The organism is Nonomuraea candida, from assembly GCF_000725485.1.
GTDB classification, from domain to species: Bacteria; Actinomycetota; Actinomycetes; order Streptosporangiales; family Streptosporangiaceae; genus Nonomuraea; species Nonomuraea candida.
The window spans coordinates 1-57494 of the sequence record NZ_JOAG01000006.1; the positions used below are offsets into that span (position 1 = coordinate 1).

Annotated in this window: 50 protein-coding genes, 1 pseudogene and 1 riboswitch (1 of these 52 running past the window's edge); of the genes and pseudogenes, 22 read left to right on the forward strand and 29 right to left on the reverse strand. The window is 73.0% G+C overall.

Annotated features, from left to right (window positions below; translation table 11 throughout):
* The 3 genes from IO39_RS05280 to IO39_RS05290 form a co-directional block, all read right to left on the reverse strand.
* The coding region (locus IO39_RS05280) for an ATP-binding protein (protein WP_043616921.1) at positions 1-753 on the reverse strand (753 nt) is incomplete at its 3' end.
* 224 nt (positions 754-977) lie between these two features.
* Positions 978-1736 carry a protein phosphatase 2C domain-containing protein gene (locus IO39_RS05285; protein ID WP_043616923.1) on the reverse strand — a complete coding sequence of 253 codons (759 nt, stop codon included), beginning with the start codon at positions 1734-1736 and terminating at the stop codon, positions 978-980.
* Positions 1737-1769: 33 nt separating this feature from the next.
* Positions 1770-2855: a M24 family metallopeptidase gene (locus IO39_RS05290; RefSeq protein ID WP_245641817.1), complete on the reverse strand. Its 1086-nt coding sequence runs from the start codon at positions 2853-2855 to the stop codon at positions 1770-1772.
* Between the two features lie 165 nt (positions 2856-3020).
* Here IO39_RS05290 and IO39_RS05295 point away from each other — a divergent pair, with 165 nt between their 5' ends.
* Both IO39_RS05295 and IO39_RS05300 read left to right on the forward strand, forming a co-directional pair.
* Complete coding sequence (locus tag IO39_RS05295) at positions 3021-4217, forward strand: PP2C family protein-serine/threonine phosphatase (protein WP_043616928.1); 1197 nt, start codon at positions 3021-3023, stop codon at positions 4215-4217.
* Positions 4218-4426: 209 nt separating this feature from the next.
* Positions 4427-5320, forward strand: a complete 894-nt coding sequence (locus tag IO39_RS05300) for a 5'-3' exonuclease (RefSeq protein ID WP_043617386.1) — start codon at positions 4427-4429, stop codon at positions 5318-5320.
* Between the two features lie 121 nt (positions 5321-5441).
* On the opposite strand, the gene menD is transcribed toward IO39_RS05300, so the two are convergent.
* Positions 5442-7103: a 2-succinyl-5-enolpyruvyl-6-hydroxy-3-cyclohexene-1-carboxylic-acid synthase gene (menD, locus tag IO39_RS05305; protein ID WP_043616931.1), complete on the reverse strand. Its 1662-nt coding sequence runs from the start codon at positions 7101-7103 to the stop codon at positions 5442-5444.
* Positions 7100-7993 carry an o-succinylbenzoate synthase gene (locus IO39_RS05310; RefSeq protein ID WP_043617389.1) on the reverse strand — a complete coding sequence of 298 codons (894 nt, stop codon included), beginning with the start codon at positions 7991-7993 and terminating at the stop codon, positions 7100-7102. The genes menD and IO39_RS05310 overlap by 4 nt, the downstream gene beginning before the upstream one ends.
* A gap of 82 nt (positions 7994-8075) precedes the next feature.
* Here IO39_RS05310 and IO39_RS05315 point away from each other — a divergent pair, with 82 nt between their 5' ends.
* The 3 genes from IO39_RS05315 (at position 8076) to IO39_RS05325 (ending at position 11147) form a co-directional block, all read left to right on the forward strand.
* Complete coding sequence (locus IO39_RS05315) at positions 8076-9224, forward strand: AMP-binding protein (RefSeq protein WP_043616933.1); 1149 nt, start codon at positions 8076-8078, stop codon at positions 9222-9224.
* Between the two features lie 43 nt (positions 9225-9267).
* Positions 9268-9609, forward strand: a complete 342-nt coding sequence (locus tag IO39_RS05320; protein ID WP_043616936.1) for a hypothetical protein — start codon at positions 9268-9270, stop codon at positions 9607-9609.
* Positions 9610-9785: 176 nt separating this feature from the next.
* Complete coding sequence (locus IO39_RS05325) at positions 9786-11147, forward strand: RNA polymerase sigma factor (protein WP_043616939.1); 1362 nt, start codon at positions 9786-9788, stop codon at positions 11145-11147.
* Positions 11148-11289: 142 nt separating this feature from the next.
* Here IO39_RS05325 and IO39_RS05330 read toward each other — a convergent pair whose 3' ends face one another.
* Positions 11290-11688 (reverse strand): hypothetical protein, encoded by a 399-nt coding sequence (locus IO39_RS05330; RefSeq protein ID WP_043616943.1) that lies wholly within the window; start codon positions 11686-11688, stop codon positions 11290-11292.
* A gap of 115 nt (positions 11689-11803) precedes the next feature.
* Between IO39_RS05330 and IO39_RS05335 the strand changes: the two genes are divergently transcribed.
* Positions 11804-12364 carry a TetR/AcrR family transcriptional regulator C-terminal domain-containing protein gene (locus IO39_RS05335; protein WP_052422515.1) on the forward strand — a complete coding sequence of 187 codons (561 nt, stop codon included), beginning with the start codon at positions 11804-11806 and terminating at the stop codon, positions 12362-12364.
* Between the two features lie 201 nt (positions 12365-12565).
* Positions 12566-12757, forward strand: coding sequence for a DUF5999 family protein (locus IO39_RS57410; RefSeq protein WP_043616949.1), 192 nt, complete (start codon positions 12566-12568; stop codon positions 12755-12757).
* A gap of 99 nt (positions 12758-12856) precedes the next feature.
* Here the strand turns inward: IO39_RS57410 and IO39_RS05345 are convergent, their stop codons facing one another.
* On the reverse strand, positions 12857-13447 hold the full coding sequence (locus tag IO39_RS05345; RefSeq protein WP_043616952.1) for an alpha/beta hydrolase family protein: 591 nt from the start codon (positions 13445-13447) through the stop codon (positions 12857-12859).
* An 81-nt stretch (positions 13448-13528) separates the two neighbouring features.
* Between IO39_RS05345 and IO39_RS05350 the strand changes: the two genes are divergently transcribed.
* Entirely contained in the window at positions 13529-13891 is a 363-nt protein-coding gene (locus IO39_RS05350) for a hypothetical protein (RefSeq protein ID WP_043616955.1), read from the forward strand.
* An 82-nt stretch (positions 13892-13973) separates the two neighbouring features.
* Here IO39_RS05350 and IO39_RS05355 read toward each other — a convergent pair whose 3' ends face one another.
* The 13 genes from IO39_RS05355 to IO39_RS05415 all read right to left on the reverse strand — a co-directional run bounded on the left by IO39_RS05355 (position 13974) and on the right by IO39_RS05415 (position 28908).
* Positions 13974-14783, reverse strand: coding sequence for a YfgM family protein (locus IO39_RS05355; RefSeq protein ID WP_043616959.1), 810 nt, complete (start codon positions 14781-14783; stop codon positions 13974-13976).
* A gap of 247 nt (positions 14784-15030) precedes the next feature.
* Positions 15031-17865 carry an aminomethyl-transferring glycine dehydrogenase gene (gene gcvP / locus IO39_RS05360; RefSeq protein ID WP_211266899.1) on the reverse strand — a complete coding sequence of 945 codons (2835 nt, stop codon included), beginning with the start codon at positions 17863-17865 and terminating at the stop codon, positions 15031-15033.
* 178 nt (positions 17866-18043) lie between these two features.
* Positions 18044-18139, reverse strand: a riboswitch (glycine riboswitch).
* Between the two features lie 250 nt (positions 18140-18389).
* Entirely contained in the window at positions 18390-19010 is a 621-nt protein-coding gene (locus IO39_RS05365; RefSeq protein ID WP_043616963.1) for a MerR family transcriptional regulator, read from the reverse strand.
* A 147-nt stretch (positions 19011-19157) separates the two neighbouring features.
* The gene (locus IO39_RS05370) at positions 19158-19628 is read right to left on the reverse strand and encodes a bifunctional nuclease family protein (protein WP_090771501.1); all 471 of its coding nucleotides are present in this window, start codon (positions 19626-19628) and stop codon (positions 19158-19160) included.
* Between the two features lie 134 nt (positions 19629-19762).
* Positions 19763-20389 (reverse strand): transcriptional regulator FtsR, encoded by a 627-nt coding sequence (gene ftsR / locus IO39_RS05375; RefSeq protein WP_043616966.1) that lies wholly within the window; start codon positions 20387-20389, stop codon positions 19763-19765.
* Between the two features lie 79 nt (positions 20390-20468).
* Complete coding sequence (locus IO39_RS05380; protein ID WP_043616969.1) at positions 20469-20981, reverse strand: double zinc ribbon and FHA domain-containing protein; 513 nt, start codon at positions 20979-20981, stop codon at positions 20469-20471.
* 268 nt (positions 20982-21249) lie between these two features.
* Complete coding sequence (locus IO39_RS05385; protein WP_043616972.1) at positions 21250-23754, reverse strand: mannose-1-phosphate guanyltransferase; 2505 nt, start codon at positions 23752-23754, stop codon at positions 21250-21252.
* 4 nt (positions 23755-23758) lie between these two features.
* Positions 23759-24340, reverse strand: coding sequence for a cardiolipin synthase ClsA (gene clsA / locus IO39_RS05390; protein WP_043616975.1), 582 nt, complete (start codon positions 24338-24340; stop codon positions 23759-23761).
* A gap of 135 nt (positions 24341-24475) precedes the next feature.
* The gene (locus IO39_RS58755; RefSeq protein WP_052422471.1) at positions 24476-25438 is read right to left on the reverse strand and encodes a GNAT family N-acetyltransferase; all 963 of its coding nucleotides are present in this window, start codon (positions 25436-25438) and stop codon (positions 24476-24478) included.
* Positions 25431-26027: a phosphoribosylanthranilate isomerase gene (locus tag IO39_RS05400; RefSeq protein ID WP_043616978.1), complete on the reverse strand. Its 597-nt coding sequence runs from the start codon at positions 26025-26027 to the stop codon at positions 25431-25433. The genes IO39_RS58755 and IO39_RS05400 overlap by 8 nt, the downstream gene beginning before the upstream one ends.
* Before the next feature lie 10 nt (positions 26028-26037).
* Complete coding sequence (locus IO39_RS05405; protein ID WP_245641819.1) at positions 26038-26451, reverse strand: hypothetical protein; 414 nt, start codon at positions 26449-26451, stop codon at positions 26038-26040.
* 169 nt (positions 26452-26620) lie between these two features.
* Complete coding sequence (locus tag IO39_RS05410; RefSeq protein ID WP_043616980.1) at positions 26621-27307, reverse strand: response regulator; 687 nt, start codon at positions 27305-27307, stop codon at positions 26621-26623.
* A complete protein-coding gene (locus tag IO39_RS05415; protein WP_245641820.1) occupies positions 27304-28908 on the reverse strand; it encodes a sensor histidine kinase in 1605 nt (534 codons plus the stop codon). The genes IO39_RS05410 and IO39_RS05415 overlap by 4 nt, the downstream gene beginning before the upstream one ends.
* A gap of 152 nt (positions 28909-29060) precedes the next feature.
* Here IO39_RS05415 and IO39_RS05420 point away from each other — a divergent pair, with 152 nt between their 5' ends.
* Positions 29061-29648: a class I SAM-dependent methyltransferase gene (locus tag IO39_RS05420; protein WP_043616983.1), complete on the forward strand. Its 588-nt coding sequence runs from the start codon at positions 29061-29063 to the stop codon at positions 29646-29648.
* 357 nt (positions 29649-30005) lie between these two features.
* Here IO39_RS05420 and IO39_RS05425 read toward each other — a convergent pair whose 3' ends face one another.
* From IO39_RS05425 to IO39_RS05440, 4 genes and pseudogenes are all read right to left on the reverse strand, one after another.
* Entirely contained in the window at positions 30006-30788 is a 783-nt protein-coding gene (locus tag IO39_RS05425) for an enoyl-CoA hydratase/isomerase family protein (RefSeq protein ID WP_043616986.1), read from the reverse strand.
* Positions 30788-31702 carry an alpha/beta hydrolase gene (locus tag IO39_RS05430; RefSeq protein ID WP_043616988.1) on the reverse strand — a complete coding sequence of 305 codons (915 nt, stop codon included), beginning with the start codon at positions 31700-31702 and terminating at the stop codon, positions 30788-30790. Before IO39_RS05430 ends, IO39_RS05425 begins: the two co-directional genes overlap by 1 nt.
* Before the next feature lie 9 nt (positions 31703-31711).
* Positions 31712-32401 (reverse strand): gamma-glutamyl-gamma-aminobutyrate hydrolase family protein, encoded by a 690-nt coding sequence (locus IO39_RS05435; protein WP_043616990.1) that lies wholly within the window; start codon positions 32399-32401, stop codon positions 31712-31714.
* A 212-nt stretch (positions 32402-32613) separates the two neighbouring features.
* Positions 32614-33274 (reverse strand): annotated as a pseudogene (locus IO39_RS05440) (DsbA family oxidoreductase).
* Positions 33275-33337: 63 nt separating this feature from the next.
* On the opposite strand from IO39_RS05440, the gene IO39_RS05445 reads away from it, so the two are divergent.
* The 3 genes from IO39_RS05445 (at position 33338) to IO39_RS05455 (ending at position 36785) form a co-directional block, all read left to right on the forward strand.
* Positions 33338-33697, forward strand: a complete 360-nt coding sequence (locus IO39_RS05445; protein WP_043616993.1) for a winged helix-turn-helix transcriptional regulator — start codon at positions 33338-33340, stop codon at positions 33695-33697.
* Between the two features lie 372 nt (positions 33698-34069).
* Positions 34070-35188, forward strand: coding sequence for a globin domain-containing protein (locus IO39_RS05450; protein ID WP_043616996.1), 1119 nt, complete (start codon positions 34070-34072; stop codon positions 35186-35188).
* A gap of 112 nt (positions 35189-35300) precedes the next feature.
* A complete protein-coding gene (locus IO39_RS05455; RefSeq protein ID WP_052422472.1) occupies positions 35301-36785 on the forward strand; it encodes a sialidase family protein in 1485 nt (494 codons plus the stop codon).
* A gap of 51 nt (positions 36786-36836) precedes the next feature.
* Here the strand turns inward: IO39_RS05455 and IO39_RS05460 are convergent, their stop codons facing one another.
* On the reverse strand, positions 36837-37595 hold the full coding sequence (locus tag IO39_RS05460; protein ID WP_342671401.1) for a helix-turn-helix domain-containing protein: 759 nt from the start codon (positions 37593-37595) through the stop codon (positions 36837-36839).
* A gap of 190 nt (positions 37596-37785) precedes the next feature.
* On the opposite strand from IO39_RS05460, the gene IO39_RS05465 reads away from it, so the two are divergent.
* The gene (locus tag IO39_RS05465) at positions 37786-38865 is read left to right on the forward strand and encodes a WD40/YVTN/BNR-like repeat-containing protein (RefSeq protein WP_043617003.1); all 1080 of its coding nucleotides are present in this window, start codon (positions 37786-37788) and stop codon (positions 38863-38865) included.
* A gap of 15 nt (positions 38866-38880) precedes the next feature.
* Entirely contained in the window at positions 38881-39177 is a 297-nt protein-coding gene (locus tag IO39_RS05470) for a ubiquitin family protein (protein ID WP_052422473.1), read from the forward strand.
* A gap of 168 nt (positions 39178-39345) precedes the next feature.
* Here IO39_RS05470 and IO39_RS05475 read toward each other — a convergent pair whose 3' ends face one another.
* From IO39_RS05475 to IO39_RS05485, 3 genes are all read right to left on the reverse strand, one after another.
* A complete protein-coding gene (locus IO39_RS05475) occupies positions 39346-41976 on the reverse strand; it encodes a M4 family metallopeptidase (protein WP_084772315.1) in 2631 nt (876 codons plus the stop codon).
* A 204-nt stretch (positions 41977-42180) separates the two neighbouring features.
* Positions 42181-43317, reverse strand: a complete 1137-nt coding sequence (locus IO39_RS05480) for an amidohydrolase family protein (RefSeq protein ID WP_052422474.1) — start codon at positions 43315-43317, stop codon at positions 42181-42183.
* 46 nt (positions 43318-43363) lie between these two features.
* The gene (locus IO39_RS05485; RefSeq protein ID WP_043617007.1) at positions 43364-45490 is read right to left on the reverse strand and encodes an anthranilate synthase component I; all 2127 of its coding nucleotides are present in this window, start codon (positions 45488-45490) and stop codon (positions 43364-43366) included.
* Positions 45491-45838: 348 nt separating this feature from the next.
* Between IO39_RS05485 and IO39_RS05490 the strand changes: the two genes are divergently transcribed.
* The 5 genes from IO39_RS05490 (at position 45839) to IO39_RS05510 (ending at position 54026) form a co-directional block, all read left to right on the forward strand.
* Positions 45839-47026, forward strand: a complete 1188-nt coding sequence (locus IO39_RS05490; protein WP_043617010.1) for a cytochrome P450 — start codon at positions 45839-45841, stop codon at positions 47024-47026.
* Positions 47027-47072: 46 nt separating this feature from the next.
* On the forward strand, positions 47073-47675 hold the full coding sequence (locus IO39_RS05495; RefSeq protein WP_043617012.1) for a TetR/AcrR family transcriptional regulator: 603 nt from the start codon (positions 47073-47075) through the stop codon (positions 47673-47675).
* 194 nt (positions 47676-47869) lie between these two features.
* Positions 47870-51367 (forward strand): S8 family serine peptidase, encoded by a 3498-nt coding sequence (locus IO39_RS05500; RefSeq protein ID WP_043617014.1) that lies wholly within the window; start codon positions 47870-47872, stop codon positions 51365-51367.
* Positions 51368-51492: 125 nt separating this feature from the next.
* On the forward strand, positions 51493-53103 hold the full coding sequence (locus IO39_RS05505) for a CocE/NonD family hydrolase (protein ID WP_052422475.1): 1611 nt from the start codon (positions 51493-51495) through the stop codon (positions 53101-53103).
* The gene (locus tag IO39_RS05510) at positions 53085-54026 is read left to right on the forward strand and encodes a helix-turn-helix transcriptional regulator (RefSeq protein ID WP_043617016.1); all 942 of its coding nucleotides are present in this window, start codon (positions 53085-53087) and stop codon (positions 54024-54026) included. The genes IO39_RS05505 and IO39_RS05510 overlap by 19 nt, the downstream gene beginning before the upstream one ends.
* Here the strand turns inward: IO39_RS05510 and IO39_RS05515 are convergent.
* Positions 54017-54907 (reverse strand): SDR family oxidoreductase, encoded by an 891-nt coding sequence (locus IO39_RS05515; RefSeq protein ID WP_052422516.1) that lies wholly within the window; start codon positions 54905-54907, stop codon positions 54017-54019. The two genes, IO39_RS05510 and IO39_RS05515, sit on opposite strands and share 10 nt — an antisense overlap.
* 78 nt (positions 54908-54985) lie before the next feature.
* Between IO39_RS05515 and IO39_RS05520 the strand changes: the two genes are divergently transcribed.
* The 3 genes from IO39_RS05520 to mctP all read left to right on the forward strand — a co-directional run.
* On the forward strand, positions 54986-55549 hold the full coding sequence (locus tag IO39_RS05520) for a VOC family protein (RefSeq protein ID WP_043617022.1): 564 nt from the start codon (positions 54986-54988) through the stop codon (positions 55547-55549).
* Between the two features lie 300 nt (positions 55550-55849).
* Positions 55850-56059 (forward strand): DUF3311 domain-containing protein, encoded by a 210-nt coding sequence (locus IO39_RS05525; RefSeq protein ID WP_043617024.1) that lies wholly within the window; start codon positions 55850-55852, stop codon positions 56057-56059.
* Positions 56056-57494: the 5' portion of a monocarboxylate uptake permease MctP gene (gene mctP / locus IO39_RS05530; protein WP_043617027.1), read on the forward strand. Its footprint extends 169 nt past the window's final position; 1439 of the gene's 1608 nt are visible here — the first part of the coding sequence; its start codon is at positions 56056-56058; the stop codon falls past the right edge of the window. Before IO39_RS05525 ends, mctP begins: the two co-directional genes overlap by 4 nt.

Consider the following 57494-nt stretch of genomic DNA (forward strand, 5'->3'; position numbering starts at 1 on the left):
CCGCAGGGGCCGCAGCAGGTAGCAGAGTGCCCGCAACGACGGCCGGTCCACCCACTGGGCGTCGTCGACGACCACGGCTACGGTCTCCCGCGCCGACAACCGCCCGACGACCTCGCAGACCGCCTCCCCCGCCACACAGGCGTCCGGCTCCCCCGGCTCTCCCAAGCCCCCCGGCTCCCCCAGCTTCCCGGAGCCCCCCAGGTCCCCGGAGTCCCCCGGGTCCCCCAGGTCCCCGGAGTCCCCCGAGTCCCCCGGCTCCGGCCGGGCGGCCGCCACCCCTGTCGGCCACCCGGCCCGCTCCCCCGCCGGTCTCCCCCCTGCCCCGGCCGGTCTCTCCCCCGTCCCGGCCCCCGCCGGGAATCTGCCGCCTCCCGGGGCCGCGCCGTCCCCCCGGCACGCTCCCCGCCCCGGGAACGGTCCCTCCCCAAGCGGGACCGTCCCTCCCCCGAGGCGGACCGGCTCCTCCCCCTGCGGGACCGGCTCCAGGAGGGCCGCCTCGTCCATGAGCTGGCGTACGACGCCGAGTCTGAGCCCCCGCTCGCCCTCCTCGCCGCTGACGGCCAGCACCCGCACGCCCGCCTCCCCGCCGGACGTGTGGCGGCCGGCCACCCGGCCGGAGAGCGCCCGATCGATGAGCGCGGTCTTGCCGATGCCCTCGGGGCCCTCGACCGCGGCCCTCCTGACGGACCCGCCGGCCGCCGCGCGCAGCTCCGCGTGAAGTAAGGCGAGCTCAGCCGTCCTGCCGACGAACATGCGCACTCCCTCCGCCGCTCTCGCAAGAACCAGAGCCACGGAAGCGGGGATTGATACACCCCCGAAGCACCTCGAAACCGCCGGTTTCCGCTCACCCCGCCAACCGCCCCGCACGCGACCTCGCGCGTCGTCGTGCTCAGCCCGCCGGCCACCCCCGGGCGGCCGTGCGCGACGTGGTGCTCAGCCCGCCGACCGCCTCCACGCGGCCGTGGGCGTCGTGGTGCTCAGCCCGCCAGCCGGCCCCACGCGGCCGTGGCGTCGTCGTGCGGCTTGCCCCACGCGGGCCCCCGGGCCGTCTCCAGCTCGCGTACGGTCTCGATCACCGCGACCGGCCCCCGACCGGCCAGCACGTCGAGCACGGCCTGCCAGCTCCATCCGTACCACTCGGTGAGCCGAGCCACCCCGTCGGTGAACACGCCCACGCCGCGCACCAAGCCCGCGTCCACCTCGCCGGTCACGCTCTCCCTGGCGGCCTCGGGCCGCCCGCCGGCCACCCAGAACCCGCCGGGGGCGTTGCGCATCCGCCGCACCAGCTCCAGGCTGTACGGCCGGCCGCCGGGCAGGCGCTCCACCCGCTCGTCGCACACCACCCGCACCCCGCCGCCCGCCAGCGACAGCACCACCGGCGAGTCGCCCAGCACGAGGTATTCCACCCGCTCCCCCGCCCGCACCATGGCCACGGTCGCCGACGGCGAGTCGGGGTCGGCCAGGTCGCAGGAGCCCCCGTGGGCCGCCCCGGTGGCCTCGATGGCCGACTCCAGGATCTCGGCCAGCGGGGCGCCGTCATTGGCGGCCAGCCGGGCGGCCAGCGCGCCGCCGAGCCGCCCCACCAGCCAGGCCACGTCGTGCACGCACCCGGTGTCCACCCCGGCGGCCGCCGTGGCGCCGTCGAGCACGACGATCCACGACGGCCCGGCGATCACCAGGTCCTCGTTGGGGCGGGCGGAACCGGGCCGGGTGGCGCAGGTGACCTCAGCGAACATGGCGGCGACTCTGCCACGCCCGCCCCGCGGCCGTCAGACCACCACCAGCTCGCGCGGCGTGTTGTTGAGCCGCTCGCCGCCGCTCTCGGTGCAGACCACGATGTCCTCGATCCGGGCGCCGTGCCGCCCGGCCAGGTAGATGCCCGGCTCCACCGAGAACGCGAACCCCGGCTCCACCGGCTCGCCGTTGCCGGCGACGATGTACGGCTCCTCGTGCGTCTCGATCCCGATCCCGTGGCCGGTGCGGTGGATGAAGAACTCGCCGTAGCCGGCCTCGGCGATCAGGTCGCGCGCGGCCGCGTCGACCGACTCGCACGACACCCCCGGCCGCACCGCCGCGCAGGCCGCCTCCTGGGCCCGCCGCAGCACCTCGTAGTAGGCGGCGAACTCGGCGGGCGGCTCGCCCACGCTGTAGGTGCGCGTGGAGTCGGAGCAGTAGCCGTTGTGCAGCTGCCCGCCGATGTCCACCACGACCGGCTCCCCGGCCTGGATGACCCGGTCGGACACGTCGTGGTGCGGGCTGGCGCCGTTGGGCCCCGAGGCGACGATCACGAAGTCGACGGTCTGGTGCCCGGCGGCCAGGATGGCCTCGGTGATGTCCCTGGCCACCTCGCGCTCGGTGCGCCCGGCCCGCAGGAACTCCGGCACCCGGCGGTGCACGGCGTCGATCGCCTCCCCCGCCTCCCGCAGCGCGGCCACCTCGGCGGGCGACTTGCGCATGCGCAGCTCGCGCAGCACGCTGCCGGCCAGCACCTGCTCGGCCGCGGGCAGCACCTCGCGGAAGCGCAGCGACGACATGGCCCACATGCGGTCGGCCAGGCCCACCTTGGCCACCTGCCCCAGCCGGGCCGCCGCGATCGCGTAGGGATCGTCGGTCTCGTCCCACGCCACGAACTCCAGCCCCAGCCGCGAGGCGGGCGACGCCTGCGCGGCGGGCAGCTCCAGGCGGGGCACCATCATGTACGCCTCGCCGGCGGCCGGCACCACCAGGCACGTCAGCCGCTCCAGCGGCTTGGCGTCGTAGCCGCTGACGTAGCGCAGATCGGGGCCGGGCGTGAGCAGCAGGGCGTCGAGGCCGGCCTTGGCGGTGGCCTCCTGGACGGCGGCGAGACGGGACACGGGATAAAGGTCTGAGGACGTCACAGGCTCAATCTACTCCCGCGGCCGCCTCCTAAAATCCGGGGAAAGGTCTAGCAACGCGGCAAGCCTCCACTACACACGGTTCTATGTCGATCACGTAGTGTGGGGCCAATTGTCGGATTCCAACGCGTCGAGAGTGAGACGATGGTCGACGTCATAGGCGCGGCCGAGCTGCTCGGGCACGAGGGCGACGCCGAGCTGCTCGCCGTACGGCTGTCGCACGCCCAGCGGCTCGGCAACATGGGCTGGGCGGAGTGGCACCTGCACACCGGCGAGACGATCTGGTCGGACCAGGTGTACGTCATCTTCGGCCGCGACCCCGGCCAGGGGCCCATCGCGCTGCCCGACCTGGCCGAGCACGTCGAGCCCGGCGACGTGGCCGCGCTGGACCGCCTGCTCTGGTCGGTGATGCAGGGCGTCGACCCGGTGCAGGCGGAGTTCCGCATCCGGCGCGGGCCCGGCTCCGGCGACCTGCGCGACCTGCGGGTCGTGCTCGAACCGCTGGCCGGCCCCGGCGGCACGGTCGGCATGCACGGCGTCATCCAGGACATCACCGGCCGCCGCCGCGCCGAGCGCATGGTGTCGGAGTCGCGCCGCCAGCTCCTGGAGGCCCGCGAGCGGGCCGCGGAGGACCGCCACGTGATGCTCGCGCTGCGCGAGGCCATCCTGCCCGAGCCGGTGGGCTGCCTCGACCTGCCGCACACCAGGATCGCGGTACGGTACGTCCCCGCCGAGAAGACCGCCAACCTGGGCGGCGACTGGTTCGAGGCGGCCCCGGCCCCCGACGGCCGCCTGCTGCTGGCCATCGGCGACGTCTCCGGCCACGGCCTGCCCGCGATCTCCCGCATGGCCCAGCTCCGCCACGCCCTCGTGGGCCTGTCCATGACCGGGCAGCCGGCGAGCCGCCTGCTCACCTGGCTGAACGAGCTCGTCCTGCACCAGCTCAAGGACACCACCGCCACCGCGATCATCGGCCACCTGGACCCGGAGACCCGGGTGTTCGCCTGGAGCCAGGCCGGCAACCTGGCGCCCATCCTGGTGCGCGACGGCGTGGCCAGCCAGCTCGGCCAGCCCCGGGGGGTGCTGCTGGGGGCCGCGTCCGGCAGCCCGTACGAGCTGGCCACCACCCGGCTGCAGCCCGGCGACCTGCTGCTGCTGTTCACCGACGGGCTCGTCGAGCGGCGCACCCGCGACATCGACGTCGGCCTCGACCTGGCCCTGGCCGCCGCCCGCCGGCTGCCGGCCCACGACCTGGACACCGGCCTCGACGCCCTGCTCGCCGACATCGGCGGCCCCAACCCGGAGGACGACGCCTGCCTGCTCGCCGTCGGGCTCGCGTGACCGGCCCGGGGAGCGTGGTCGCGCGCACCTGCCGCCACGTGGACCGGCCCGGGGCCGTCATCGCATGTCCGGCCCGGGCCGTCATCGCATGTCCGGTTCGGGGCGGCCGCCGCGTGACCGGCCCGGGGCCGTCATCGCGTGTCCGGCCCGGGGCGGCCGCCGCGTGACCGGCGCGGGGTCGCCGGGAGTGCGACCATAGACGCGTGCTGATGCTTCTGGACACCCCATCCCTCTACTTCCGCGCCTTCTTCGGCGTCCCGGAGTCGGTCAAGGCGCCGGACGGCTCGCCGGTCAACGCCGTGCGCGGCCTCATCGACATGATCGCCACCCTCGTGCGCCAGCACTCCCCCACGGCGCTGGCGGCCACCATGGACGCCGACTGGCGGCCCGCCTTCCGGGTGGCGGCGATCCCCACGTACAAGGCGCACCGCGTCGCCCAGGGCGACGCCGAGGAGGTGCCCGACGCGCTCGTGCCGCAGATCGCCGTCATCCAGGACGTGCTCGACGCGCTCGGCATCGCCCGCCTGGAGTCGCCCGGCTACGAGGCCGACGACGTCATCGGCACGCTCACCCACCGGGCGGGCGGCGCGGTGGACATCGTGACCGGCGACCGCGACCTGTTCCAGCTCGTCGACGACGCCCGCCCGGTCCGCGTCCTCTACACCGCGCGCGGCATCCGCAACCTCCAGATCGTGGACGAGGCGTTCGTCACCGCCAAGTACGGCGTGCCCGGCCGCGCCTACGCCGACTTCGCCACCCTGCGCGGCGACCCCAGCGACGGCCTGCCCGGCGTGCCGGGCGTCGGCGAGAAGACCGCCGCGGCCCTGATCACCCGCTTCGGCTCCCTGGAGGCCATGCTCGCCGCCCTCGACGCGGGCGCCACCGAGGGTTTCCCGGCCGGCAGCCGCACCCGGCTGGCCGCGGCCCGCGACTACCTGAGCGCCGCTCCCGCCGTCGTCAAGGTGGCCCCGGACGCCCCGCTGCCCGACGCCGACCTCACGCTGCCGGCCAAGCCCCGCGACCCCGAGGCGCTGGTCCGCCTGGCCGACCGCTACGGCCTCGACAGCCCGCTCAACCGCCTCCTGGACGCCCTGAAGAGCTGACCCGCCACTCCCCCGCCCGGCTCCCGCAGGGGGGCGCGGACCGGCCGCCGTGGCCCCGGCCACGGCGTCATGGGCGCCGCCGGATGGGCGCTGCCGGATGGGCGCTGCCGGACGGGCGCCCTCAGGTGGCCAGGAAGGCGCGTACGGCCTCCTGGGCGGCGTCGCGCAGGCGGCCGTGCACGAGCACGTTCTCCTCGCGATCCGTGCGCACCTCCACCACCCGCGGCCCCTCTCCCCGCAGCGCCTTGGGCAGGTCGGAGATGTCGCCCAGCAGCGTGTACGGCGTCCCGCTGGCCGCCGCCACGTAGCCCAGGTCCACCCCGTGCGGCGTGCCGAAGACCCGCTCGAACGGGTCGCGCAGCGCCGCCTGGGGCAGCAGCGAGAAGATGCCGCCCCCGTCGTTGTTGACCACGACAATGCACAGGTCGGGCCGGGGCTCGCGGGGCCCGAGGATGAGGCCGTTCTGGTCGTGCAGGAACGACAGGTCGCCCAGCAGCGCGAAGGCGGGCCCGTTGTGCGCCAGCGCCGCGCCCATCGCCGTGGACACCAGCCCGTCGATGCCGGAGGCCCCCCGGTTGGCCATCAGCCGGATGCCGCGCCGCGGGCGCATGGCCTGGTCGAGGTCGCGGATGGGCATGGAGGAGCCGCAGAACAGCAGGGCGCCGTTCGGCAGCGCGTCGACCAGATCTCTGGCCAGGCGCGGCTCGCTCGTGCCCGACCGGTCGAGCACCTCGTCCGTGGCCGCCCTGACCGCGAGGTCGGCCTGCCGCCAGGCGTGCAGCCAGGAGTCGTCGCCGGAGGCGACCGGGATCTCCACGGCCTGCGCCACCTGGGTGGCCGAGCGGGTCGGGTCGGGCCAGCGGTCGAGGTCGGGCGCGACCACGATGTGCTCCTCGGCCCGCCGCAGCCACGACAGCAGCGGCCGCGACAGCCCGGGGCGGCCCAGCGTGACGATCACGTCGGGGCGGTAGGAGTCGGCGAACTCGGGCGTGCCCAGCAGGTAGTGGTAGCTGGAGATGGCGTGGTCGCCGTAGCGTCCGCCGCCGTTCGGCTCCGACAGGACCGGCCAGCCGGCCATGCCCGCCGCCGCGACGTAGCGGCGCACGTTGGCGGCGCCGTCGCCGACCACCAGCACGCCGCGCCTGGTGGGCGGGATGTGCAGGGCGATCGGCGGGGGCGCGACCCGGGCGCGCACCCAGGGGCCGTTGCCGCCGCCGTCGAGCGGCTCGCACCAGGAGGTGTCGCCGTCGGGGATCAGCGGCTCCCTGAAGGCCAGGTTGAGGTGCACGGGGCCGGGGTTGCCCGCCCCGGCGGCGCGCTGGTAGGCGCGGCAGGCCAGCGAGCGCCAGTACGCCACCTGCCCCGGGCGGTCCTCCGGCACGCCGACCTCGGCGAACCAGCGGACGCCGGCGCCGAACAGCTTCATCTGGTCGATCGTCTGGTTGGCGCCGGTGCCGCGCAGCTCGGGCGGGCGGTCGGCGGTGAGCACCAGCAGCGGCACGCCCGACTCGCCGGCCTCGATCACGGCCGGGTGGAAGTTGGCGACGGCGGTGCCGGAGGAGCAGATCAGCGCGACCGGCCGCTCGGAGCGCTTGGCCAGCCCGAGCGCCAGGTAGGACGCCGAGCGCTCGTCGATGCGCACGTGCAGGCGCACCCGGGACTCGGCGTGCAGCGCCAGCGCCAGCGGGGCAGATCGGGAGCCCGGCGCCATCACCACGTCGGTCAGACCGCAGCGCACCAGCTCGTCGACCAGCACTGTGGCCAGCGCGGTAGCGGGGTTCAACGTGACGCCTCCTGCATCCGGCGAAGCCACTGGGGAGATTCAATTTCAAATGCCGACAAAAGCTGAAAATTCACCGGAGGACGTCGCACCTCCAGCCGGCCCTCCACCGGGGCCAGCGAGTCGTCCACCACGTCGCCGGACAGCAGCGACATCGTGCCGAGCCCGCACGCGTAGGGCAGCTCGGGCAGCGCCGCCGCCAGCGCCACCCCGGCCGCCAGGCCCACGGACGTCTCCACCGCGCTGGAGACCACGGCGGGCAGCCCGCACGCCTCCACCACGCGCAGCGCGGCGCGCACCCCGCCCAGCGGCTGCACCTTGACCACCGCGATGTCGGCGGCCTCGGCCGCCCGCACCCGCAGCGGGTCCTCGGCCCTGCGGATCGACTCGTCGGCCGCGATCGGCACGTCGCAGGCCCGCCGCACCGCCGCCAGCTCCTCCAGCGTGGCGCACGGCTGCTCGGCGTATTCCAGGTCGAAGCGGTCGAGCCGCTTGAGCCGCCGCACGGCCTCGCCGACCTCCCAGGCGCCGTTGACGTCGACGCGCAGCCGCCCCGAGGGGCCCAGCGCGTCGCGTACGGCCTCCACCCGGGCCAGGTCGTCGGCGAAGGTCTGCCCCCGCTCGGCCACCTTCACCTTGGCCGTGCCGCAGCCGGAGCGGCGCACGATGTCATGGGCCTGCTCGGGGTCCACGGCCGGCACGGTGGCGTTGACCGGGACGCTGTCGCGCACCGGCGCGGGCCAGCCCTCGAACGCCGCCTCGCGGGCGCACGCCAGCCACCTGGCGCACTCGCGCGGGCCGTATTCGGGGAACGGGGAGAACTCGCCCCACCCGGCCGGGCCGTGCAGCAGCACCCCTTCCCGCGCCGTCTGCCCGCGGAACCGCGTGCGCATCGGAATCCGGAAGACCACGGGAGAACGCGTCAACGACCCTCCCTGCGCTGCTGTCCGACCTGTCGCCATTAACCTTACGAGCATGTGGAGGAACCCGTCGCATCCGGACCGTCCGCTGCATGCCATTGTGCAGCCTCCGGGACCTGCCCTGTTCGCGGCGATCCGCGCCGCGCTGGAGGGCGACGGGCCCGCGGTGCTCCCCCTCTCCCCCGGCCACGAGAGGCCGGCGCTGGCCGCCCTGCGCCCCACGCACCTCGACGGCACGGCCCGCGGCGACGGGGAGGGCGTGCCCGCCGACGTGGCCGTGGTGATCGCCACCAGCGGCAGCACCGGCGCGCCCAAGGGCGTGCTGCTCTCCGCCGCCGCGCTGCGCGCCTCGGCGGCGGCCTCGCTGCGCCGGGTCGAGGCGGCCGCCGGCGACCGCTGGTTGTGCTGCCTGCCCGTCTCCCACGTCTCCGGGCTGCAGGTCCTGGTCCGGGCCCTGCTCTGCGGCGGCGAGCCCGTCATCCACCCCGCCTTCGACGCCCGCGCGGTCCTGGAGTCGGGGGCCCACCACGTCTCCCTGGTGCCCACCCAGCTGCACCGGCTGGTCGAGATGGGGGCGGACCTGTCGGTGTTCCGGACGATCCTGCTCGGCGGCGCCGCGGCCCGTCCCGGCCTGGTGGAGCGGTCCAGGGAGCTGGGCGCGCGGGTCGTGACGACGTACGGGATGAGCGAGACGAGCGGCGGGTGCGTCTACGACGGCCGCCCGCTCGACGGCGTGGACCTCAAGATCGGCGCGGACGGCCTGATCAGGATCGCGGGGCCGGTGCTGTTCTCCGGCTACCGCTTCGGCGAGCCGCCCGCCCCGCTCGACGGCGGCTGGTTCGTCACCTCCGACCTCGGCGAGCTGAGCGGCGGCCGGCTGCGCGTGCTGGGCCGGGCCGACGACGTCATCAACACCGGCGGCGAGAAGGTCGTGGCCGCCGCGGTGACGGCCGTCCTGGGCGCCCATCCGGAGGTCGCCGACGCGGCCGTCATCGGCGTGCCCGACCCCGAATGGGGCGAGCTGGTCACGGCCGTCGTGGTCCCCGCCAACCCCGACACGCCCCCCACACTTCAGCAATTGCGGGCATTCTGCCGCGATAGGCTTCCCCCTCACGCCGCCCCTCGTGGCCTGCGACTCGTCTCCCGGCTGCCGCTGCTCCCGAACGGCAAGACCGATCTGGTGCGGCTGAGGACAGGAACCTGACGAGTTGCCGCTGCGTCATAGTGGGGAGAAGGAGGGAGCCTTCATGGACCAGACCCGCAAGATGTGGGCATCCGCGGCCGTCGTCGGCGTCATCGTCGTCGGCGGAGCCTCGATCGCGGCGGCCGCCTCCGCGGGCAAGCTCGACCAGGTCGCCAGGGAGACCCGGGCCGTGGTGGAGAAGGCGTCACCGTCCGGGCAGCCGCAGCAGCCGTCCCCCGAGACCAGCGACGGCATCGTGGTCTCCACCGAGGTCAACCCCGACCCGGGCGAGGTCATCGACTACTGGACCGACCAGCGCATGGAGGACGCCGAGCCCATGCCGATGCCCGAGGTCACGCCGGGCCAGTTCGAGGTGGGCGCCGGACAGGTCGAGGAGACGGAATAGACCTGACCCCGGGGTGGTTCGCCTATGGGCGATCCGCCCCTTTTTCCTCCCGGGATAGGCGTACGGGAACAAATGACGGCGAATGGCGTTATTGATACTGGTGCGCCGTGCGGACGCGAAACCGCCCCACCACAACCTGCCTGATCGCTTCCACTCCGTACGGAGGAGGTGTCCTCATGCCCAGAACCGCCGTGGCGACCTCACACGCAACTCTCGACCAGCTGATTGAACGAGGGCGAGCCCAGGGTCACCTTTCTCTGGCGGAGCTGCGTGACGCTTTCGCGGAGGCCGGTATCAGCCCCTCTGAAGGCCGCACGATCCTGCGCGAACTCTCAGAGGCCGGCGTGAGCCTGGCCGCCGAGAACGAGCCGTCTCTCAGCGCCACCGCCCCCAAGAAGCCCGCCCAGAAGAGGGCGGCCGCGAAGACCACCACCGCGAAGAAGACCTCGCGGGCAAAGACTACCGGCCCCAAGGCAGACGAGGCAAAAACCGGCGCGCCGGGCGCCGCCAACGGCCTCACGCCGGCCGAGCCCAAGCCGGAGCACGAGGAAGACGTGCCCGACGACCTCGTGATGAGCGAGGACGGCGAGCTGGACAACGAGCCCCTCGACCTGGACGACACCCAGTCCGTCATGGGCGACTCGGTGCACACCTACCTCAAGTCCATCGGCCGCCGCACGCTGCTCACCGCGGCGCAGGAGGTCGAGCTGGCCCGGCGCATCGAGGCCGGGCTGTACGCCGAGTACAAGCTGGAGACCCAGCCCGACCTGCCGCCCGCCGTGCGGGACGACCTGCACCTGGTGGTCGAGGACGGCCGGCGGGCCAAGGACCACATGCTGGAGGCCAACCTGCGGCTGGTGGTCTCGGTCGCCAAGAAGTACACCGACCGCGGCATGTCGCTGCTCGACGTGGTGCAGGAGGGCAACCTCGGGCTGATCAGGGCCGTGGAGAAGTTCGACTACACCAAGGGGTTCAAGTTCTCCACGTACGCCATGTGGTGGATCAGGCAGGCCATCCAGCGCGGGTTCGCCGACTCGGCCAGGACGATCCGGCTGCCCGTGCACGTGCTGGAGATGCTCTCCAAGCTGTCGCGGGTGGAGCGTGACATGCACCAGCGGCTGGGGCGCGAGCCCACGCCGGAGGAGCTGGCCGTCGAGCTCGACAAGACGCCGGACCAGATCGAGGAGCTGCTGCGCACCAGCCGCCAGCCGATCTCGCTGAACGCGACGATCGGCGAGGACGGCGAGACCACGATCGGCGACCTGATCGAGGACGTCGACTCCCCCGAGGCGTCGGAGATCGTCGACCGCCAGCTCCTGGGCGACCAGCTGCGCGGCGTGCTCGACAACCTCTCACCGCGAGAGGCGAAGATCATGGCCCTGCGCTTCGGCCTGGTGGACGGCAAGCCGCACACCCTCGACGAGATCGGCAAGCACCTGGGGCTGACCCGGGAGCGGATCCGGCAGCTCGAGAAGGAGTCGCTGTCCAAGCTCCGCCACCCGAGCAACACCCGCCCGCTGCTCGACTGGGCCAGCTGACCCTCCGAAGAACGCACGAGAAGCCCCGGCACCCGAGCGATGGCGCCGGGGCTTTCCCGTGTTCGGCTCCGCTCGGCCCGTGACGTCGTCAGCGGGCGGCGGCGTCTCAGCGGGCCGCGGTGTGTCAGCGGGCGGCAGCGTCTCAGCGGGTGGCGGGGAGGGGGCGGGGCACCCGGGGGATGCCCCACATGCGGTTCTCCTCGCGCAGCGTGCGCAGCCGGTTGACCTCGGCGGTCCACATGGCCCCGGCGGGCGTCGCCTTGGCCTTGCGCCGCGCGATCCGGTCGTCGTAGGCCTTGACCCCGAACGTGGCCCGCTGGCCCGCCTCGGCGGCCCGCAGCGCCTCCGTCAGCGCCTTGTCGAAGGCCTGCCCGGCGGCGAGCAGCTCGATCTCGTCGGCGTTGGCGGCACGCAGCTCGCGCAGCGTCTGCTCGGCCTCCCTGGCCTTGCCGAGCAACTCGGGGAAGCTCTTGGAGATCTCCTGGTCCGCGTGGTAGCGGACCTCTGCCTCCCGGCTCACCCGCGGACGGAAAAACGCCATCGACCCGGCCCCTTCAAAGCTGTCGGTACTCGTTCAACCGCCAAGCGTACGCCGTCGCGCGACACGGGCGGAAATCGCCCCGGCGCGACCGCCTTTACATAGTAAGATGATCACCATGCCCGCCAAGCGACCACCCGTCCCGCTCTCCCGCGAGCGCATCATCGAGGCCGCGCTCCACATCGCCGACAGCCAGGGGCTGCGCCGGCTCACCATGCGCCGCCTGGGCGACGCCCTCCAGGTGGAGGCCATGGCCATCTACCACCACCTGCCCAGAGGCAAGGACGCGCTGATGGACGCCCTGGCCGAGCACGTCACCTCCGTGCGGGTCGAGCCCGGCCCCACCTGGCAGGAGACCGCCAAGGCGTGGTGCAGGGCCGGCAGGGAGCTGCTGCGCGACCACCCGGGCGTGCTGGCCCTGGCGCTGACCAAGCCGCCCAAGGGGGCCACCGCCATCGCCATCAGGGAGCAGACCGAGCAGCTCGCCGAGGGCGGCCTGGCGAACGCGGCCGAGGCCGTGCGCTCGCTGCGGGCCTTCGTGTTCGGCAGCGTCGCGGTCGAGGTGCAGCAGTCGGGCTGGGCCGACCCCGAAGTCGATGAGTGGGTCAGGCGGGACGAAAGAGCCGATGCGGACTTCGAACGCGGACTCGACGCTCTCCTCAAGGGATTGCAAACGTGATGCGCGTGTCGCGCTTGGACCGTTATCCTGCATAAGGCACGCTGTGTCGAAGGTCACACGTTCCCGGGACCCTCCTGTAACAGTCCTAACGGGCTATGTCGGAAAGCGTGACGCACGTCGCACACTTGCCAGCACAACTACCCGAGCCGGCTCCCGCCCCTCCACAACGGGAGCATCCCACGAGATATCGGAGGCACGCCGATGTGCCCGCACGACCCGGCCTGTCCGGATGCAGAGGCGCCAGACCGCGAGGCCGCACGCACCCTCGCCAGCCACCCCGAGCAGGGGTGGAGCCTGTTGTGTAATGGAGTCGTCCTGTTCGAGGACACCGGTGAGCTCCTGCCCAGCGGCACCGCCATCGCCCCGCACCGGCCCGTGGTCGGCGCTGCCTGACCACTGAGGGGCGGCCGCGGCCACGGCCACGGCGGCACAGGCCGTCGTGACCACTGTGACTGCGGCCCCGCCCGCGAGCGGCCGGATGATCCGCCCCGCCTAGGCGTAGCGGATGATCCACTCCGCGACGACCTCGCCCACCCGGGCGGGGTCGCGCTTGAGGTCGTGCCCCTCCCCCGGCAGCACCACCAGCCGGGCCGCGTCCGCCGCGTCGGGCACGCCGAACGGGTCACGATCCCCGTTCACCACCAGCACGTCCACCCCGGCGCCGCGCAGCTCGTCGGCCCGCGACCGCTCCGGCCGCCCCGGCGGGTGCAGGGGGAAGGCCAGCGCCACCACCGCCGCCGCCCCCACCGCCCCGGCCGTGCGGCAGGCCACCCGCGCCCCGTTGCTCCGCCCGCCCTGCACGAGGGGCAGCCCCGGCAGGCGCCTGCGCAGCCTCTTCAGCACGACCTCCCACGCCTCGTCCTGCTTGACCGCCGAGCCCGGCGCGCGCGCCCCCGCCACTCTGAACGCCTGCGTCACCCTGGCCACGGTGACCCCCGCCTTCAGCGCCGCGTCGCGGACGGCGAGCAGGTCGGGGGCGTCGACCCCGCCGGCGGACCCGTGGGTCAGCACCAGCAGCAGCCGCGGGTCCGCGGCCTCGTCGATCTCGACCAGCGCCCGCCCTCTCGGGGTCATCACCTGCATGGCAGCACCGTACCTGGGGAGGACACCGGCTTAGCCCTCAGGTCGGATGACGGCGCGGCGCCGGGCGGGGATGATGCCCTTATGCCAGACAAACGCCCGCTCCGGGACGACCTTCAGGCCACGCTGGACGCCCGCCGCGATCTCGGCCCCGAGTACGAAGCCGCGCTGGTCGAGTCGTTCGTCGACCGGCTCGACGTCGCGATCGCCGCCCGCGTGCAGGCCGAGCTGGGCCGGCACGGCGCGGCCCCGGGCAAGAGGTCGCGCCCGGAGACGCCGATGATCCCGATCGTGCTCGGCTCGCTGGGCATCGGGGTGCCGCTGACGGCCATCGGCGGCACGACGGGCGGGCCGGTCGGCCTGCTCGTGGTCTGGCTGTCGATCGTGGTGATCAACGTGGCGGCCGCCGCCGCGGTGATGCGCCGCGGCCAGGGGCCGCGCTGGTGACGGAGCCGCACCCCGGCGGCCGGCGCCGGGGCCGCGCATCGCGCCGGCAGCGCAGGCGAACCCCGGCCGGCCTGCGCGGGGGTCAGGCGTCGCGCTGGTAGCGGAGGCGGACCTCGGCGGCCAGGGTCTCGTCCTCGTGCTCCAGCCCGTACGTCCAGACCCGGCCGGCGTCGTCGGCGCGGCCGCGCAGCGGGAGGGTGCGGGCGAGCAGCTCGATGGCCAGCGCGCCGGTCCGCGGGTCGGGGCCGTCCTCGACGCAGCCGGCGAACTCGGCGCAGGCCAGCTCCAGATGGGCGATGCCGAGCTGGACCCGCAGCCCCGGCACCTCGTCCTCGGGGGCGAACTCCAGGGCGTCCAGGAGCACCTCGGCGGCCGCCGCGGGCTCGGCGTGCTCCAGCATCAGCTCGGCCAGCCGCTGCGCCGCGTGCGCCGCGAGCCGCTCGTCGCCGGCGTGCAGCCCGGCCTCGACGGCGGCCCGCAGCTCCTTCTCGGCCTCCTCCAGGTCGTCCGCCGCCACGGCCAGGCCGGCGAGGGCCAGGCGGGCCAGCGGCACGTACGCCGCCGTGCCGACCCCCAGCACCGCCTGCCAGGCGGCCCTGGCCTGCTCGGCGCGCCCCTCCCGCTCGAACCCCTGGGCCAGGTGGCAGGCCGCCTGCGCGGCGTATTCGGGGTGCCCGGTGGCCAGCGCGGCTCTGGCGGCGGCCCTGGCGGCCTCGACGTCGCCGCGCTGTTCGAGCACCACCGCCAGCCCGACGGCGGCCTGGGCCCTGTCGGGGCCTTCCGGGTCGGCGGCCAGCTCGCCCAGGATCGCGGCGGCGGCGTCGAGGTCACCGCTCTCCGCCAGGCGGCGGGCGGTGTCGAGGGGCGGTGTCTCCAGCTCTGAGGACGTCAAGAGAGCTCCTTGGGGCGGCGGTCGCACCGAGCCTAACGACTTCCGTCGATCATGTCTGCTCACTTGACGGCGAAGGACTGGCCCGCGTACGACCCGCCCGGCGGCGTGCCCCGGCCGCACCTCCGGGACCTGCCCGGACGCCCTCGCAGCCCCGCCCGCCCCGGTTTCCGCCCGCCCCGGCCCCGACACGCCGGAAGGGCCCCGGGGCGGGTGCCCTTCCGGAACTCGGTTCTCGATCGGACCGGGCTCAGTCCTCGTACGCCTCCAGCGGCGGGCAGGAGCAGACCAGGTTGCGGTCGCCGTAGGCCTGGTCGATGCGGCGCACCGGCACCCAGTACTTGCCGTCGCGCAGGGAGGGCAGCGGGTAGGCCGCCTCGCTGCGCGCGTACGGGTGCGGCCACTCGTCCGCGCTGACCGACTCGGCCGTGTGCGGCGCGTTGCGCAGCGGGTTGTCGGTCTTGTCGTAGTCGCCGGAGGCGACCTTGGCGATCTCGCCGCGGATGGCGACCATCGCCTCCACGAACCGGTCGAGCTCGCCGAGGTCCTCGCTCTCGGTCGGCTCGATCATGAGCGTGCCCGCCACGGGGAACGACATGGTCGGCGCGTGGAAGCCGTAGTCGATGAGGCGCTTGGCCACGTCGTCCACGGTGACGCCGGTCTCCTTGGTGATCTGCCGCAGGTCGATGATGCACTCGTGCGCCACCAGGCCGCCGCGCCCGGTGTAGAGCACCGGGTAGTGCGGGGCCAGCCGCCTGGCCAGGTAGTTGGCCGACAGGATGGCCTGCTCGGTGGCGGCCGTGAGGCCCTCGGCGCCCATCATCCTGACGTAGGCCCAGGAGATCGGCAGGATGCCGGCCGAGCCGTGCGGCGCCGCCGAGACCGGGCCGACCGGCGTGCCGTTGTGCAGCGGGTGGCCGGGCAGGTAGGCGGCCAGGTGGGAGCGGACCGCCACGGGGCCGACGCCGGGGCCGCCGCCGCCGTGCGGGATGCAGAAGGTCTTGTGCAGGTTGAGGTGGGAGACGTCGGCGCCGAAGTCGCCCGGCCTGGCCAGGCCGACCAGGGCGTTGAGGTTGGCGCCGTCCACGTAGACCTGGCCGCCGGCCTCGTGCACCTTGGCGCAGACCTCGGTGATGCTCTCCTCGTACACGCCGTGCGTGGACGGGTACGTCACCATGATCGCGGCCAGCGCGTCACGGTGCTTGTCGATCTTGGCGTCGAGGTCGGCCAGGTCCACGTTGCCGTCGTCGTCGCAGGCCACGACCACGACGCGCATGCCGGCCATGACGGCGCTGGCGGCGTTCGTGCCGTGGGCGGAGGACGGGATCAGGCACACCTCGCGCTCGCCCTGGCCGTTGGCGCGGTGGTAGGCGCGGATGGCCAGCAGCCCGGCCAGCTCGCCCTGGGAGCCGGCGTTCGGCTGGACGGAGACGGCGTCGTAGCCGGTCACCTCGGCCAGCCAGCCCTCCAGCGTGCCGATCAGCTCCCGGTAGCCCTCGGACTGGTCGGCGGGGGCGTAGGGGTGGATGGCGGCGAACTCGGGCCAGGTGATGGGCTCCATCTCGGTGGTCGCGTTCAGCTTCATCGTGCAGGAGCCGAGCGGGATCATGGAGCGGTCGAGCGCGATGTCCTTGTCCTGGAGCCTGCGCAGGTAGCGCAGCATCGCGGTCTCGGAGCGGTGGCTGTGGAAGACCGGGTGGGTCAGGTACGCGCTCTCGCGCAGCAGCTCGGCGGGCAGCGCGTCGGGGGCGTGCTCGGGGTCCACCGTGGCGCCGCCGGCGCCGAAGGCGGCCAGCACCGCGGCCACCTCGGCGGCCCCGGTCTTCTCGTCGCAGGCGACGGAGACGTGGTCGGCGTCCACCTGCCAGAGGTTGACGCCCCGCTCGGCGGCGGCGGCCACGACCGCGGCGGCCCGGCCGGGCACGCGGGCCAGCACGGTGTCGAAGAACTCGGCGTGCACGACCTCCACGCCCGCCCCGCGCAGCCCCTCGGCCAGGGCGGTGGCGTGGCGGTGGACCCGGCGGGCGATGCCGCGCAGGCCCTCGGGGCCGTGGTAGACGGCGTACATGCTCGCGATGACGGCGAGCAGCACCTGGGCGGTGCAGATGTTGCTGGTGGCCTTCTCGCGGCGGATGTGCTGCTCGCGGGTCTGCAGGGCCAGGCGGTAGGCGGGGTCGCCGTCGGCGTCCACCGACACGCCCACCAGGCGGCCGGGCAGCTGGCGCTGCAGCCCTTCCCGTACGGACATGTACGCGGCGTGCGGCCCGCCGAACCCGAACGGCACCCCGAACCGCTGCGAGGTGCCGATGGCGATGTCGGCGCCCAGCTCGCCGGGGGCGGCGACCAGCGTCAGGGCCAGCAGGTCGGCGGCGGCCACGACGAGCGCGCCGGCCTCGTGCGCGGCGGCGGCCACGGCGCGGAAGTCGCGCAGCCGCCCGGACGCGCCGGGGTACTGCACCAGCACGCCGAAGCACTCGGGCAGCTCACCGCCGTCGAGGGCGTGCTCGACCAGCGTGATGCCCAGCGGCTCGGCCCGGGTGGCCAGCACGGCCTTGGTCTGCGGCAGCGCGTCGGCGTCCACCACGAACACGTCGCTCCTGGACCTGCCCGCCCGGCGGGCCAGCGTCATGGCCTCGGCGGCGGCGGTGCCCTCGTCAAGCAGGGACGCGCCGGCGACGGGCAGGCCGGTCAGGTCGGAGACGACGGTCTGGAAGTTCAGCAGCGCCTCCAGCCGGCCCTGCGAGATCTCCGGCTGGTACGGGGTGTAGGCGGTGTACCAGCCCGGGTTCTCCAGCAGGTTGCGGCGGATGACGGCGGGCGTGACGGTGTCGTAGTAGCCCAGGCCGATCATGGAGGTGAGCACGCGGTTGCGCCCGGCCAGCGCGCGCAGCTCGGCGATGGCCTCGGCCTCGCCGATCGCGGCGGGCAGCTTGAGCCGGTCCTTGGCCCTGATGGCCTCGGGCACGGCCACCGCCACCAGGTCCTCGACGGATTCGAAGCCCACGGCCTCGAGCATGCGCTGCTGCTCGGACTCCGAGGGGCCGATGTGCCTGGACGAGAAGGGCGGAGCTGACAGATCGGTCATGGGGTGTGCCTCCCGAGGCTATGGAGACCGGCGCCAGGGCGCGGGCGAGTGCCGGATCTCCCCCTCTGTCAGCGCGGCCCCCGACGAGCGGGCGTCCGCGACCTGAGAGCTTCACCCCGGTGGGGCTTGCACCGTCGGTGAGGCGCGCCTGGCGGGCGCGCCTGCTTTCCAGAGTTGCCTCGCCCGAGCGGTACAGGATGCCTGAGAGATTCCGGGGAGGGTTGCTCCTTCGGCGCCCCGGCCCAGGGGCCGGGGACTCTCCCGCACGGGGTCGTCAGCCTTACTGTCCTAGATTACTACTGTAGGCCCGGATTACGGCTCACTGGCCCGCTTCCACCCACCGGCGGGCCGCCCGTGGGTGCACACCGTGGCGGTGGGCGGGCACGCAGGATGGGCGAGGCGTGAGACGGGAAGGGCTCCGGGAAAGGCTGCGCCCAGGGAAGGACTTTCCCCGGGCGGCGTGCGCGCGCCCGAGTCGCGATGATCAGAGGGAAGCGGCGGTCGAGGCCACCCGGCCCCGCGGGTCAGCCGATGCGGCGGGCGCGGCGCCTGCGGGCCAGCTCGTCAGCGGGGTGATCGGCCGGGACGGTGTCCTCGACCGCCGCGCGTTCCCCCGGCAGCTCCGCGAGGGATCCCTCGACCTCCCGCCAGACCCGGCCGAGCGCGATGCCGAACACGCCCTGGCCGCCCTGGAGCAGATCGATCACTTCGTCGGCCGAGGTGCACTCGTAGACGCTGACGCCGTCGCTCATGAGCGTGATCTGCGCGAGGTCGGCGACCCCGCGGTCACGCAGGTGCTGCACCGCCGTGCGGATCTGCTGGAGTGACACCCCGGTGTCGAGGAGCCGCTTGACGACCTTGAGCACCAGGATGTCACGGAAGCTGTAGAGCCGCTGGGAGCCCGAGCCGTGCGCGGCCCTTATCGTGGGCTCCACCAGCCCCGTGCGCGCCCAGTAGTCGAGCTGCCTGTAGGTGATGCCGGCCGCGGCGCAGGCCGTCGGCCCGCGGTATCCGATGTCGCCCGGCAGCGTCGTCGGCTGCTCGTCGAAGAGCAGACCCTGCTCACCGGCACGCTGCCGCGCGCTCTCGCGCCGCACCGGATCTTCCTGGCCGGCCGTCTTTCCCTCGCCGCTGCTGACCGCCACGCGGACCTCCGGCTTTCTCTCATCCCGTGGCCTGATCTGGGGGTTCACAAAGGGCGACCACGGGTTTCACTTGCACCGTAGGACCGTGACCATGCGCAGTCAACGATCCGGCTCGGCGCGTCGTGAAGCGTAAATGCACTGAAATACCTACCCCGCCCTGCCGAAGTCCTCGGGAGTGATCGTGTCAAGGAACTCCCTGAACTTCTCCACTTCGTCCTCCTGGTCGTCCGGGATGATCACTCCGGCCTCCTGGACGACCTCCTCGCTGGCGAAGATGCGCGCCCCGGTGCGCAGGGCGAGCGCGATCGAGTCGGACGGCCGCGCGCTCACCTCCACGCCGTTGGAGAACACCAGGTCGGCGAAGAAGATGCCGTCGCGCAGGGCGACGATGTTGACCGCCCGCAGGCCGACGCCCAGGGCGCTCAGCACGTCGCGGAAGAGGTCATGGGTGAGGGGCCGCGGCGGCGGCTCCTCCGCCTGGGCCAGGGCGATGGCCGTGGCCTCGGTCATGCCGATCCATATAGGAAGGAACCGCTCCCCGTGTGCCTCCTTGAGCAAGACGATCGGCTGATTTGTGGGCATCTCAACTCGAACGCCCACGACCTCCATCTGCAACACGGGCTGCTCCGTATTCCTGACCGGTCACCCGGCACAGCTGTCTTCGATCATCGCTTCTGCTGTCTTGGCTTCGCAATTCAACGTAACACCCGGCGGGCCTGGAATGTGCCTCCGCCTCCCAGCTCGCTACGGTCTCAACGCCCGAGGACCGATCTGACACCCATGCGCACTAGGGACGCGTGCAGGTCGAGCAGGAGCGTGGACAGCTCTCTGGCGACCTCGTCCGCCTCGCCGATGGCTCCGGGACGGCGCCGCTTCAGGATCGGCGCGACGGTCTGCTCGACCAGGCCGGCCTCACGCTCGGCCGCCGCCTTGACCGCCCGCAGGTGGCGGGCGTGCAGGCCGAAGCGGGCCAGGGAGCCCACGGCGCGGGCCACCTTGAGCGCCTCCTCGTCGTAGCGCCTGGCGACCGGGGCCAGCAGGCCGTAGTCCTCCAGCTCGGTGAGCGTCTCGTCGTCGATCCCCGCGGCCTGGAGCAGCTCGGCCCTGCTGAGCTTGACCTCCTGGGCCTGCTGCACCGCGCGCGGGCGGCCGAAGCTCTCGGCCATCTTGTCCTTGATCACCCGCAGCGGCAGGTAGTGGTCGCGCTGCTCGGTGAGGATGAAGCGCAGCTGCTCCACGTGCAGGTGGGTGAACTTACGGTAGCCGGACGGGCTGCGCTCGGGCTCGATGAGGCCCTCGCCCTCCAAGAACCTGATCTTGGAGATCGTCACGTCGGGGAACTCGCCCTGGAGGAGGGCGAGCACCTCCCCGATGCTCATGTGCGAGCGTGCCGCCTGTGAGCTCACGTGGCCTCCCGCACGGGTCTTCCCGTCACCGTCGATCGCCCGCTGCGCCCGCTCATACGCCGGAGTTGCCCCGCATCAGGAAGAGAAGGCGGAACTTGCCGATCTGCACCTCGTCTCCGGAGTGCAGGGGAACCTCCTCGATCCGCTCCCGGTTGACGTAGGTGCCGTTGAGGCTGCCCACGTCGCGCACCGAGAACTGGCCGCCGCGATGGCGGTAGAACTCGACGTGGCGGCGGGAGACGGTGATGTCGTCGAGGAAGATGTCGCTCTCCGGGTGGCGCCCGGTGGTCGTCAGGTCCTTGTCGAGCCGGAACCGGCTTCCCTGGTTGGGGCCCCTGGTGACGGTGAGCAACGCCGTGCCGGGCGGGAGCTGCTCGACGAGCGCCCGCTCGGCCAGGAGCATGTCGCCGGCCTCAGCCTCGTACGCCTCGATTCCCGCCACCGAGATCGTCGATGTGGTGTCCCCGGCGACCTCGTGTCTGGTCAGCGGTGACCCACAGCGGGAACAGAAACGGGCATCCTCGGGGTTGGCGTGCCCGCACTGCGTGCAGTAGACGCTCGGCATCGATCGGCTCGGCCTCCTACCGCGAAGACGCGGCGACGGTGCTCTAGGGCGCGCCTCGCTTCGCTTTCTCACGTTTGCGAATGCCGCAACTTACGCTGATCAGCGGCAAAGGTCAAGGCGGGGCGCTGCACGTTGGTTTGGACGCAGACAAAGTTACCGCCGCCCCCGCCCCGTGGTCCATGCCGCCGCGCGTTTCTACATTACGATCTTGCGGCACTCTCTGGGCACATCATCGGCAAACCCTTTCCAGTCACGGTGGGTGACGCTATCAGCTCGCGGCCTGCTCCACGATCCGGGCCCACCGTTCGATGAGGCTCTGGGCGGCGTCCATGTCGGCGGCCTCGGCCCACAGGTCGGTCACGGGCTCGGCGGCGGCGGGCAGGACCAGCACCCAGCTCCCGTCCTCGCGGGCCACCCGCACGCCGTCGGTGGTGTCGACGCGGTGGCCCTCGGGCTCGGCCTCGGCCGCCTCGATGACCGAGCGCATGACGGCGCCCTTGGCCGCCCACGGCGTCGGCACCGTGCGCTTGAGCAGCTTGACCTCGGGGATCCTGGCGTCGATCTGGCTGAGCGACAGCCGGGTGCGGGCGACCAGCCCGAGCAGGCGCATGAACGCGGCCAGCCCGTCGATGGCCGGGCTGAACTCCGGCACCACGAAGCCGCCGCGCCCGTCGGCCGCGAAGATCATGTCGGGGGCGGCGGCGGCCGAGGTGAGGGCGTCCAGCGCGGTGGAGGTCCACCGCACCTGCACGCCGTGGAAGCGGCAGACCTGCTCGGCGACCCTGGTCGTGGTGACCGGCAGGGCCACCTGGCCGCCCCGGCGCTCGGCGGCGACCAGGTCGAGGACGACGAGCAGGGCGCGTTCCTCGTCGATGAGCTGGCCCTGCTCGTTGACCAGGGCGATGCGCTCGCCCACCGGGTCGAACCGCACGCCGAAGGCCGCCCGGGAGGAGCTGACCAGCTCCGACAGGCGCTGCAGGTCGCGGCGGCGCTCGGCGAGCGTCTCGGTGGGCGAGACGTCGTCGAGGCGGGCGTTGACCGTGAGCACCTCGACGCCGACCCGGCCGAGCAGGGTGGGCAGCACCAGCGAGGAGGTGCCGCCCGCGCAGTCCACCACCACCTTCATGTCCCTGACGCCGCCGACGCCGATGTGGCGCAGCAGCTCCTGGGTGTAGTCCTCGACCGCCCTGGCGGGGAAGGCCAGCTCGGCGATCTCGCCGGGGAAGGCGCGGCGGAACTCCTGGCGGGAGAAGACCCGCTCCAGCTTGCGCTGGGCGGCCGGGGGCAGGTCGGCGCCGCGGTCGTCCATGATCACGATGTCCACGCTCTGCGGGTCGCCGGGGGTGGTGCGCAGCGCGATGCCGCCCGCGGCCGACACGCGGCCGGTGTGGAAGCGGGCGACGGGCAGCGGGGCGGCCTCCAGGTCGAGCACGTTGATGGCGCCCGCGGTAAGCGCGCCGATGACGGCCCGCTTGAGCGCCCTGGCGGCCAGGGAGCAGTCGCGGGAGGTGACGACGTACTCGCCCTTCTTGAGGGTGGTGGCGTACGCGCTGGCCAGGCGGACGCACAGCTCGGCGGTGATCTCGACGTTGACCAGGCCGCTGACGCCCCGGGGGCCGAACAGGTTGCGCTGGCCGCGCGACTCCCAGATGACGCTGGTGTTGACGACCGCGCCCGCCTCGATGGTCTTGAACGGGTAGACCCGCACGCCGCTGGAGACGTACGCCTCGGCCTCGATGACGCACTCGTCGCCGATGACGGCGTTCTCCTCGATGCGGGCCCCGGCCATCACGTCGGTGCTCTTGCCGATGACGCAGCCGCGCAGGTGGGCGCCGGGGCCGAGGTAGACGTTGTCGTGGACGATCGCGCGGTGCAGGAAGGCGCCCTCGCGCACGACGGCGTTGTTGCCCAGCACGGTGAACTCGCGCAGCTCGGCGCCCGCCTCGACCTTGGCGTAGTCGCCGATGAGCAGCGGGCCCTTGAGCACGGCGTCGGGGTCCACGGCGGCCGAGTCGGCCACCCAGACGCCCGGGGAGAGCTCGAAGCCGCCGATGTCCAGGTCGACCTTGCCCGACAGCGCGTCGGCCTGGGCCTTGAGGTAGCTGTCGTGGGTGCCGACGTCCTCCCAGTAGCCGTCGGCGACGTAGCCGTAGATGGCGGCGCCGCGGGCGAGGAGGGCGGGGAAGACGTCCGAGGACCAGTCGACGGGCTCGCCGCCGGCCACGGCGTCGAGGACCTCGGGCTCCATGACGTAGATTCCGGTGTTGACGGTGTCGGAGAAGACCTGGCCCCAGGTGGGCTTCTCCAGGAAGCGCTGGACGCGGCCCTCCTCGTCGACGATGATGATCCCGAATTCGAGGGGGTTGGGGACCCGTTTCAGGCCGATCGTCACGAGTGCCCCATTTTCACGGTGAAAACGGACCATGTCGGATAAATCAATATCCGTCAGGGCGTCACCGGAGATCACCAGAAAACGATCGTCGCGGAGGCGGTCGGCGGCGTTCTTGACGCTGCCCGCGGTGCCGAGGGGGACGTCCTCGGTGGCGTACTGGAGGCTCATGCCCAGCTCGTCACCGTCGCCGAAATAGTTGCGCACGAGGGCGGCCAGGAACTGGAGGGTCACCACCGTCTCGGTGACGCCGTGCCGCTTGAGCAGGCGCAGCACGTGCTCCATGATCGGGCGGTTGACCACGGGGAGCAGGGGTTTGGGCTGGTTGGCGGTCATCGGACGCAGCCGAGTGCCCTCCCCGCCCGCCATGACGACCGCCTTCACCCGATCACCCCTTCTTGGCCGCGGTTACGAGTTGGCGCACCTGTACCACATACAGCACCCCCGCCCACCAGTACAGGCCCGTTCCCCAGAGCGCGAAGGCCCACCCGACAATTCGGGCTATTTCGGCATACCACCCAGTGTGGGAGGCAAGGAAGAGGAGAGGGAAGGCGTACATGAGGTTGAACATGGCGGCCTTGCCCAGGAAATGCACTTGAAGTGCCTTATAGCCATGTTTGCGAAGTACGGGGATGAAACACGCGACGAAGAGCTCACGTCCGAGGATGATGACGACGAGCCACCACGGGATCACCTCGCGCAGCAGGAGGGCGAGGATGGTGGCGAAGACGTACAGCTTGTCGGCGGCCGGGTCGATGATCCGGCCGAGCCTGCTCGTCTGGTTGAACGCCCGCGCGATCTTGCCGTCGAGCCAGTCCGTGAAACCGGCCACCGCGAGGACTGCGATGGCCCAACCGTCCGCCTTGGGGCCTAGAACCAGCCAGAGGAACACGGGGACGCCCAGGAGGCGCAGGAAGCTCAGCAGGTTAGGAACCGTCCAGATCCGGTCCTCGGCGGAAGTTTCACTCACGCAGGAGACCCTACTGCGTGGAACTGCGAGGCAGAGGCCCGCCTGTGCCCGGCTTTTCCAGGCCCTCCCCACCACCCTGTCTCCCCCGCCCCGCTCTCCCTGCCTGGCTCCCGAGCCGGGGACGCGCCCGGTGGGTCAGGCGGTGCGGAGGAAGGAGTGGGTGCGGCCGACGACCTCGAAGCCGAGGCGGGCGTAGAAGTGGCGGGGCCAGTCGTCGGCGTCGGCCACCAGGAAGATGAGCTCGGCCTGCGCCTCGGCCGCCTCCGCCAGCAAGGCGAGCATGAGGGCGCGCGCGTGGCCCTTGCCACGGTGCTCCTCGCCGGTGAAGACGCTCTCGATCTGGGCGACCCCGCCGTGCACGTAGAGGTCGGCCCGGGCGGCGATCGAGCCGCCGGGGGCGCGTACGCCGCGGAAGCCCACCGTGTCGGCGCCGCGCAGCCGCGACTCCACCCGCCGGGCGAGCCCGTCGATCACCTCGTCGGGGGCCTGGGGCAGCGCACGGCGCCAGTCGCGCCGCAGCACGGGCGCCAGCTCGTCCAGGGTGAGCCGGTCGGCCGGCGGAGGGTCGTGCGGGAGCGGCCCGCGAAAGACCATGACGAGGTTGGTCTCGTGGCCGTAGCCGGCGGCGTCGAACGCATCGGCGAACGCCAGGCCGAGCCGGTCGTCGTCCACGCACACCAGCCGGTGCCCGCGCCCGGCCAGCACCTCGTCGGCCGCCGCCAGCACCTCACCGGCCGTCGGCGCCACCTCACCGGCCCCCGCCCGAGCCTCACCCGCCACTTCACCCGCAGCCGGCGCCTTGCCCGGGGCGAGCGCCTCACCCGCCGGCTTGCCCACCGCCGGCGCCACGCCCGCGGCCCGCGGATCGACGGGGGTCGCCGGGGGTTCGGGGGAGCCGGCGGTGGCGGGGTGGATGATCAGTTTGTTGTCGTCGTGGGAGCCGGGGTAGCGGTCGTCGAGGACCGCGAAGCCGCCCGGCACCGGCACCACCCGGGGCGCCCTGCGGCGGGCGAAGGCGTGCTGGAAGGCCACGGCGCGGGCCAGGTCGGCGGCCACGGCGCCCCGGCCGAGGGCCGGGCCGGCGGCGAGCTCATCCATCGGCCCGTCGCACCTTCCGCAGGAACTCCCGGATCAGCTCGGGGTCCTTCACGCCGGGCGCGCTCTCCAGGCCGCTGGACACGTCGACCCCCCACGGGTCGGCGGCCGCGATGGCCTCGCGCACGTTGGCCGGGGACAGGCCGCCCGCCAGCATCCACTGCCCCGAGGGCCTGCCGCGCACGGCCGCCCAGTCCCACGGCTGCCCGGAGCCCGCGTGGGGCGCGTCCACGAGGAGCAGGTCCTCGTCGTAGGCGCCGCAGCGCAGGTCGGCCTGGGCGTCGACGGCCCTGATGAGGCGGACGCCGAGGTCCTTCAGGGCGGTGAAGTCGGCGTGCGGGTGCTTGCCGTGGAGCTGCACGGCCCGCACCCCCGAGGTCCGCGCCGCCGCGCGCACCGTGGCAGGGTCCTCGCCGCGGAAGACGCCGACGGTGAGGACGTGAGCGGGGACCGGCGCGGCCAGCTCCGCCGCCCGCTCCGGCGTGATCCGGCGGGGGCTCCGGGTCATGACGAACCCGATGGCGTCGGCCCCGGCCTCGACGGCGGTGGCGACGTGCTCGGGCTCGCTCAACCCGCAGATCTTCACATACACATCTCCGACCTTAGCGGCGGCGGGCGGCTGCCGGGGACCACGCCCAGATCAGCACGGCCGTGACCAGGCCGAACAGCACCACGCCCGTCGGCAGGTGCGCCCCCAGCCACAACCAGGTGACGTGCTGGGCCGCGCCGACGACGAACAGGGCGACGCTGGCCAGCGCGGGCCAGCCCGCGCCCCGTCCCGGCCGCCAGACGAGGACGGCCAGGACGATCTGTACGAGGGCGAGGAGGTGGACGACCATCCCGGCCATGACGTGGGTCTCGACCATCGACTCCGACTCCACCGCCTGACCGGCGAACGAGGCGGCCACGACCAGCGCCGCGGCCTGGGCGAGCACGGCGACGCGCAGGCTGTAGAGCAGACCGGCCGAGACCTGGCGGGTCCGGTCCGGGCGGGGCATGGCGACGGTTTCCGACATGGCGTTCCTTTCACGAAAGACTCATATGAGTGGTGAAGGAGCACATGGTCGCGTCGAAGACCGGGGCCGGTCGTCAGCCTCCGGGCTGACTCACCGGTACGCCCCGCGACGGACCTCAATCGGACGCCCGTCCCCCAGACCCCGTCCACGGGCACGCCGCCGCCCCGCGTCAGGTCACGGCGCCGCCGCGGGGCTGGCGTACGGGGCGGAAGGAGGCGTCCACGAGGCCGGTGCGGTGGGCCACGACGGCGGCCTGGATGCGGTTGCGCAGGCCCAGCTTCTCCATGGCGGCGGCGATGTGCGTCTTGACCGTGGTGACCCCGACGTGCAGTTCCTCGGCGATCTCCGCGTTGGACAGGCCGGTGCCGACCAGGGCCAGCACCTCCACCTCCCGCTCGGTCAGCCCGGGCGGCGCGGCCGGGGCGGCCTGCTCCTCGGCGGCCAGGAAGCGCTCCACGACCCGGCGCAGCACGGAGGGCGCGAGGAGCTGCTCGCCGGCCGCCGCCCGGCGCACGGCGTCGACCATGCGCTCCGGCTCGTCGTCCTTGACCAGGAAGCCGACGGCGCCGGCGCGGAGGGCGGCGTAGACGTTGCCGTCCTCGGCGAACGTGGTCAGCACCACGATCCTGGCCCCCGGCCGGGCGGCGAGCACCCGCTTGATGGCCTCCAGGCCGTCGACCCTGGGCATGCGCAGGTCCATCAGGATCACGTCGGGCAGGTGGCGCTCGGCCAGGCGCACGGCCTCGGCGCCGTCCTCGGCCTCGCCCACCACCTCCATGTCACCCGTGGCCTGCAGCAGCATGCGCACGCCGGCGCGCACGAGCGCCTGGTCGTCGGCCACCAGCACCCGGATCATGCCGCGCTCCCCTGGTGCAGGCGGGTGGGCAGGTGGGCGGCCAGCAGCCAGCCGCCCTCGCCGTCGGGGCCCGCGCTGAGGGTGCCGCCCACGGTGCGCACGCGCTCGCGCATGCCGGCCAGGCCCCGCCCGGAGGAGGGCAGGCGCTCGATGACGGTGGGCGGGCGGCCGTTGCGGATCTCCACGGCCAGTCCTTCCTCCGAGGAGGTGACGGATACGCGGACCCGGGTGCCGGGGCCTGCGTGTTTGAGCACGTTGGTGAGTCCTTCCTGAACGATGCGGGCCGCGGAGGTGCGGGCGATGAGCGGGGCCTGGTCGGTGGCCGGGTCGAGGTCGAGGTCCACGTCGAGGCCGGCGGCGGACATGCGCTCGGCGGACTCGCGTACGACGTCGGCGGGGTTGGCCAGCAGGTCGGGCTGGCGGTCGGGGTCGCGCAGCAGGTCGAGCAGGTCACGCAGGTCCTGCAGCACCTGGTGGCCGGTCTCGCGGATGTCGTTGAGCGCGTCGGCGACGGGCCCGTCGGGGGCGGTGTAGCGGGCGGCGCTGGCCCGCAGCACCATGGCGCCGACGTGGTGGGCGACGATGTCGTGCACGTCGCGGGCGATGCGCTCGCGCTCGGCGAGCTGGTCGGCGCGCACCTGGGCGACGGCGGCGCGGGCGGCCTCCTCGGCGACCAGCTTCTCGGTGGCCGCGGCGGCCCGGCGCACGCCCAGGTAGCGGCCGATCGCGATGGGCGTGGCGACCAGCGACATCAGCACGCCGACGCGGATGGGGGTGATCTCGGTGTTGTCGCCGACGACGGCGACGGCGGTCAGCAGGCACCCGGTCACGTACGCGGCCAGCGTCCAGCCCCACGACACCACCCGCATGGCGAACACGCCGATGGCGATGAGGGTGAGGATCACGCAGGTGTTGACCGTGGAGCTGAGGTAGGTGTCGGCCGAGACGAGCAGCACGCCCTGCAGCAGGAAGACCAGCCCCGGCAGCCGCCGGGCGATGCCCAGCGACAGCCCGCCGACCACGGCCAGCAGGCCGACCACCCAGACGGGCTGGGCGCCGGAGTGCCAGGAGGTCCAGGTGCTGAGCACGGTGATGGCCACGCCGCCGGCGGCGAGCAGCGCGTCGGGGGTGACGTCGCGCTCGTCGAGGCGCTCGGCGGAGCTGCGCAGGTAGGCGCCGAGCACGGCGGGGGTCACGGGCAGCAGCACGGAGTACGTCCACATGTTGCCGGTGAGCGCGACCCCCGGATCGGCGATGTTGCAGGCGGTCGCGGCGATCGCGGCGGCCACGGCAGGGGCGGTGGCGCGCGCCCTGGAGGTGTGGCCGGCCACCCCGAGCGAGACGCACAGCAGGATCTGCGCGGTGTTGGAGGTGAACGAGCCGAGCTGGTCGGTGACGGCCAGGAACGCGGCCAGGTAGAGGGTGACGATGACCGGCCGGTGGCGCACCAGGCCCATGGGCAGGCCGACCAGCAGCGCCATGAGGATGTTGAACTCCGCGGGCAGGAACGGGGTGTCGCCCGCGTGTGCCGTGGTCAGCAGATCCAGGCCCACTCCCGAGGCCGCCAGGAGGACATCCAGCGGCACGCCACGCCAACGCATGGACCCACGGTATCCGCCCGGAGATGAGCGCCGGATCCACCGGGGCGTGCCCGCGTGATCCTCCGGGGGGAGGATCACGCCTCCTCCAAGTGGCCGGAGCTCCGCCCGGGAGGGGGAGCGATCAGGTGTGCCGGGGGCCGTAGGTTCAAGGCATGCCCAACGACACGGCACTATTCCTCGGCCAGTTCCTGCGCAATCCCGCGGCGATCGGCGCACTCGCGCCCAGCTCGCGGCGCCTGGCCACGGCCGTCTGCGCCCCCGTTCCCGAGCGCGGCGAGCCGATCGTGGTGGAGCTCGGGCCAGGCACGGGCCCGTTCACGGCGGAGATCCAGCAGCGTCTCGGCGGGCGCGGCCACCATCTTGCCGTTGAGCTGAACGAGCGGCTGGCGGGGTTGCTGGCCGAGCGTTTTCCGAAGGTGGACGTGGCGCACGCCGACGCCACGAAGCTGGGCGAGCTGCTCGCGCAGCGCGGGCTGGGGACGGCCGACGTGGTGATCAGCGGGCTGCCGTGGGCGGCCTTCCCCCGGGAGTTGCAGCTCGATCTGATGGCCGCGGTGACGGGGTCGATGAGCCCGGGGGCGGCGTTCACGACGTTCTCCTACATTCACGCCATCCCGCTCAGCTCGGCGCGGCGCTTCCGCGCGCTGCTGGCCGAGCGGTTCGAAGAGGTGGTGCTGGGCCGTACGGTGTGGCGCAACACGCCTCCCGCCTTCGTCTTCCACGCCCGCCGGCCCCGCTGAGAACCCCGCCGGCCCCGCAGAGCCTCGCCGGCTCCGCTGAGAACCCCGCCGGCCCCGCAGAGCCTCGCCGGCTCCGCTGAGAACCCCGCCGGCCCTCCGGTGAGGACGGAGCGCGGGTCGGGCCGCGTGATCGCGGCCGGGATTTCGGGGGAGAGCGGGGGTCCGGCCGCCCGATCGGCGCCGGGATCGGGCGGGCCGCGCCTGTGGAGGGGGAGCTGTTGGCTCAACCCCCTCTCCGCGCGGGCCCCCGGACCTTCCCGCGGCTTTTCCCGCCTGTGTCAGGGCCCCCTGTGAACGATCCCCTCCTCTCCTTCCTGGAGGCCGCCTACCCGAGGCGGGGGGAAGCACACCCCTCGCTCAGCCGAAGGCGGGGGGCCGCTTCTCGCGCAGCGCGCGCACGCCCTCGGCGGCGTCGGGGCCGGTGAAGCCGAGGAACTCCATGGCCAGCGAGGCGTCGAAGGACGGGCCGGCCAGGCGCAGCCAGTTGTTGAGCGAGTATTTGGTGAGCCTGATCGCCTCCTGGCTGCCGGCGGCGAGCCTGACCGCGATCTCCATGGCCTTGTCGTGCACCTGGTCGTCGTCGACGCAGAGGCTGACCAGCCCCATCCGCTCGGCCTGCTCGCCCGTGACGGGCTCGCACAGCAGCAGGTGGTATTTGGCCTTGGCCAGCCCGCACAGCAGCGGCCAGACGATCGCGGCGTGGTCGCCGGCGGCGACGCCGAGCCGGGTGTGGCCGTCGATGATCCGCGCGGTACGGCCGGCGACGGAGATGTCGGCCAGCAGCGCGACCGCCAGCCCGGCGCCCACGGCCGGGCCCTGCACGGCCGAGACGATCGGCTTGGAGCAGTTGAGCACGTTGTAGACGATGTCGCGGGCCTCGGCGAACACGCGCAGCCGGGTGGCGTGGTCGCGCATCATGTCCTCGATCATGGACAGGTCGCCGCCGGCGGAGAACGCGCGGCCCTCTCCCCTGACGACGACGGCGCGCACGGAGTCGTCGCGGTCGGCGTCGCGCCAGATCTCGCCCAGCTCGCGGTGGGCCTCGGCGTCGACGGCGTTGAGCCTGGCGGGCTCGCTGATGGTGACGCGCAGCACGCCCTCGGCGGGGGTGTCGAGCTTCAGCTTGGTGTAGGCGTCCATCACAGGAACTCCCTGAGCCGTTGCGCGAGGTATTCGCGGGCCTCGATCGCCTGGTCGAACAGGCCGGGCAGGACGTAGAAGCCGTGCAGGGCGCCGTCGAACCTGCGCAGCTCGACCGGCACGCCCGCCTCGGCCAGGCGGGCGGCGTAGCGCTCGCCCTCGTCTCTGAGCACGTCGCACTCGGCGGTGACGACGGTCGCGGGCGGCAGGCCGGACAGGTCGGGCAGGCGGGCCGGGGACAGCCGGGGGTCGGCCGGGTCGGCGCCGGCCGCGTATTGCCCGGCGTACCAGGCCATCTCGGCGGCGTCGAGCCCGAACCCCTTGGCGTGGTCGGCGTAGCTGGGGGTGTCCATCGCCAGGTCGAGCACCGGGTAGACGAGCACCTGGTGGGCCAGGCCCAGACCGGCGTCGCGGGCCTGCCAGGCGGCGACGGCGGCCAGGTTGCCGCCCGCGCTGTCGCCGCTCACGGCGACGCGGCCGTTGCTCTGGTAGAAGGCGGGCCGGGCGAAGATGTCGCGCACGACGGTCCAGGCGTCGTCGGCGGCGGCGGGGAACGGGTGCTCGGGCGCCAGCCGGTAGTCGACGGAGACCACGACGGCGCGGGTGCGGATGGCCAGGTCGCGCGCGGCGGCGTCGTTGCGCTTGACGCTGCCGAAGACCCAGCCGCCGCCGTGGAAGTAGACCACGACGGGCAGCGGGCCGTCGCCGGGGTCGGCGCGGTAGATGCGGACGGGCACGCCCTCGGCCAGCTCGTCGCGGACGAACGGCAGCTTGGTCAGCGGCCCTCGGTGGACCGCCAGGAGGTCCTGCGCGCGCATCTCCTGGATCGCGGGCAGGTCGAGCGCGGCCGGGTCGGCGCCGAGATCCGATGGGTATCGGGCGAGGAACTCCCGCGCCTGGGGGTGCAGCGGCATGATCGCAGCCTAGCGGGCCGCCTCCATGAACGCATCGAAGAGCCGGTCGTCCCCGCCGCGCTCCGGATGCCACTGGACCCCGACGCCGAACCGGTGCCCCTGCAGCTCGATGCCCTCGACGATCTGGTCCTCGGCCCAGGCCACGGCCAGCAGGCCGGAGCCGAGGCGGCGGACGGACTGGTGGTGCGGCGCGCTCGCCTCGATCCGGTCGCCGACGGCCTTGCCGAGCTTGCTGGAGACGCTGACCTGGATGGTGTGGCCCGCGCCGCCGGGCTCGGCGTGGCGGTCGCTGTCGAGCACGTCGGGCAGCCAGCCGATCAGCGTGCCGCCCTGGGCCACGTTGAGCACGTGCATGCCCCTGGCGATGGCCAGGATCGGCACGTCGGCGCGGACGGCGGCCCTGGCCAGGGCCAGCTCGAACCGGTCGCGCCGGGTCTGCGGCTCGCGGACGCGCGGGTCCTGCTCGCCGTTGTACGTCTCGGCCCCCAGCTCGACTCCGCCGGTCAGGACGACGCCGCTCAGGCCGCGCACGTAGTCGTCGGCGGCGCCCGGGGCCAGCGGCGGCAGCACCACCGGCGCGCCCCCCGCCCGGCCGACCGCCTTGGCGTAGGAGGGGGGCGACAGCACGGCCTCCCGCACCCAGTCGCCCCAGCGGGCTGCTTCGAAGTAGGCGGTGATGCCGATCAACGGTCGGGACATGCGTTCTCCAGGGCCCAGGGGGGAGTCCGGGCGCCGTCCGGCTCCGGTCCGTGACGGCCCCATGCCCCATCATGGCGCACAGCCTTTCCGATATGTCACCCCTCCGAAAGATCCCGGCCTACCACGTGCCTCCCGTGGCGCGGGGTTTCCGGGATTCGTCCCCGTCTGCGGCGGAGGTGAGGACCGGGGGACGCCTGCGCGCCCGGCCTCCTTCAGCAGCCTCCGGCGGCCTCGCACACCCCGCCGTCCGCGCCCGCGAGGCGGCCCTCCGGCCAGGCTTGGTCGATCGCCCGGGCGAAGACGTCCACCGGCTGCGCCCCCGCGACGGCGTACCGGCCCGCGAAGACGAACGTGGGCACTCCGGACACGCCGAGCTCCATGGCGCGCCGCTCGTCGGCCCTGACCTCCTCGGCGAAGCCGCCGCCGGCGAGCACGGCCAGGGCGGCGTCCGGGTCGAGGCCGGCCTCGGCCGCCAGCCGGGCCAGGGTGCCGTGGTCGGACAGCACGGCGCCCTCGGCGACGTAGGCGCTCATCAGGCGCTCGCGCAGGGCCTCTCCCCTGCCCTCGCGGTCGGCGTGCCGCATGAGGCGGTGGGCGTCGAAGCTGTTGACGGGCCTGGCCCGGTCGAGGCGGTAGACCAGGCTCTCCCGGGCGGCCAGCTCCGTCAGCATCGCCATGCGGCGCTCGTTGTCGCCCGCGGAGCCGCCCAGGTCGCGGTGGGCGCGTTCGGGGAGGGTGAGGGCGGGCTCGGCGCTGCCCGCGGGGTCGAGCTCGAAGCTGCGCCAGCGCCCGCTCGAAGCGGCGCTTGCCGATGTAGCACCAGGGGCAGACGAGGTCGGACCAGACGTCGACGGTCAAGGTGGTGGTGGTCATGGGGCTACCGTACGAGGAGCGGCTTTCTTTTCGTAAGTACGTACCTTGAGGTAAGCTTCATACGTGGACCTAGAGGATCTGTTCCGTAGCGACTGCCCGGGGCGGCAGGTGATGGAGCACCTCACCGGCAAGTGGGGCGTGCTCGTGCTGGTCGCACTCAAGGACGGCCCGCTGCGCTTCCACCGGCTGCGTGACCGGATCGAGGGCATCAGCGAGAAGATGTTGTCGCAGAACCTGCGGGTGCTGGGCAGGGACGGGCTGCTCGACCGGTTCGTCGAGCCCTCCACGCCGCCGCAGGTGACCTATTCCCTGACGCCCCTCGGCGAGCAGGCGGTCGCGCACCTGTGCGAGCTGTTCACGTGGATCGCCCGGTCCGCCCCGCAGATCATCGCCGCCCAGGAGCGGCACGACCGCGGGCTCTGACCGCGCACTCTGACCGCGCGCCCTGACCGCGCACCCTGACCGCGCACCCCGGCCCGGACTCCGACCGCGGCCCCCGATCGCGAAAGTCGGCCCCGCACGGAGGCTGAAAGAATACGAAAATTAGTTATTTTCGTATTCGCCGGGCCACCGGCATGGAAATTCGCATGCGGAGAATCACGGTCCGGTTACTGATAGTTCCGCTTCGCACCGTATCGGGGGAATCGGTTGTGACGCGTCATCGGTGGTGTAAGACTCATTTTCGAGCGCAGGGGATGCGCCGGGGCGGGCCCCCGCGCTCACGACCCGGAACCCTCAGGAGGTGAACGGCGAAGACCGGAGTTTCGTTTCCGGTCAAAAGGTGGGGTTTGCTCTATGTCGTTGAATCCGCGCCTGGTCAAGGAGAGTTTCTCCGTGGTCGAGCCGATGGCCGACAAGGCCACGGCCTACTTTTACGGCAGGTTGTTCGCAGAGAATCCACATTTGCGGGGCATGTTCCCGCCCGCCATGGACGTGCAGCGCGACCGGCTGTTCAGCGCGCTGACCCGGATCGTGTGGAGTCTGGACAGCCCGGACAGCCTGGCGTCCTATCTCGGGCAGCTCGGCAGGGACCACCGCAAGTACGGCGTCATCGCCGAGCACTACACGGCCGTGGGCAACGCCCTGCTGGCCACGATCCGCCGCTTCGCGGCCGACGTCTGGGACCACGAGATCGAGGCGGCCTGGGTGTCGGCGTACACGGCGGCGGCCAACCTGATGATCCAGTCGGCCGAGTCGGACGCGGGGGTCTCCCCCGCCTGGTGGCTGGCCGAGGTGATCGACCACGAGCGGCGGCACCGGGACATCGCGGTCATCACGCTGCGGCCGGCGCAGCGCCTGCCGTACACGCCCGGCCAGTACGTCACCGTGCAGACCCCGCGCTGGCCCCGCGTGTGGCGGACGTTCTCGATCGCCAACGCGCCGCGCCCGGACAACACGATCAGCCTGCACGTGCGCTCGGTGCCCGGCGGCTGGGTCTCGACCACGCTGATCAGGCACACCCGCATCGGCGACACGCTCATGCTGGGCCCGCCGATGGGCACGATGGCGCCGCGCGAGCACAGCGCGCGCGACCTGCTGTGCGTGGCCGGCGGCACCGGCCTGGCGCCGCTGAAGGCGATCGTGGAGTCCGTCATCGCCTCGGGCCGCCGCCCCAACATCCACCTGCTGTACGGCGCCCGCACCGCCGACGAGCTGTACGACCTGCCCGACCTGATCAGGATGGAATCCGCCTTCCCCTGGCTGCGGGTGCTGCCCGTGGTGTCGGACCAGCCCTCCTACACCGGCATGCGCGGCCACCTGCCCGAGGTGACCCAGCGCTTCCACTCCTGGGCCGAGCACGACGTGTACGTGTGCGGCCCGCCCTCCATGGTCAACGAGACCGTGCGCCGCCTCCAGGACGACGGCGTGCCCCTGGCCCGCATCCACCGCGACAGCGTGCCGGGCGAGCGCTGAGACCGGCGGCCGGGCCTCCCGGCCGCCGGGAAGGGGATCTTCCGCCGCGAGAGGTTGACAGCACGGTTCGCACGGTGCCTCCTGGTACTTGACACGCCAAGTGAGGTGAACCGTGCCGACCTCTCCCCGGCGCCGAGGAATCGGCGGGCTCTTAGCCGTCCTGACCGCGACCCTGCTCCTCACCCTGCTCCTCACCCTGCTCCTCACCCCGTCCCTCGCACCGTCTCCCGCGTCGGCCGCCGCCGCCGAGGCCGTGCCCCTGACCGAGCTGGGCTCCGACCCCTACGCCAACGCCACCGGCCAGCACGGCACCACGGCCGGGCCGGACACCTACCAGTGGGACACGACGATCGTGTCCGCCCAGCAGGCGGGCCGCTTCCACGACGGCGGCGCCTCGGGCATCGCGTTCGCCACGTCGCCCGACAACGGCGTCACCTGGGTGAAGGGCGTGCTGCCCGGCCTGACCACGTTCGGCGGCGGGCCGTACGCGCGGGTCAGCGCCCCGTCGGTGGCCTTCGACGCCGAGCACGGCGTGTGGCTGATCTCCTCGCTGGCGCTCACCGACACGGGCGGCGTGGCCGGGGTGGCGGTGCTGGCCAGCCGCTCCACCGACGGCGGCCGCACCTGGGGCGCGCCGGTCACGGCCGCCACCGGGGGCGACCCGGACAAGAGCTGGGCCGTCTGCGACAACGGCGCGGACAGCCGGTTCCGCGGGCGCTGCTACGTGGTGTACGACGACCACGCCGCGGGCAACGCGATCAAGGTGGCGCGCTCCTCCGACGGCGGCCTGACCTGGACCGTCACCGCCACCTCGGCGAGCGGGCTGGGCGGGCAGCCGGTGGTGCGGCCGGACGGGGCCGTGGTGGTGCCGTACCTGAGCGTGGACGGCCAGATCCGCTCCTTCCGCTCCCGCGACGGGGGCGCGAGCTGGAGCGAGAGCGTGCTGGTCTCGCGGGTGCAGCGGCACCCGGTCGCGGGCGGCCTGCGCGCCGCGCCGCTCCCGTCGGCGGAGGCCGACGCGGACGGCACGGTATACGTCGCCTGGCACGACTGCCGCTTCCAGATCGGCTGCGCCGGCAACGACATCGTGCTCAGCAGGTCGGCCACGGGGGCGGCGTGGGGCGACGTCCTGCGCGTCACCGGCGACGGCGGCGACCACTTCATCCCCGGCCTCGGCGTGGACCGGCAGAGCGCGGGCGGCAAGGCCCGGCTGGCGCTGACCTACTACCGCTACCCCGAGTCCTCCTGCGCGCCCGCCGCCTGCCGCCTCACCGTCGCCTACACCTCCTCGCTCAACGGCGGCGCGAGCTGGTCGGCGCCGCTGGAGCTGCACGGGCCGATGTCGCCGGACTGGCTGGCGGGCAGCGCGCAGGGGCGCACGGTCGGCGACTACATCTCCACCTCGATCGTCCCCGGCGGCAGCGCCTTCCCGGCGTTCGCGGTGGCGGGCGCGCCCGTCGGCGGCGCCTACGACGTGCGCGTCCACACGGTGGCCGGGGGCCTGGCCGTCACGGGCGGGCCGCCGCCCACGATCGCCATCGAGTCGGCCATCGCCACCGGCGACCCCGTCCCCACCCTCCCGGCCACCGCCCGCTGACCGGCCACCGGCCGGGCGGAGGCGGCGGCCGGGGCTCGGCGCGCCGCGCGTTCAGGGGGTTCTGAAGGCGGCCGCCGTCTCCTCGTCGCTGGGCCAGAACGTCTCGATGGCCAGCTCGGAGACCGTCACGTCCACCGGCGTGCCGAACGTCGCGATCGTGGTGAACATCGACAGCACCCGGTCGCCGGCCGCGATCCGCAGCGGCACCAGGATGTCGCCGGGCCCGGGCACGTGCGCCACGTTGAGGTCCACCCCCGGATACCGGTACGTCAGCAGCTCCTCGTACAGCTCGGCCAGCGGCCCGTTGCCCGACATCTCGACCTGCCTGCGGAGCTGGTGCAGCAGGTGGGCCCGGACCTCGGCCAGGTTGAGCAGCCGCCCGCCCATCGCCTCCGGGTGCAGCGACAGCCGCATCACGTTGACCGGCTCCTTCAGCAGCTCGGCGGGCACGCCCTCCATGAACATGGCCGCCGCCGAGTTGGCCGCCACCAGGTTCCACACGGCGTCCACCACGACCGCCGGGTACGGCTCGTGCCCGGCCAGGATCTTGTCCAGCGCCTTCCGCACGACCTCCATCTCGGGCGCGCGCACTTCCCGTTCCGGATAGACGGGGGCGAACCCGGCCGCCATCAGCAGCCTGTTGCGGTGCCGCAGCGGCACCTCCAGCTCCTCCGACAGTTTCATCACCATCTCGCGGCTCGGCCGGGCGCGCCCGGTCTCCAGGAAACTGATGTGGCGGGCGGAGACCTCGGCCTCGATGGCCAGGTCGAGCTGGCTCACCCGCCGCCGCTGCCGCCAGGAACGCAACAACTCACCGAAAGAATCTTCACGTACCGCAACCGCACTCATACCGGACACGCTAGCGGGAGAAGGGAAGGCGCTCGATTACCTGCCTGGTAATGCCCGCGCGGCGGCCTGCTTCTGCGGGGAATCTCCCAGACTTCGGTAACTGTCGGTGGCGCGTGGCACGATGGCCGCAAGTCAACCTGGGAGCGATGCTATGAGTGACGCAGTGCTCGCGATCGGCACCCGCAAGGGCCTGTTCCTGGCCCGTTCGACCGGCGGCGGCCCCTTCCAGATCGAGCCGATCCAGTTCTCCACGGTCGCCGTCCCCTCGGTCGCGATCGACACGCGCGGCACCACACCCCGGCTGCTGGCCGGCATCGAATACGGTCACTTCGGCCCGTCCGTGATGTACTCCGACGACCTCGGCGAGACCTGGCAGGAGGCGGAGCGGCCGCCCATCGCCTTCCCGGAGAAGACCGGCGCGACCCTGACCCGGGTCTGGCAGCTCACGCCCTCGCCGTCCGAGCCCGGCGTGGTGTGGGCCGGGGTCGAGCCGGCCGCGCTGTTCCGCTCGCAGGACCGCGGGGTCACCTACGAGCTCGTCGAGGGCCTGTGGGAGCACCCCCACCGCGAGCGCTGGCAGCCGGGCGGCGGCGGGCTGTGCCTGCACACCATCGTCCCCCACCCGGCCGACCCGGAGATCATGGCGATCGCGGTGTCGGCGGCCGGCTTCTACCGCACGACCGACGGCGGCCTGTCGTGGGAGGCGGCCAACAAGAACATCAGGGCGCCGTTCATGCCGGAGGGCCAGCAATATCCCGAGTTCGGGCAGTGCGTGCACAAGGTGACCATGCACCCGTCCCGGCCCGAGCGGCTCTACCTGCAGCACCACTTCGGCGTCTACCGCAGCGACGACTTCGGCGGGAGCTGGCACGACATCGGCTCGGCGCTGCCGTCTGACTTCGGGTTCCCGATCGCGGTGCACCCGTCGCGGCCCGACACCGTCTACGTGCTGCCGCTGACCGCCGACATCGACCGCACGCCGGTCGATCACCGCTGGCGGGTGCACCGCAGCGACGACGCGGGCGCCACCTGGCGGCCGTTCTCGGCGGGGCTGCCCGAGGAGCCGGTGCACAGCAGCGTGCTGCGCGACGCGATGACCGCGTCCGAGGCGGGGGTGTTCTTCGGCACGCGCGACGGCGAGGTCTACGGCTCGCGCGACGACGGCGAGACGTGGTCGCTGGTCGGCCGGCACCTGCCCGACGTGCTCACCGTGCGCGCGGCGGTGCTCTAGTCGATGTGCAAACCGGTGACGATGGTCGTGTTCGTGCTGCCCAGCTCGCTGCGCAGGTGGGTGAGCGGGCGCACGGAGGTCAAGGTCTTCGCCGTCGGCGCCGACCGCCATTCGCCGCCCACCCTGGGCTCGGCGCTGGACACGTTGCGGCGCACGCATCCGATGCTGGAGGAGCGGCTGCGCGACGACTACGGGCGCATCCGCCGGCACATCAGCATGATCGTGTGCGGGGAGAACTCCCGGGGGCTCGGCGGCCTCGACTGCGCGCTGCCGCCGGGCGCCGAGGTCTACGTCCTGCCCGCGCTCGCCTGAGCGGCGCCGCACCAGCCGGGGTGACCGCCGGGGCGACCGGCCCGGTGCGAGCGGGCGCCCGCCGGAGTGACCCGCCCGGTGCGGGCGGGCGCCCGCCGGGGTGATCCACCCGGTGCGGGCGGGCGCCCGCCGCCCCCTCACAGCGGTACGGCGGGCGCCCGGGCCGGTTCAGCAGCGGACGGCGGGCCGTTCCCGGGTCACCAGGTCGGTGTCGCCGCCGGTGCCGTCGAGCCAGACGAGCCTGCCGCGCTCGCCCGGTGAGAGGTTGTCCTGCATGCCGCGGTTGCAGGTGGTGCGCAGCAACGGCCCACCGGCCAGCGGCAGCTGGTACGCCTTGGCCAGCGTGGCGTTCTCCAGCACGTCGCCGTCGGGCCACACGGTCATCGACAGCGTCGTGTCGTTGGCGTCGAACCAGTTGAGGAAGGGCGCCTCGGGCCCGTCGGGCACGATGACGGCCGAGCCGGTGCCGTCGGGGGCGGCCCTCATGAGGGCGTACCTCCCGTCGCGGTTGGTGTCGACGGTCCAGACGACCTGCTCGCTGAGCATGATCGGCAAGACGGTGACCGACGTCGTCCCGCCGGTGCCGGGCACCTCGGGGACGACGGCCTCGGTCCCGGTGGCCACGTCGTAGATCGCGGGCGTGCTGTGGGTGACGCCGTCCTCGGTCCACTGCCTGGTGTAGGCGACCTTGCCGTTCCTGACCGAGGGCGTGAACCCGCTGACGCCGGCCGCCGAGGTGATCCGGACGGGCGCGGCGTCGCCCTTCTTGACCCAGATGTCGACCTCGCCGGCGGCCTCGTCGAAGCTCTCCCAGGCGATGACGTCGCCGGACAGGGCCAGGGCGGTCACCAGGCCGGGCGACCGATGGACGACCCGCGCGGGGGCGCTCGCGTCGATCGGCCGCTGGTGGATCAGGAAGCTGGTGAGGGCGTCGTCGTAGGAGGCCCAGGCGACCTGCCCGCCGTCGGTCTTCGGGAAGTAGTTCCACCGGTCGTCCGCCGTCAGGGCCACCGGCTTCCCGCCGCGCACCGCTCCCGTGAGGATCTGGCTGGGCGCGCTGCCGTCGGGCGAGGAGTTGGAGATCACGTAGCGGTCGCCCGCCACGTCGGGGACGGCGTTGAAGTCGGTGATGCCGTCGATCAGCAGCCGGCTGTCGGTGGGGATGCGCCGCTCCCAGCCGGGCCTGATGCCGTGCCGCTCGAAGGCCCGCGCCACGGTCAGCCGGTCACGGGCGGACAGGCCCAGGGCGCGCGCGGCCGACTCGACGGCGCGGCGGCCGTCCACGAAGTCGTCCAGCGGCGTCATGTACTCGGTCAGCGCCTTGTAGACCAGTTTGTCGGCCTTGGGGCCGCCGAGCTGCTCCCTGACGTCCCACAGGGCGCCGGAGAAGATCGTGGAGTTGAAGTGCACGCCGCCGCTGTCGATCCCGATGGTGAAGCCGAGGTAGTCCTCGCCCGCCACCCGGGCGTCGTCGAGGTCGCGGTTGGCGCACTCGGCGGGCGGGATGGTCTTGCACAGGCCCTCGCCCAGCAGGCTCGCGTCGGGGTCGCTCATCGGGATGCCCAGCGTGTCCACCTGGATGGCGTTGCCGAAGTAGTCGGCCAGGCCCTCGTTGATGGCTCCCGACTGGCCGAGGTAGGCCAGGTCGGCACTGTGGGTGATGACGCCGTGGGTCATCTCGTGGCCGACGACGTCGAGGCTCGCGGAGAAGGAGTGGAAGTCGGGGCCGCCTCCGCCGTAGACCATCTTGGTGCCGTCCCAGAAGGCGTTGGGGAACGGCTCGCCCAGGTCGGTGACGTTGACCACGGAGTACATGGTGCCGCCCCGGCCGTCGAGCCCGTCGCGGCCGAGCCCCCGGTAGTACTCGTACACCTTGCCCGCGCCCCAGTGGGCGTCCACGGCGCCACTGTCGGTGTGCCGGGGGCCGAACTCCGGCGTCGGCGACGTGGCCGGCTCGGTGCCCGGCGGGATGCCGGGGTCGAAGAAGTCGAACACGTCGCGGCCGGCGGCGTCGTAGGTGAGGATCTCGCCGGTGGTCCCGTTCCACATCGGGCGGGAGCGGTCGCGCAGCTCGTAGGCGCCGTCGGCGCGCTGGTAGGCGTTGAGCTCGACGTCGCGGCCGTGCGCGGTCCTGCCGCTGCCCACCACGGGGCCCTCCTTGCGGAGCCGGTCCATGGCGAACAGGGGGCGGCCGCTGTGGGCGTCCACGTACGCGTCGAGCAGCAGCGGCCCGCGCGCCGTGCGCCCGGCGAGCACGACGTGCCAGGCCAGCACGCCCGCGCCGCGCGGCACCACGACGAGTTCGGCGGCCCGCGCCGTGGCGTGCGCCCGCGCCGCCCGGTCGCGGATCATCAGGCCGCGGGCGATCGTCTCGGCTTTCTCCTTGCTCACCGACGGCTCGGTGCCGACGGTCAGCTCGGTGAGGAAGCGGCCGCCCGCCCCGACGACCTCGCGCTGCGCGCCGTTCTTGCGGAAGTGCACGAGGTAGTGGGCGCCGAAGACGGGCAGGCCGCGGTGGCGCTGGGCGAACCTGACGGTCTCGTCGCGGCCGTCGACGACGGTGCGCAGCGGCGCGAGGTCGGCCGGGTCGAGGTGGTAGCGCGGGTCGGCCAGGTGCGCCCTGGCCGCCGCGACGGGGTCGCCCGCCCGCGCGGGCTCGGACAGGCCGCGCACCTCGGCGGGCGCCCGGGTGCCGGCGCGCGGCTCCACTTCGGGCGGTGGCTCCTCGGCGGAGGCGACCGCCGGTACGAACAGCGCCAGGCATAAGGCGGCGGCGATGGTGAGGGGACGCCAGGACACGACACCTCCAGGTGTGCGAACGGATTCTGGCGTCCCGATCATCACCACGATATTGACAGGGAGACAAATCACAATTCGATCAAATGAATGAGGAATTATGCATTTCTTGTTGCACAGAGGGCTGATCGGCGTGAGAAATCACGGTTTTCCGGTTCGCGCGGCGCGGCCACCGCGCCCGGCAGGGATCCCCCTTCCGGGCCGGGCTCACAACCGGTAGATGCGGCGGGCGTTGCCGGAGCCGATCATGTGGGCGACCCTGGCCGCGTCGGAGGCGTTCCACTCCCCCGCGGCCAGCCGGGCGGCGAGCGCGCCCGCCAGGGCCCGCCGGTAGGACAGGGCGCCCAGGTAGCCGGTCTCGGCCAGGCCGCGGCAGCCGGAGCTGAAGAGCTGCTTGTGGAACGGCGCCAGCTCCAGCAGCTCGTCGATGACCCGGGCCGCGGCGGCGGCGCCGTGGGGCAGGGCGAGGCCGGCGTCCACGTACACGTGCGGGTGGATCGCGGCCAGGTGGGCGGCCTGGCGGTGGAACGGGTAGGGGTGCAGCAGGATCAGCGGCACGCCCAGCGGCTGCAGCGCGCCGGCGAACGCGCTCATCCTGGCCGGGTCGGCACGGTGCCGCGCGCCGGGGGCGAAGCCGCTGTGGAACTGCACCGGCAGGCCACGCTCCCTGGCCACGTCGATCGCGCTCCAGAGCAGGTGGCACAGCAGGACGGGGTCGGTGAGCGGCTCCTTGGGGTCGGCCAGCCGCCGGTTGGCCGCCGCGATCACCGCGCCCCTGGACGGCCGGTCCGGGTCGAGGTCGAGGCCGCACAGGGAGCCGATGACGGTCTTGAGCCCGACCGCCCGCGCGGCCCGCGCCCCCAGCTCCTCCCCCAGGGTGTCGAGGTAGTCCACGGCGAGCTGGGCGGTGGCGGCCACGTCGCGCTCGATCTGCTCGACGCGGACCAGCTCGTCGGCGGCGGCCCCGCCGTGCCGGCCCATCTCGCCGGCGGTCAGCGCCTCAAGGTCCTCCTCGGCGGAGTCCACCAGGAAGGCCACCACCCCGGCCCCGGCCAGCAGCCGCCGGTTGACCTCGGCCGCCCCCAGCTCGGCGCGGCGGGCCAGGTAGACGGCGGGCGGCGCGTGCGGCTCCAGGTCGAGCAGCGGGGCGCACCAGCGGCGCACGGCCACGCCGAACGGCGTGTCGAAATGGGTGGTGCCGGGCGGGGCAGGGCCGCCCCCGCCGGCGAGCAGCTCGAACTGGGCTCTGCTCAGGTCGTCTCGCCGCACCCCGTGACAGTGATGGTCGACGAGCGGGGCGAGCAGCGCGTCACGCACCGTGCCGGGCAGGTCTACGGGGAGCATGCGGGGAACTCTAAGGCAGCCCCGCACGCCCCCGCCCGGGTTTTACCTACCTGCGGGACAGACGCAGCACGTTCGCGATGATCTTCGCTCCGGCGCCGCCCTCCTGGGTCAGGATCGACTCGGGGTGGAACTGCACGGCGAAGCGCCGCCGCTCGGTGTCCTCGACGGCCATGACGTTGCCGTCGGGCGTCAGCGCGGTCGGGGTGAAGCCGACCACGCCGGGCCGCTTGGCGTGCAGGGAGTGGTAGCGGGCCGCGGTGAACTGCTCGGGCAGCCCCTCCAGCAGCGCGCTGTCGCCGAGCCTGGTGACCTGGCCGCGCTTGCCGTGCTCGGGGTAGTCGAGCAGCTCCAGCGTGCCGCCGGCCTGCTCGACCATGGCCTGCAGGCCCAGGCAGACGCCGAAGACCGGCAGGTCGCGGGCGTAGACCTCGTCGAGCAGGGCCGCGATGCCGAAGTCGGTGGGCCAGCCGGGGCCGGGCGAGAGCACCACCAGGTCGGGGGCGATCTCGTCGAGCAGGTGGATCGGGAAGCCGTGGCGCAGCGTCACGACGTCGGCGCCCTCCTGGCGGAAGTAGTCGGCCAGGGTGTTGACGAAGGAGTCCTCGTGGTCGACGAGCAGCACCTTCATGCCCAGCCCTGGCTGCTGCCTGGTCTCGGCGACGGGCGCCTCGCCGGGGTTGTTGACCGCGGCCAGGGCGCCGAGCAGGGCGCTGGCCTTCAGCTCGGTCTCGCGCTCCTCGGCCTCCGGGTCGGAGTCGAACAGCAGCGTGGCCCCCGCCCTGACGGTCGCCACGCCGTTCTTGATCTGGGCGGTGCGCAGGGTCAGGCCGGTGTTCATGGAGCCGTCGAAGCCGATGAAGCCGATGGCGCCGCCGTACCAGCGGCGGGTGGTGGCCTCGTGGTCCTCGATGAACTGCATGGCCCACGTCTTGGGCGCGCCGGTCACCGTGACGGCCCACATGTGGGTGAGGAAGGCGTCGAGGGCGTCGAACTCGGGGCGCAGCCGGCCCTCGATGTGGTCGACGGTGTGGATCAGGCGGGAGTAGAGCTCGATCTGGCGGCGGCCGATGACCTTGACGGTGCCGGGGACGCAGATGCGCGACTTGTCGTTGCGGTCCACGTCGGTGCACATGGTCAGCTCCGACTCCTCCTTGACGCTGGACAGGAGGGTGCGGATGGCCTCGGCGTCCTCGACCGGGTTGCTGCCGCGGGCGATGGTGCCGGAGATGGGGCAGGTCTCGACGCGGTCGCCGCTGACCCGGACGTACATCTCGGGCGAGGCGCCGACCAGGTGCTCGCCCTCGCCGAGGCTGATGATGAACTCGTACGGGGCCGGGTTGCTCTTGCGCAGGCTGCGGTAGAAGGCGGACGGGTCGGTGCAGGTGGCGTGGAAGACCTGGCCGGGCACGACCTCGAACAGGTCGCCGCGCTTGAACTTCTCCTTGGCGGCGGCCACGACCTTGGCGTATTCGCCCTTGACCGGGTCGGCCGGCAGCTCGCCCGGCGTGACGGGGGCAGCGCTCTCGCCGGTGCGCTCCAGGCCGCGGGTGGTCGCGCCGTCCACGGTGAACTCGTAGCGGTGCTCGAAGCAGCTCTCGCGCTGCCGGTCGATCACCACCAGCCGGTCGGGCAGGTGCAGCACCAGGTCGCGCTGGTCGTCGGGACGGGTCAGCTCCTGCCTGATCGGCTCGAACTGGAAGGCCAGGTCGTAGCCGAAGGCGCCGTAGAGGCCGAGGTGCGGGTCGTCGCCCTGGAAGGCGGCGATGACCTCGCGGATCGCGGTGAACACGGTGGGCCGGCGGCTGCGCATCTCCTCCGGCAGCAGGTCCTCCGACTCCGGCACGTAGACCTCGACGCGGTCGGCGGTGGGCGCGGTGACCGGCTTGCCCGCGGCCAGCAGGCAGGTGGTGATGACGGGCAGCACGACCCTGCCGCGCTCGTTGAGCGCGGTCGCGGCGATGTTGCGGCCCTTGGCGACCAGCTCCACGCACGGGTCGACGTAGCCGAACGCCCAGCGGCTGTAGCGGCCCGGGTAGTCCATGCCCGAGGAGAACGCGCCGCCGCGGCGCTCCGTCAGGGCCGTCACGATCTCTTCGAGGGCGGCTTCGTCCACGTCGCGTGTCTCACGCTCGACCGCGATGCCCCCGGCGGTGGTATATCCGCTCGTCTCCACTTGCTGCCCCTTATCACGTCACATGATCGAGCCCCGGGGCGAACACGAGAAAGGCCGCCATCCGGGGCGGCCGTCCGTTGAGTAATGCGAAACCCGCGCCGCCTAGGAGCGGCGCCACCACTGGAGCTGAGCGCGATTTCGCATGCCCCAAGGTTAACCGCCCGTCCATGATCGCGCAACGCGACCCACCCGCCGCCCCTTCCTCACCTCCCGCCCCCTCCACGCGGCGGGGGTGAGGTCGCGGGTCTCGCCTTCCGCCGCCTCCTCCATGGGGAGGGGGTGGTGGCGAGGGTTTGAATACAGATCTGTACTGTATTTGTGTTGTCGCCGGTCGAAAGGAGACCCGAGATGGCGAAGACCGAGGCGATCGCGTTCCCCCTGGAGCGGCCCACGCCGTTCGACCCGCCCGCCGAGCTGGCCGCCCTGCGCGAGACGCGGCCCATCGCCCGGCTGGCCTACCCCGACGGGCACCAGGGCTGGCTGGTGACCGGCCACGCCCTGGTCCGGGAGGTGCTGTCGGACCCGCGTTTCAGCGCCCGCGCGGAGCTGCGGCACCTGCCCGTCGACACCGGCGGGCGGACCGGGCAGCCCGCGCCGCCCGGCATGTTCGTCTCGGCCGACCCGCCCGTGCACACCCGCTACCGCCACCTGCTCACCGGCGAGTTCACGGTGCGCAGGATGCGGCGGCTCACCGAGCGGATCGAGGAGGTCACGAACTCCTACCTGGACGTCATGGAGCGGCAGGGCCCGCCGGCCGACCTGGTCGAGTCGTTCGCGGCGCCGATCCCGGCCGTGGTGATCTGCGAGCTGCTCGGCGTGCCGGAGGAGGACCGCGAGCGGTTCACGGCCCAGGGCACCACGCTGATGCGGGCCGACGTGCCGCAGGAGGAGAAGATCGCGGCCTACCTGGCGATGCAGGCCCACATGAAGGAGCTGGTGGCGGCCAAGCGGGCCAGGCCCACCGACGACCTGCTCAGCGGGCTGACCGGGAGCGACCTCAGCGACGAGGAACTGGCCAACATCGGGTTCATGCTGCTGGGCGCCGGGCTGGACACCACGGCCAACATGCTCGCGCTGGGCACGTTCGCGCTGCTGAGCCATCCCGGCCCGGCCGGGCTGCTGCGCTCGGACGGGGTGGACCAGGTGGTGGAGGAGCTGCTGCGCTACCTCAGCATCGTCCCCTTCCTCGTCCGCACCGCGCTGGAGGACGTCGAGCTGGGCGGCGAGAAGGTGAGCGCCGGGGAGACCGTCACCGTCTCGATCGCGGCGGCCAACCGTGACCCGGGCCGGTTCCCCGGCCCCGACCGGCTCGACGCCGAGCGCGCGGCGGGCGGGCACGTGGCCTTCGGGCACGGCGTGCACCAGTGCCTGGGCCAGCAGCTCGCCCGGGTGGAGATGCGGGCGGGCTTCACGGCGCTGTTCGGCCGCTTCCCGTCGCTGCGGCTGGCCGTCGAGCCCGGCGAGGTGCCGTTGCGCACCGACATGCTGATCTACGGCGTGCACCGGCTGCCCGTCACCTGGGACCACGGTCAATAGACTCCTGCGCGACGATCCCCGTACGAGACGAGAGGGAGCGGAGGACATGACCGGCGCCACCCGACCGGCGCGGGCGGCGCGCCCGCCGGGCCGCCCGCGCAGCCAGGAGGCCGACCTGGCCATCCTGACCGCCGCGCTCGACCTGCTGATCGAGCAGGGCGCGGCGCAGACCAGCATCGAGCAGGTGGCCCGGCGGGCGGGGGTGACGCGGGCGACGGTCTACCGCAGGTTCGCCGACAAGACGGCGCTGCTGGTGCGCACGCTGGAGTGGGCCAACCACGACCACGACCCGGCCTTCACCGGGTGGCGCGACCTGGAGCACATGTTCGGCGACTGGGCGGCGCATCTGGCGGTGCCGCGCAACCGCCGCCTGCTGCGCCGCCTCTACGGCAGCGTGGACGACTATCCCGAGCTGATGGCGGCCTACCGGCAGGTCAACGGGGGCCGCCGGGCGGCGGTGGTGCGCGAGATGCTGGTCCGCACGCGCGATCTGGGGCTGCTGCCGGGCGACCTCGACGTGGACGTGGTGCAGGAGCTGCTGAGCGCGGCGGTGATCGGCCTGGCCGCTCTCCATCCCGACGACGAGGACCCGGAGCGCGTCAAGGCGCACTTCCTGGCGATCATGAAACAGGTCGGCTACCGCCCGTGACAGGGAATGGCGACGGCATTCCGCAGCATTCCCCTCCGCGCTCTGACATTTCAGCTGACCAGATTACATTTCCGCCTACATTGCTGTGCGCAAAGTAACGTTTCACGGCGCCTCTTGCTTTCCGAACACGATCTCTTCACCCTTCTCGACAGAGGCGTAAAGATCACCTCTCCCCGTGTCGTGAAGGAGAGCCCGTGCCCCACACCCTCCGCCTGCGTGCGGTCCTGATCGGGATCGCGACCGCCGCAGGACTGTTATTCCCGCAGGCTCCGGCGGCGCAGGCCGCGCCGGAGCCCGGCAAGATCGACGCGGCCGTGCAGGCCCAGCTCACGCAGGACGACAAGGCCACCTTCTGGGTACGCATGAAGGGCGCCGCCGACCTGAGCGGCGCCCGCCGGGCCCTGACCAAGGAGGCCAAGGCCGAGCAGGTCTACGAGGCCAAGTCGAGACAGGCCGAGTCCTCCCAGGAGGGGCTGCGCAAGCTGCTCGACTCCCGCAAGGCCGACTACGACTCCTACTGGATCGTCAACGCGGTCCGGGTGACCGCCGACGAGAAGCTCGCCGCCGAGATCGCCGAGCTGCCCGAGGTCGAGCGCATCGACCCGGTGCGCACCGTCTCGCTGCCCAAGCCCGTGAACGGCAAGGCGGAGGCGCGGGTCAACGCCGTCGAGTGGAACGTCGACCGGGTCGGCGCCCCGCGCGTGTGGAGCGAGCTGGGCAACCGCGGCGAGGGCATCGTGATCGCCAACATCGACTCCGGGGTCCAGTTCGACCATCCCGAGCTGGCCGCCAGCTACCGGGGCAGGAACGCGGACGGCTCCTACACCCACGACTACAACTGGTTCGACCCCACGGGCCTGTGCCCGGCGGGCACGCCGTGCGACAACAACGACCACGGCACGCACGTCATGGGCACGATGGTCGGCGCGACCGGCATCGGCGTGGCGCCGGGCGCCAAGTGGATCGCGGCCAAGGGCTGCGAGGTCAACACCTGCACCGACAACTCGCTGCTGGCGGCCGGCCAGTGGATGGTGCGGCCCACCGACCGCAACGGCCAGAACCCGCGCTCGGACCTGGCGCCGGACATCGTGAACAACTCCTGGGGCGGCGACGGCTTCGACGCGTTCTACAAGGACGTGGTGGCCGCCTGGACCGCGGCGGGCATCTTCCCCGCCTTCTCCAACGGCAACGAGGGCCCGGCCTGCCGCACCAGCGGCTCCCCCGGCCAGTACGTCGACACCTACAGCGCGGGCGCGTTCGACGTCAACAACGCCCTGTACGCCCGCTCCAGCAAGGGCGAGGGCGAGAACGGCGAGATCAAGCCGAACATCGCCGCCCCCGGCGTCAACGTGCGCTCCTCGATCCCGGGCAACGGCTACGACTCCTTCACCGGCACCTCGATGGCCTCGCCGCACGTGGCGGCCACGGTGGCGCTGATCTGGTCGGGCTCGCCCGGCCTGCAGGGCAAGGTGGCGGCCACCCGGCCGCTGCTGGACGGCAGCGCCGTGGACGTGGCCGACACCAGTTGCGGCGGCACCGCGGCCGACAACAACGTCTGGGGCGAGGGCCGGCTCGACAGCTACGCCGCCGTGACGGCCGCCCCCGACGACGGCCTGGGCGACCTGTCCGGCACGGTCACCGCGGGCGGCGAGCCGGTGCCCGGCGTGACGGTGACGGTCAGCGGCCCGCTGAGCCGTACCGTGACGACCGGGGCCGACGGCCGGTACTCCATCCCGCGCCTGCTGGCCGGCGCGTACGAGCTGAGCGCGGCGAAGTTCGGCTACGGCCGGGCCACCGCGGCCGTCACGATCACCGCCGGCCAGGCGGCGACCGCGGACGTGCCGATGACGGTGCTGCCCTCGGCCCGGGTGACCGGCACGGTCACCACGGCGGGCACGCCGGAGCAGGGCGCGACGGTGTCGGCCGCGGGCACCCCGGCGAGCGCGGTGACCGACGCGTCCGGCCGGTACGCGCTGACGCTGCCGCACGGCTCGTACGAGCTGCGCGTCACCCCCGGCTCGCGCTGCTCCAGCGGCGCGACGGCGCCGATCACCGTGGCCGGCGACCTGGTCAAGGACGTCGAGCTGCCGCTGCGCGGCGACAACTTCGGCTACACCTGCCGGGCCGGCGCGCAGGACTTCCCGGCGGGCGCCGAGAAGCTGACGCTGACGGGCGACGACGAGGCGCAGCAGGTGACGCTGCCGTTCGCGGTGCCGTTCTACGGCACCGGGTACGACAAGGCGTGGATCACCACGAACGGGTTCGTCTCGTTCGCCGCCGAGCGCAACGTCTCGCGCGGCAACGGCACCCTGCCGGCGGCGGCCACGCCGAACAACGCCGTCTACCCCTTCTGGGACGACCTCATCGTGGACGCCCAGGGCGGCGTCTACACCGGAGTGACGGGCACCGCGCCGCACCGGACGTACGTGGTGGAATGGCGCAACGTCACCTTCTACCAGGACACCGGCAACCGGCTCTCGTTCGCGGCGCTGCTGGGCGAGGACGGCTCGGTGGCCTTCCGCTACAAGGACGTCGAGAGCGAGCGCGACCGGGGCTCCAGCGCCACGATCGGCCTGGAGAACGCGGCCGGCGACGACGCGCTGCTGTACTCCCGGGACGAGGCGGCCCTGGTGAACGGGCAGGGCCTGGCGTTCACGGCCAGCCGGCACGGCCTGGTCGACGGCGTGGTCACCGACGCCAACGACGGCGACCCGATCGCCGGCGCGACGGTGAAGGTGGGCGACGTGGCCACGTTCACGACCGGCGCGGACGGCAGGTTCTACGGGCAGGTGCTGGCCGGGGACTACGACGTGGTGGTGTCCAAGGAGCACTACGGCACCTTCACCCAGCCGGTCACGGTGGCCGCGGCGGCGGTGACGCGGATCGACACGGCGCTGGTCACGGGCCGGGTGAGCGCGTCGGTCGCGGAGCTGACCGTGGTGATGCCCGCGGACTCGCGCCGGACGCGGTCGCTGGAGCTGACGAACCTGGGCGCGGCGACGCCGTACACGGCGACCGGTGACGCGTGGTTCACGGTGTCGCCGGCGGCGGGCGAGCTGGCCAAGGGGCAGAAGGTGAGCCTCGGCCTGACGGTGTCCAGCGCCGGGGTGGCGCCCGGCACGTTCCGCGAGGGCAAGCTGCTGGTCAAGTCGGCCAGCGGCCGGCAGCCCACCATCGAGGTCAAGGTGACGGTCGTGGTGCCCAAGCTCCAGGTGGCCATCGACGCGGGCGCGAGCAGGAGCTTCGTGGACGCCGCCGGTGACACCTGGACGCCGGACAAGAAGTACGCGCCGGGCGGTCACGGCTACCTGACCAGTCAGAACCGTACGCAGAGCACGTCCAGGACCATCGCGGGGACCTCCGACCAGGCCCTGTACCGGACGGCCAGGGAGTCGATGCTGGAGTACCGGTTCGACAACGTGCCGAACGGGACGTACACCGTCGAGCTGGACTTCGCCGAGCTGCGGAACATGCGCATGGGCCAGCGCGTGTTCGACGTGCTGGTCGAGGGGCAGCTGGCGATCCCGGCGCTGGACCTGGCGCTGGAGTCGGGCACGTACACGGCCGTGGCCAGGCAGTACACGGTCAAGGTGACCGACGGGCAGCTCAACGTGCGCTTCGCGACCCGCCAGGGCGCGACGATCGTCAACGGGCTGCGGATCACCGAGCGCCCGGACCGGACGGCTCCGTAACCTCGTCGCGGCCCGCCCCGCGCCGGGGGCGGGCCGCGATCCCCCGGCATGAGCGCCGGCCGTGACCTTCGCGGCCGGCGACCCCGGGTACCGCACGCGCGGGCGCTTATGTTACTGGTAAGTACATGAGACGCGTGCGGCTCCAGCGCGATCTGCCCGTGCCGATGCCCGACGGCGTGACGCTGCTGGCCGACCACTACGCCCCGGCCGGCGCCGGGCCTGCCCCCGTCATCCTGGTGCGCTCCCCCTACGGCCGGCGCGGCCTGTTCGGCTGGTACTACGGCCGCGGCTTCGCCCGGCAGGGCTTCCACGTCGTGCTCCAGAGCTGCCGGGGCGGCTTCGGCTCCGGCGGCCTGCTCGACCCGCTCGGCGACGAGCACGAGGACGGCCTGGCGACCGTGGCCTGGCTGCGCGAGCAGCCCTGGTACGGTGGCTCCTTCGCGATGTTCGGCCCCTCCTACCTGGGCTACACGCAGTGGGCCATCGCCCCCTACGCCGGATCGGAGCTCAAGGCCATGGCCACCCAGATCACCGCCTCCCAGTTCAGGGACGCGGCGTACGTGGGCGGCGCGTTCGCGCTGGAGTCGGCGCTGAGCTGGACCACGCTCACCGACACGATGTCGCGCCGCTTCGGCGGCGCCGCCGTGCTGACCGCGCCCCGGCAGACCCGCAGGGCCGTCCTGTCCGGCCGGCCGGTGGCGGAGCTGGACCTGGCCTCGGCCGGGCGGCCGCTGCGCTTCTACCGGGACCTGCTCGCCCACCACGCCGACCCGGCCGTCCCCTACTGGCGCAAGCGCGACTTCTCCGCCGAGGTGGGCCGGGTGGAGGCCGCGGTGACCATGCTGGGCGGCTGGTACGACGTCTTCCTGCCCTGGCAGCTCAAGGACTACGGGGCGTTGCGGGCCGCGGGGCGGCGGCCGTACCTGACCATCGGCCCCTGGTGGCACATCGACAGCCGGCACGGCCGGCCCACGATGGCCGAGGCGTCGGCCTGGTTCCGCGCGCACCTGCTCGGCGACCGCTCCGCGCTGCGCCCCGACCCGGTGCGCCTCTACGTGACGGGCGCCGGGGAGTGGCGCGACTACCCCGACTGGCCGGTGCCGGGCATGCGGGAGCAGCGCTGGCACCTGCAGCACGGCTTCGGGCTTGGCGTGGAGGGGCCGCTGGAGTCCGGGCCCGACCGCTTCCGCTACCACCCCGCGCACCCCACGCCGGCGCTCGGCGGCCCGGTGCTGCTGGGCGACTCCAGGCCGCGCGACCAGCGGCGGCTGGAGCAGCGCCGCGACGTGCTGGTCTACAGCTCGGCCGCGCTGGAGTCGGACGTGGAGATGATCGGGCCGGTGCGCGCGGAGCTGTTCGTGCGCTCCAGCACGCCGTCGGTGGACGTGGTGGTGCGGGTGTGCGACGTGTGGCCGGACGGGCGCTCCATGAACGTGTGCGAGGGGGTGCGCCGCCTGCGCCCGCTCGACGGCTCGCCCGGCGGGTCCGCCGGCGGGTCTGCCGGCGGGGTGCGCCGGGTGGACGTGGACCTGTGGCCGATGGGGCACCGGTTCGGGCGCGGGCACCGGATCAGGGTGCACGTGGCGGCGGGAGCGTACCCGACGATCGCCCGCAACCACGGCACCGGCGACCTGCTCGGCGCGTCCGGCGCGATGGTGCCCGCCGACGTCGAGATCTTCCACTCCCCCGACCGGCCCTCCGCCGTGGTGCTGCCGCTGTGCGCGCCGCGCGGCTGATGTCGCTGGTCCTGCTGCTGCAGAGCCGGGGCGGGATGACGGCGGCCGAACTGGCCAGGGAGCTGGAGGTCTCCGAGCGCACGGTGCACCGCGACGTGCTGGCGCTGTCGGAGGCGGGCGTGCCGGTCTACGCCGACCGGGGGCGGGGCGGCGGGTACCGCCTGCTGGACGGCTACCGCACCCGGCTGACGGGGCTGGACCGGGCCGAGGCCGAGGCGCTGTTCCTGTCGGGGGTGCCGGCCGCGCTGCGCGAGATGGGGCTGCAGGACGTGGCGGCCGCGGCCCGGCTGAAGGCCGCCGCCTCGTTGTCCCCCGCGCTGCGGGACGCGCCGGTGACGGCCGCGCAGCGCTTCCACCTGGACGCGCCCGGCTGGTTCGCCGGCGACGACCCGCCGCCGGCCGCGCTGGCGCCGCTGGCCGGGGCCGTGTGGCGGGACCGGCGGATCTCGGCCGTCTACAAGGACAACCCGCGGGTGCTGGAGCCGTACGGGCTGGTGCTGAAGGCGGGGGTCTGGTACCTGGCCGCGCGCCACCGGCTGCGCTTCCTCATCTTCCGGGTGCACCGGTTCGGCGAGATCACCGTGCTGGAGGAGCGGTTCGAGCGGGAGCCGGGCTTCGACCTGGCGGCGTTCTGGGCCGAGCAGGCGGCGCGGTTCGCCCGGTCGCTGCTGCGGGAGGTGGTCACGCTGCGGCTCAGCGAGCGGGGGCTGCGGATGTTGCGGCACGTCGCCGACCCGGCCGCGCTGGAGGACGCGCTGGCCTCGCTGCGGCCCGACGGGACCGTGCGGCTGGCGGTGGAGTCGGTGCCGGTGGCGTTCTCGCAGGTGCTGCGGTTCGGGCCGGAGGCGGAGGTGCTGGACCCGCCGGAACTGCGGGCGATGGTCGCCGACGCCGCCGCCCGCATGGCCCGGATCTACCGATAGGCCTCCCAGCCGCCCTCGCCGCCCTTCTCCCGCACCTCGGTGATGTAGCTCCACACGCGTGGGCGGCTGCCGTCCACGTCGGTCACGCCGTACGCCCGGGCCAGCTCCTCGCTCGTGACCGACCGGCCGGACCAGCGCTGCCGGTCCGGGTCGAGGGCCAGGGCCGCCACGCCCCTGCCCAGGTAGGCCGGGGTCTCGGAGACCATCCAGGTGGGATCGGCCTTGGCCGCGCGCCAGTCGTCCTCGGTGACGCCGAAGTTGTCCAGCATGGCCTCCGAGCGCAGGAAGCCCGGCGTCACGGCCAGCCCGGTGCCCCCGTACGGGCGCAGCTCGGTGGACCAGGCGAAGCCCAGCCGGTTGACCGACAGCTTGGCCAGGTCGTAGTAGACGTTCTCCCGGTAGCGGCTCTGGTTGAACTCCCAGGTGCCGTCGGTGACCTCGACCACCAGGCCGCCCTCGTGCTCGATGAGCAGCGGCAGCAGGTGCCGGGCGCTGATGAGGTGGGTGTCGACGGCCAGCCGCAGCAGCCGCAGCCCCTTGTCCAGGTCGTGTTTCCAGACCGGCGTGTTCCACGACCACAGGTGGTCGCCGCCCCACACGTCGTTGACCAGCACGTCGAGGCGGCCGTGCGCGGCGCGTACGCGCCCGGCCAGGGCCGCGACCTGGTCCGGCTCCAGGAAGTCGACGCGCACCGGGATGCCGGTGCCGCCGGCCGCGGTGACCAGCTCGGCCGTCTCCTCGATGGTCTCCGGCCGGTTCATCTCCGAGCGCCCCTCCCGGGTGCTGCGGCCGGTGCAGTAGACGGTGGCGCCGGTCGCGCCCAGCGCCACCGCGATGCCCCGTCCCGTTCCGCGGGTCGCGCCCGCCACCAATGCGATCATGCGCCCCATCGTGGCCGGAAAAGCCGACACCTTATGTCATGTTTTTCGCGGGAACGCTGTGATAAGCACGGAGTTACCATGAACAGCGAATTCGAGCTCCGCGGGGTCAACCACGTCGCGCTGGTCTGCTCGGACATGAAGCGGACCGTGGACTTCTACTCCGGCGTGCTGGGCATGCCGCTGATCAAGACCATCGAGCTGCCCATGGGCTGGGGGCAGCACTTCTTCTTCGACTGCGGGGGCGGCAACGCGCTGGCGTTCTTCTGGTTCCCCGACGCGCCCGACGGCGTGCCGGGGGTGTCGGCGCCGAAGAACCTCCCCGACCGGGGCGAGTTGCTGTCGGCCGTCGGCTCGATGAACCACATCGCCTTCGACGTGCCGCCGGAGCGCATCGAGGAGTACCGCGACCGGCTGGTCGCCAAGGGGATCGACGTGGGCGTGCTGCTCAACCACGACGACAGCGAGTTCGGGGTGGCGCCGGAGCTGCACGACGGCGTCTTCGTCAGGTCGATCTACTTCAAGGACCCCGACGGCATCCTGGTGGAGTTCGCGGCCTGGACGCGCGAGGTGGGGCGGCCGGGCGACGTGAGGCATGAGCCGCGCACCGCCGCCGACCGCACCGCCGCCGACCGCACCGGCTGACGTCAGGGTGGTGACCGTTCGCTGACGTCAGGGTGGTGACCGTTCGGCGCGGGTAACCGACCATTCGCCGATCGGCGTTCCCGTTCGCCGCGGGCCTGTCGTTAGGGTTTCGACCGGCCCCCGTTTCGCGCTGCCCCGCCATGGCTCGTCTCACATCGCGAGATTTCATCTCGACATTTAGGCCAAACCGTAACATCCCGGACATTGGGTTTAATACCTCCGTAAAGCTACTCTCCCTCCACTGACAATCTGTCAAGGACCGGCCACGAACCGGCCCCTGATCCGTTCATCGGAGGGACGATGACCACCGGGGAACCCGGGCAGCCACGCACCGACCGCAGCCCCTGGAACTGGCTGCTGGTGGTGCCGATCGTGCTGCCGCTGCTGACGTTCCTGTTCAACGCCGACGAGCCGCGCCTGCTGGGCTTCCCGCTCTTCTACTGGCTGCAGATGGCCTTCATCGTGGTCGGCATCATCTGCACCACCATCGTCTACAGGATGACGAAGTGAGCGCTCACACGACCGAGCTGGTCGTCTTCGTCCTGCTGTTCCTGCTCGTCAGCGGCATGGGCTTCGTGGCCTCGCGCTGGCGGCGGCCCAATGACCTGGCCAGCCTCAACGAGTGGGGCCTGGGCGGGCGCAGCTTCGGCTCCTGGATCACCTGGTTCCTGATCGGCGGCGACCTCTACACCGCCTACACCTTCGTGGCGGTGCCCGCGCTGGTGTTCAGCTCCGGGGCGCTCGGCTTCTACGCCCTGCCGTACACCGTGGTGGTCTACCCGCTGGTGTTCCTGGTGCTGGCGCGCATGTGGTCGGTCTCGCACGTGCACGGGTTCGTCACGCCGGCGGACTTCGTCCGGGCCCGGTTCGGCTCGCCGACGCTGGCGCTGGCCATCGCGGTCACCGGGCTCGTCGCGACGATGCCCTACATCGCGCTGCAGCTCGTCGGCATCGAGGCCGTGCTCAAGGCCATGGGCATCACCGGGCACCTGCCGATCGTCATCGCGTTCGCGATCCTGGCCGCCTACACCTACCAGTCCGGCCTGCGCGCCCCCGCGCTGATCGCGTTCGTCAAGGACTCGCTCATCTACATCGTGATCCTCGCCGCGGTCATCTACATCCCGGCCCGGCTCGGCGGCTGGGACTCGATCTTCGACGCCGCCAAGGCCAAGTTCGACGCCTCCCCGGCGCCGGGCGACGGGCTGCTGCTCAACGCCAACAACCAGCTCCAGTACATCACGCTGGCCCTCGGCTCGGCGCTGGCGCTGTTCCTGTACCCGCACAGCCTCACCGGCGTGCTGGCCTCCAAGAACCGCAACGTCATCAAGCGCAACATGTCGGCGCTGCCCGCCTACACCCTCGTGCTGGGCCTGATCGCGCTGCTCGGCTTCATGGCCATCGCGGCCGGCACCAAGCCGGTGGTGACGGACGGCAAGGCCGACGCCAACACGATCGTGCCGGTGCTGTTCGACCAGATGTTCCCCGACTGGTTCACCGGCGTGGCGTACGCGGCCGTGGGCATCGGCGCGCTCGTCCCGGCCGCCATCATGTCGATCGCGGCGGCGAACCTGTTCACCCGCAACATCTACCGCGAGTACCTCAACAAGAACGCCACCGACGCCCAGGAGGCCAACGTCTCCAAGGTGGTGTCGCTGGTGGTCAAGGTGGGCGCGGTGCTGTGCATCCTGCTGCTCGACCCGCAGTTCTCGATCGACCTGCAGCTCATCGGCGGCGTGATCATCCTGCAGACGCTGCCGTCGGTGGGGCTGGGCCTCTACACGCGCTGGTTCCACAAGGGCGGCCTGATCGCCGGGTGGGCGGCCGGCATGGCGGCCGGCATGTGGATGTTGTACCTCATCCCGAACGCGGCCACCGGCAAGGCGCACTTCGGCGGCTCGGCGTTCCCGCTGGCGAACCTGGGCTTCGACACCAAGATGACGATCTA

Bases quoted from the DNA above. Each gene is read 5' to 3' on its own strand.
- IO39_RS05285 (WP_043616923.1), bottom strand. From the start codon at position 1,736: ATGTTCGCTGAGGTCACCTGCGCCACCCGGCCCGGTTCCGCCCGCCCC.
- IO39_RS05295 (WP_043616928.1), top strand. From the start codon at position 3,021: ATGGTCGACGTCATAGGCGCGGCCGAGCTGCTCGGGCACGAGGGCGAC.
- IO39_RS05300 (WP_043617386.1), top strand. From the start codon at position 4,427: ATGCTTCTGGACACCCCATCCCTCTACTTCCGCGCCTTCTTCGGCGTC.
- IO39_RS05310 (WP_043617389.1), bottom strand. From the start codon at position 7,993: ATGCGCACGCGGTTCCGCGGGCAGACGGCGCGGGAAGGGGTGCTGCTG.
- IO39_RS05315 (WP_043616933.1), top strand. From the start codon at position 8,076: ATGTGGAGGAACCCGTCGCATCCGGACCGTCCGCTGCATGCCATTGTG.
- IO39_RS05320 (WP_043616936.1), top strand. From the start codon at position 9,268: ATGGACCAGACCCGCAAGATGTGGGCATCCGCGGCCGTCGTCGGCGTC.
- IO39_RS05325 (WP_043616939.1), top strand. From the start codon at position 9,786: ATGCCCAGAACCGCCGTGGCGACCTCACACGCAACTCTCGACCAGCTG.
- IO39_RS05330 (WP_043616943.1), bottom strand. From the start codon at position 11,688: ATGGCGTTTTTCCGTCCGCGGGTGAGCCGGGAGGCAGAGGTCCGCTAC.
- IO39_RS05335 (WP_052422515.1), top strand. From the start codon at position 11,804: ATGCCCGCCAAGCGACCACCCGTCCCGCTCTCCCGCGAGCGCATCATC.
- IO39_RS57410 (WP_043616949.1), top strand. From the start codon at position 12,566: ATGTGCCCGCACGACCCGGCCTGTCCGGATGCAGAGGCGCCAGACCGC.
- IO39_RS05345 (WP_043616952.1), bottom strand. From the start codon at position 13,447: ATGCAGGTGATGACCCCGAGAGGGCGGGCGCTGGTCGAGATCGACGAG.
- IO39_RS05350 (WP_043616955.1), top strand. From the start codon at position 13,529: ATGCCAGACAAACGCCCGCTCCGGGACGACCTTCAGGCCACGCTGGAC.
- gcvP (WP_211266899.1), bottom strand. From the start codon at position 17,865: ATGACCGATCTGTCAGCTCCGCCCTTCTCGTCCAGGCACATCGGCCCC.
- ftsR (WP_043616966.1), bottom strand. From the start codon at position 20,389: ATGAGCATCGGGGAGGTGCTCGCCCTCCTCCAGGGCGAGTTCCCCGAC.
- IO39_RS05380 (WP_043616969.1), bottom strand. From the start codon at position 20,981: ATGCCGAGCGTCTACTGCACGCAGTGCGGGCACGCCAACCCCGAGGAT.
- IO39_RS58755 (WP_052422471.1), bottom strand. From the start codon at position 25,438: ATGGATGAGCTCGCCGCCGGCCCGGCCCTCGGCCGGGGCGCCGTGGCC.
- IO39_RS05405 (WP_245641819.1), bottom strand. From the start codon at position 26,451: ATGTCGGAAACCGTCGCCATGCCCCGCCCGGACCGGACCCGCCAGGTC.
- IO39_RS05410 (WP_043616980.1), bottom strand. From the start codon at position 27,307: ATGATCCGGGTGCTGGTGGCCGACGACCAGGCGCTCGTGCGCGCCGGC.
- IO39_RS05415 (WP_245641820.1), bottom strand. From the start codon at position 28,908: ATGCGTTGGCGTGGCGTGCCGCTGGATGTCCTCCTGGCGGCCTCGGGA.
- IO39_RS05420 (WP_043616983.1), top strand. From the start codon at position 29,061: ATGCCCAACGACACGGCACTATTCCTCGGCCAGTTCCTGCGCAATCCC.
- IO39_RS05425 (WP_043616986.1), bottom strand. From the start codon at position 30,788: ATGGACGCCTACACCAAGCTGAAGCTCGACACCCCCGCCGAGGGCGTG.
- IO39_RS05430 (WP_043616988.1), bottom strand. From the start codon at position 31,702: ATGCCGCTGCACCCCCAGGCGCGGGAGTTCCTCGCCCGATACCCATCG.
- IO39_RS05435 (WP_043616990.1), bottom strand. From the start codon at position 32,401: ATGTCCCGACCGTTGATCGGCATCACCGCCTACTTCGAAGCAGCCCGC.
- IO39_RS05450 (WP_043616996.1), top strand. From the start codon at position 34,070: ATGTCGTTGAATCCGCGCCTGGTCAAGGAGAGTTTCTCCGTGGTCGAG.
- IO39_RS05465 (WP_043617003.1), top strand. From the start codon at position 37,786: ATGAGTGACGCAGTGCTCGCGATCGGCACCCGCAAGGGCCTGTTCCTG.
- IO39_RS05480 (WP_052422474.1), bottom strand. From the start codon at position 43,317: ATGCTCCCCGTAGACCTGCCCGGCACGGTGCGTGACGCGCTGCTCGCC.
- IO39_RS05490 (WP_043617010.1), top strand. From the start codon at position 45,839: ATGGCGAAGACCGAGGCGATCGCGTTCCCCCTGGAGCGGCCCACGCCG.
- IO39_RS05495 (WP_043617012.1), top strand. From the start codon at position 47,073: ATGACCGGCGCCACCCGACCGGCGCGGGCGGCGCGCCCGCCGGGCCGC.
- IO39_RS05505 (WP_052422475.1), top strand. From the start codon at position 51,493: ATGAGACGCGTGCGGCTCCAGCGCGATCTGCCCGTGCCGATGCCCGAC.
- IO39_RS05515 (WP_052422516.1), bottom strand. From the start codon at position 54,907: ATGATCGCATTGGTGGCGGGCGCGACCCGCGGAACGGGACGGGGCATC.
- IO39_RS05520 (WP_043617022.1), top strand. From the start codon at position 54,986: ATGAACAGCGAATTCGAGCTCCGCGGGGTCAACCACGTCGCGCTGGTC.
- IO39_RS05525 (WP_043617024.1), top strand. From the start codon at position 55,850: ATGACCACCGGGGAACCCGGGCAGCCACGCACCGACCGCAGCCCCTGG.